Source organism: Paenibacillus sp. p3-SID1389, from assembly GCF_025151705.1.
GTDB lineage: Bacteria > Bacillota > Bacilli > Paenibacillales > Paenibacillaceae > Fontibacillus > Fontibacillus phoenicis.
In genome coordinates, this window is the sequence record NZ_JALXVO010000009.1 from 56,969 (window position 1) to 107,428 (window position 50,460).

At 51.7% G+C, this 50,460-nt stretch carries 51 protein-coding genes, 2 pseudogenes and 1 riboswitch (1 of these 54 running past the window's edge); of the genes and pseudogenes, 13 read left to right on the forward strand and 40 right to left on the reverse strand.

Features of this window, described 5'->3' with window-relative positions; genetic code table 11:
• A protein-coding gene (locus M3G15_RS05890) for a glycosyltransferase family 4 protein (RefSeq protein WP_260070350.1) crosses the window boundary here: on the reverse strand, positions 1-937 show its 5' portion. 242 nt of this gene lie to the left of the window's left edge; only the first 937 of its 1,179 coding nucleotides appear in the window; it begins with the start codon at positions 935-937; its stop codon lies off the left edge, out of view.
• A gap of 224 nt (positions 938-1,161) precedes the next feature.
• On the opposite strand from M3G15_RS05890, the gene M3G15_RS05895 reads away from it, so the two are divergent.
• Entirely contained in the window at positions 1,162-2,259 is a 1,098-nt protein-coding gene (locus tag M3G15_RS05895; protein ID WP_260070351.1) for a YheC/YheD family endospore coat-associated protein, read from the forward strand.
• A 97-nt stretch (positions 2,260-2,356) separates the two neighbouring features.
• Here M3G15_RS05895 and M3G15_RS05900 read toward each other — a convergent pair whose 3' ends face one another.
• The 3 genes from M3G15_RS05900 to M3G15_RS05910 are packed head-to-tail and all read right to left on the reverse strand — an operon-like array spanning position 2,357 to position 5,387.
• Positions 2,357-3,160 carry an energy-coupling factor transporter transmembrane component T family protein gene (locus M3G15_RS05900; RefSeq protein WP_009225088.1) on the reverse strand — a complete coding sequence of 268 codons (804 nt, stop codon included), beginning with the start codon at positions 3,158-3,160 and terminating at the stop codon, positions 2,357-2,359.
• Positions 3,157-4,782 carry an ABC transporter ATP-binding protein gene (locus M3G15_RS05905; RefSeq protein WP_260070352.1) on the reverse strand — a complete coding sequence of 542 codons (1,626 nt, stop codon included), beginning with the start codon at positions 4,780-4,782 and terminating at the stop codon, positions 3,157-3,159. Before M3G15_RS05905 ends, M3G15_RS05900 begins: the two co-directional genes overlap by 4 nt.
• The gene (locus tag M3G15_RS05910) at positions 4,782-5,387 is read right to left on the reverse strand and encodes an ECF transporter S component (protein ID WP_036645141.1); all 606 of its coding nucleotides are present in this window, start codon (positions 5,385-5,387) and stop codon (positions 4,782-4,784) included. The genes M3G15_RS05905 and M3G15_RS05910 overlap by 1 nt, the downstream gene beginning before the upstream one ends.
• 108 nt (positions 5,388-5,495) lie before the next feature.
• A riboswitch (TPP riboswitch) is annotated at positions 5,496-5,607 on the reverse strand.
• Positions 5,608-5,788: 181 nt separating this feature from the next.
• On the opposite strand from M3G15_RS05910, the gene asd reads away from it, so the two are divergent.
• Positions 5,789-6,586: an archaetidylserine decarboxylase gene (gene asd / locus M3G15_RS05915; protein ID WP_260070353.1), complete on the forward strand. Its 798-nt coding sequence runs from the start codon at positions 5,789-5,791 to the stop codon at positions 6,584-6,586.
• 42 nt (positions 6,587-6,628) lie between these two features.
• On the opposite strand, the gene M3G15_RS05920 is transcribed toward asd, so the two are convergent.
• Together M3G15_RS05920 and M3G15_RS05925 are read right to left on the reverse strand one after the other, a co-directional pair.
• Entirely contained in the window at positions 6,629-7,564 is a 936-nt protein-coding gene (locus tag M3G15_RS05920; protein WP_009225084.1) for a DUF4097 family beta strand repeat-containing protein, read from the reverse strand.
• A 209-nt stretch (positions 7,565-7,773) separates the two neighbouring features.
• Positions 7,774-8,559 (reverse strand): helix-turn-helix domain-containing protein, encoded by a 786-nt coding sequence (locus M3G15_RS05925; RefSeq protein ID WP_009225083.1) that lies wholly within the window; start codon positions 8,557-8,559, stop codon positions 7,774-7,776.
• A gap of 243 nt (positions 8,560-8,802) precedes the next feature.
• On the opposite strand from M3G15_RS05925, the pseudogene M3G15_RS05930 reads away from it, so the two are divergent.
• The 3 genes and pseudogenes from M3G15_RS05930 to M3G15_RS05940 form a co-directional block, all read left to right on the forward strand.
• Positions 8,803-9,081, forward strand: a pseudogene (locus M3G15_RS05930) (pyridoxamine 5'-phosphate oxidase family protein); the annotation flags it as partial.
• Between the two features lie 128 nt (positions 9,082-9,209).
• A complete protein-coding gene (locus M3G15_RS05935; RefSeq protein ID WP_260070354.1) occupies positions 9,210-10,508 on the forward strand; it encodes an aminotransferase class I/II-fold pyridoxal phosphate-dependent enzyme in 1,299 nt (432 codons plus the stop codon).
• 108 nt (positions 10,509-10,616) lie between these two features.
• Complete coding sequence (locus M3G15_RS05940; RefSeq protein WP_260070355.1) at positions 10,617-10,742, forward strand: YjcZ family sporulation protein; 126 nt, start codon at positions 10,617-10,619, stop codon at positions 10,740-10,742.
• Between the two features lie 65 nt (positions 10,743-10,807).
• Here M3G15_RS05940 and M3G15_RS05945 read toward each other — a convergent pair whose 3' ends face one another.
• The 5 genes from M3G15_RS05945 to M3G15_RS05965 form a co-directional block, all read right to left on the reverse strand.
• Complete coding sequence (locus M3G15_RS05945) at positions 10,808-12,034, reverse strand: ABC transporter permease (protein WP_260070356.1); 1,227 nt, start codon at positions 12,032-12,034, stop codon at positions 10,808-10,810.
• Between the two features lie 2 nt (positions 12,035-12,036).
• Entirely contained in the window at positions 12,037-12,789 is a 753-nt protein-coding gene (locus M3G15_RS05950) for an ABC transporter ATP-binding protein (RefSeq protein WP_311202259.1), read from the reverse strand.
• A 23-nt stretch (positions 12,790-12,812) separates the two neighbouring features.
• Positions 12,813-14,231, reverse strand: a complete 1,419-nt coding sequence (locus M3G15_RS05955) for a DEAD/DEAH box helicase (RefSeq protein WP_260070357.1) — start codon at positions 14,229-14,231, stop codon at positions 12,813-12,815.
• A gap of 122 nt (positions 14,232-14,353) precedes the next feature.
• Entirely contained in the window at positions 14,354-15,130 is a 777-nt protein-coding gene (locus tag M3G15_RS05960; RefSeq protein WP_260070384.1) for an SDR family NAD(P)-dependent oxidoreductase, read from the reverse strand.
• Between the two features lie 105 nt (positions 15,131-15,235).
• Positions 15,236-15,694: a chemotaxis protein CheX gene (locus M3G15_RS05965; protein WP_260070358.1), complete on the reverse strand. Its 459-nt coding sequence runs from the start codon at positions 15,692-15,694 to the stop codon at positions 15,236-15,238.
• 271 nt (positions 15,695-15,965) lie between these two features.
• Between M3G15_RS05965 and M3G15_RS05970 the strand changes: the two genes are divergently transcribed.
• Together M3G15_RS05970 and M3G15_RS05975 are read left to right on the forward strand one after the other, a co-directional pair.
• Complete coding sequence (locus M3G15_RS05970) at positions 15,966-16,868, forward strand: LysR family transcriptional regulator (protein WP_016311021.1); 903 nt, start codon at positions 15,966-15,968, stop codon at positions 16,866-16,868.
• A 62-nt stretch (positions 16,869-16,930) separates the two neighbouring features.
• Positions 16,931-17,740, forward strand: a complete 810-nt coding sequence (locus tag M3G15_RS05975) for a histidinol-phosphatase (protein WP_260070359.1) — start codon at positions 16,931-16,933, stop codon at positions 17,738-17,740.
• A 140-nt stretch (positions 17,741-17,880) separates the two neighbouring features.
• Here the strand turns inward: M3G15_RS05975 and M3G15_RS05980 are convergent, their stop codons facing one another.
• The gene (locus M3G15_RS05980; protein ID WP_260070360.1) at positions 17,881-18,444 is read right to left on the reverse strand and encodes a GNAT family N-acetyltransferase; all 564 of its coding nucleotides are present in this window, start codon (positions 18,442-18,444) and stop codon (positions 17,881-17,883) included.
• A 35-nt stretch (positions 18,445-18,479) separates the two neighbouring features.
• Positions 18,480-19,223, reverse strand: a complete 744-nt coding sequence (locus M3G15_RS05985; RefSeq protein WP_260070361.1) for a DUF1361 domain-containing protein — start codon at positions 19,221-19,223, stop codon at positions 18,480-18,482.
• 178 nt (positions 19,224-19,401) lie between these two features.
• On the opposite strand from M3G15_RS05985, the gene M3G15_RS05990 reads away from it, so the two are divergent.
• Entirely contained in the window at positions 19,402-19,737 is a 336-nt protein-coding gene (locus M3G15_RS05990; RefSeq protein ID WP_009225070.1) for an MGMT family protein, read from the forward strand.
• Here the strand turns inward: M3G15_RS05990 and nagZ are convergent.
• From nagZ to selD, 9 genes are all read right to left on the reverse strand, one after another.
• A complete protein-coding gene (nagZ, locus tag M3G15_RS05995) occupies positions 19,725-21,047 on the reverse strand; it encodes a beta-N-acetylhexosaminidase (RefSeq protein ID WP_260070362.1) in 1,323 nt (440 codons plus the stop codon). The two genes, M3G15_RS05990 and nagZ, sit on opposite strands and share 13 nt — an antisense overlap.
• A gap of 36 nt (positions 21,048-21,083) precedes the next feature.
• Positions 21,084-21,668 (reverse strand): LOG family protein, encoded by a 585-nt coding sequence (locus M3G15_RS06000; protein ID WP_260070363.1) that lies wholly within the window; start codon positions 21,666-21,668, stop codon positions 21,084-21,086.
• Positions 21,669-21,705: 37 nt separating this feature from the next.
• The gene (locus M3G15_RS06005) at positions 21,706-22,248 is read right to left on the reverse strand and encodes a hypothetical protein (protein WP_260070364.1); all 543 of its coding nucleotides are present in this window, start codon (positions 22,246-22,248) and stop codon (positions 21,706-21,708) included.
• A gap of 62 nt (positions 22,249-22,310) precedes the next feature.
• Positions 22,311-22,769 carry a DinB family protein gene (locus M3G15_RS06010; protein WP_036645134.1) on the reverse strand — a complete coding sequence of 153 codons (459 nt, stop codon included), beginning with the start codon at positions 22,767-22,769 and terminating at the stop codon, positions 22,311-22,313.
• A gap of 164 nt (positions 22,770-22,933) precedes the next feature.
• Complete coding sequence (locus M3G15_RS06015) at positions 22,934-23,077, reverse strand: hypothetical protein (protein WP_009225065.1); 144 nt, start codon at positions 23,075-23,077, stop codon at positions 22,934-22,936.
• A gap of 4 nt (positions 23,078-23,081) precedes the next feature.
• On the reverse strand, positions 23,082-23,294 hold the full coding sequence (locus M3G15_RS06020; protein ID WP_009225064.1) for a TipAS antibiotic-recognition domain-containing protein: 213 nt from the start codon (positions 23,292-23,294) through the stop codon (positions 23,082-23,084).
• Between the two features lie 75 nt (positions 23,295-23,369).
• On the reverse strand, positions 23,370-25,769 hold the full coding sequence (locus M3G15_RS06025; protein WP_260070365.1) for an S-layer homology domain-containing protein: 2,400 nt from the start codon (positions 25,767-25,769) through the stop codon (positions 23,370-23,372).
• Positions 25,770-25,905: 136 nt separating this feature from the next.
• Positions 25,906-26,943, reverse strand: coding sequence for a tRNA 2-selenouridine(34) synthase MnmH (gene mnmH / locus M3G15_RS06030; protein WP_260070366.1), 1,038 nt, complete (start codon positions 26,941-26,943; stop codon positions 25,906-25,908).
• Positions 26,944-26,965: 22 nt separating this feature from the next.
• Positions 26,966-28,018, reverse strand: a complete 1,053-nt coding sequence (gene selD, locus M3G15_RS06035; protein WP_260070367.1) for a selenide, water dikinase SelD — start codon at positions 28,016-28,018, stop codon at positions 26,966-26,968.
• A gap of 204 nt (positions 28,019-28,222) precedes the next feature.
• Here selD and M3G15_RS06040 point away from each other — a divergent pair, with 204 nt between their 5' ends.
• The gene (locus M3G15_RS06040; protein ID WP_260070368.1) at positions 28,223-29,302 is read left to right on the forward strand and encodes a permease; all 1,080 of its coding nucleotides are present in this window, start codon (positions 28,223-28,225) and stop codon (positions 29,300-29,302) included.
• A gap of 41 nt (positions 29,303-29,343) precedes the next feature.
• Here M3G15_RS06040 and M3G15_RS06045 read toward each other — a convergent pair whose 3' ends face one another.
• From M3G15_RS06045 to M3G15_RS06075, 7 genes are all read right to left on the reverse strand, one after another.
• Entirely contained in the window at positions 29,344-31,956 is a 2,613-nt protein-coding gene (locus M3G15_RS06045; protein ID WP_260070369.1) for a carbohydrate-binding protein, read from the reverse strand.
• Positions 31,957-32,186: 230 nt separating this feature from the next.
• A complete protein-coding gene (locus tag M3G15_RS06050) occupies positions 32,187-32,708 on the reverse strand; it encodes a YfiT family bacillithiol transferase (RefSeq protein WP_260070370.1) in 522 nt (173 codons plus the stop codon).
• Positions 32,709-32,824: 116 nt separating this feature from the next.
• Positions 32,825-33,403 (reverse strand): DUF4269 domain-containing protein, encoded by a 579-nt coding sequence (locus tag M3G15_RS06055; protein ID WP_260070371.1) that lies wholly within the window; start codon positions 33,401-33,403, stop codon positions 32,825-32,827.
• Positions 33,404-33,507: 104 nt separating this feature from the next.
• The gene (locus M3G15_RS06060; protein WP_260070372.1) at positions 33,508-34,437 is read right to left on the reverse strand and encodes a glycoside hydrolase family 43 protein; all 930 of its coding nucleotides are present in this window, start codon (positions 34,435-34,437) and stop codon (positions 33,508-33,510) included.
• A 155-nt stretch (positions 34,438-34,592) separates the two neighbouring features.
• Positions 34,593-36,212, reverse strand: coding sequence for an extracellular solute-binding protein (locus tag M3G15_RS06065; protein ID WP_009225058.1), 1,620 nt, complete (start codon positions 36,210-36,212; stop codon positions 34,593-34,595).
• Positions 36,213-36,259: 47 nt separating this feature from the next.
• Positions 36,260-37,186: a carbohydrate ABC transporter permease gene (locus M3G15_RS06070; RefSeq protein WP_260070373.1), complete on the reverse strand. Its 927-nt coding sequence runs from the start codon at positions 37,184-37,186 to the stop codon at positions 36,260-36,262.
• 18 nt (positions 37,187-37,204) lie between these two features.
• Entirely contained in the window at positions 37,205-38,128 is a 924-nt protein-coding gene (locus M3G15_RS06075; protein WP_009225056.1) for an ABC transporter permease, read from the reverse strand.
• Between the two features lie 362 nt (positions 38,129-38,490).
• Here M3G15_RS06075 and M3G15_RS06080 point away from each other — a divergent pair, with 362 nt between their 5' ends.
• Together M3G15_RS06080 and M3G15_RS06085 are read left to right on the forward strand one after the other, a co-directional pair.
• Positions 38,491-40,236 carry a sensor histidine kinase gene (locus M3G15_RS06080; RefSeq protein ID WP_260070374.1) on the forward strand — a complete coding sequence of 582 codons (1,746 nt, stop codon included), beginning with the start codon at positions 38,491-38,493 and terminating at the stop codon, positions 40,234-40,236.
• A complete protein-coding gene (locus M3G15_RS06085; protein WP_260070375.1) occupies positions 40,233-41,861 on the forward strand; it encodes a response regulator in 1,629 nt (542 codons plus the stop codon). Before M3G15_RS06080 ends, M3G15_RS06085 begins: the two co-directional genes overlap by 4 nt.
• Positions 41,862-41,921: 60 nt before the next feature.
• Here M3G15_RS06085 and M3G15_RS06090 read toward each other — a convergent pair whose 3' ends face one another.
• Together M3G15_RS06090 and M3G15_RS06095 are read right to left on the reverse strand one after the other, a co-directional pair.
• Positions 41,922-42,347, reverse strand: a complete 426-nt coding sequence (locus tag M3G15_RS06090; RefSeq protein WP_260070376.1) for a hypothetical protein — start codon at positions 42,345-42,347, stop codon at positions 41,922-41,924.
• Between the two features lie 148 nt (positions 42,348-42,495).
• Positions 42,496-43,143, reverse strand: a pseudogene (locus tag M3G15_RS06095) (FusB/FusC family EF-G-binding protein).
• Positions 43,144-43,372: 229 nt separating this feature from the next.
• Between M3G15_RS06095 and M3G15_RS21500 the strand changes: the two are divergent.
• Positions 43,373-43,747, forward strand: coding sequence for a hypothetical protein (locus tag M3G15_RS21500; protein WP_009225051.1), 375 nt, complete (start codon positions 43,373-43,375; stop codon positions 43,745-43,747).
• A gap of 494 nt (positions 43,748-44,241) precedes the next feature.
• Here M3G15_RS21500 and M3G15_RS06105 read toward each other — a convergent pair whose 3' ends face one another.
• The 3 genes from M3G15_RS06105 to M3G15_RS06115 are packed head-to-tail and all read right to left on the reverse strand — an operon-like array spanning position 44,242 to position 45,634.
• Positions 44,242-44,631 carry a VOC family protein gene (locus M3G15_RS06105; RefSeq protein WP_009225049.1) on the reverse strand — a complete coding sequence of 130 codons (390 nt, stop codon included), beginning with the start codon at positions 44,629-44,631 and terminating at the stop codon, positions 44,242-44,244.
• Positions 44,632-44,648: 17 nt separating this feature from the next.
• On the reverse strand, positions 44,649-45,122 hold the full coding sequence (locus tag M3G15_RS06110; RefSeq protein WP_036645129.1) for a hypothetical protein: 474 nt from the start codon (positions 45,120-45,122) through the stop codon (positions 44,649-44,651).
• A gap of 50 nt (positions 45,123-45,172) precedes the next feature.
• Positions 45,173-45,634, reverse strand: coding sequence for a GNAT family N-acetyltransferase (locus M3G15_RS06115; RefSeq protein WP_009225047.1), 462 nt, complete (start codon positions 45,632-45,634; stop codon positions 45,173-45,175).
• A 267-nt stretch (positions 45,635-45,901) separates the two neighbouring features.
• Here M3G15_RS06115 and M3G15_RS21620 point away from each other — a divergent pair, with 267 nt between their 5' ends.
• On the forward strand, positions 45,902-46,096 hold the full coding sequence (locus M3G15_RS21620) for a hypothetical protein (protein WP_009225046.1): 195 nt from the start codon (positions 45,902-45,904) through the stop codon (positions 46,094-46,096).
• A gap of 114 nt (positions 46,097-46,210) precedes the next feature.
• On the opposite strand, the gene M3G15_RS06125 is transcribed toward M3G15_RS21620, so the two are convergent.
• From M3G15_RS06125 to M3G15_RS06150, 6 genes are all read right to left on the reverse strand, one after another.
• Entirely contained in the window at positions 46,211-46,498 is a 288-nt protein-coding gene (locus M3G15_RS06125) for a hypothetical protein (protein WP_260070378.1), read from the reverse strand.
• 806 nt (positions 46,499-47,304) lie between these two features.
• Entirely contained in the window at positions 47,305-47,991 is a 687-nt protein-coding gene (locus M3G15_RS06130) for a hypothetical protein (protein WP_260070379.1), read from the reverse strand.
• Between the two features lie 414 nt (positions 47,992-48,405).
• Positions 48,406-48,753 carry a HepT-like ribonuclease domain-containing protein gene (locus M3G15_RS06135; RefSeq protein ID WP_009225037.1) on the reverse strand — a complete coding sequence of 116 codons (348 nt, stop codon included), beginning with the start codon at positions 48,751-48,753 and terminating at the stop codon, positions 48,406-48,408.
• Positions 48,750-49,037, reverse strand: a complete 288-nt coding sequence (locus M3G15_RS06140; protein ID WP_036645127.1) for a nucleotidyltransferase family protein — start codon at positions 49,035-49,037, stop codon at positions 48,750-48,752. The genes M3G15_RS06135 and M3G15_RS06140 overlap by 4 nt, the downstream gene beginning before the upstream one ends.
• Before the next feature lie 276 nt (positions 49,038-49,313).
• Positions 49,314-49,766, reverse strand: a complete 453-nt coding sequence (locus M3G15_RS06145; protein ID WP_094093757.1) for an NUDIX hydrolase — start codon at positions 49,764-49,766, stop codon at positions 49,314-49,316.
• Positions 49,767-49,993: 227 nt separating this feature from the next.
• The coding region (locus M3G15_RS06150) for a class I SAM-dependent methyltransferase (protein ID WP_260070380.1) at positions 49,994-50,460 on the reverse strand (467 nt) is incomplete at its 5' end.

Sequence of the window (50,460 nt, forward strand, 5' to 3'; positions counted from 1 at the left end):
TGGCGTCCAGCATGGGCAAGCCGGCGGCCATCGCTTCGATGCGCGTTAACATCGACGCCGGCTCATCGCCCGGTAACAGCACCAGGCAATCCGCCAAGAGGTACCTGTCCGAGATGGAATAGGGCGACCCGGCCGGCAGGCAGGCAATCCGTTCCGGAGCGTAGGCGGCAAGCCCATGCTGCTTCGGTCGTTCAAGCAATTCACGGGAAGACCCGGATCCGGGGGAGTCGGCGGCAAGGAACACCAACATCGCCTCCGGTACGCGATCCAGCACTTCCGTAAGAGCCGAGACAATGTGCCCCTCATCCCTAAGCGGCGGCCAACTGCCGGCCAGCAGAACGATTTTGCGGTTCGTCCATCCCAGCTCCATCAGCCGCTGCTGACGCTGCTGTTCCCCATCTGGCGTCCAACGCAGCACCGCCTGCTCCTCTAAGCTCGCCCCCGGCAAATGCACCCATACCGGAGTGACCAAGGAGGGGAACTGCGCCAGCAACTCGGCTTTAGTCCGTTCACTGCCGACGATCAGGCCGTCCACGCTTTCCAGAATTTGCGTCGGACATGCCTTGGGATGGCAGGGAGGAGAAAAGATCCGGGCAGAGGGCAACGTCAACAGTACGCGGGAGAGTGGAAGCCGAGCTTTAAGTTGACAGGCCAGCAGCGGTCGGCCATGAACGTCCACCGTATCCGGCCGCCACTTGCGCAAGTGCCGCAGCAGTGACTCCAGGTAGAGACGTCCTCCGGGCAAGCAATAAAAAGGGACGCCCCCCATCCAGCCTTGGGACGGTAAATGCCCGTCAGCAACGCCAAAGAGGCGAATGTGCAGCTGCTCTGCCGCATGAGGGAGCATTCGTTCCAGCACCCTCTTCACTGGACGGTGTTTTCCTGATGCAGCCGCAAGGGCGTCAGGCGCGATCACCGCGACTTTTTCCCGATCCATGTGAAGTCCCCCTCCTTACCGTTTCGCTTGCATTCGATATCCTAAATATACGAAAACCTCCCGGCAATTGTGACACCTTCTTGGAAGATGAGCCTAATTTGCCAAAGGCGACGATCCATCCGCAGTTCGCCCGAAAACAGGCGGCTGTCGCAGCACAGTCGTCCACGCTAATGAACCGGGACAACATACACTGAAGGAAGACGCACGGGAAGGAGGAAACCCACTTGAGTCAGGACACTATCGGAATCCTGCTGAATTCCAGCATGTACCGAGGGATCCCCACGCGCAGAACTGGCCAAGAGTGGATCACAGGGTATGAAGAAGCGGCGCGGGAATATGGATTAACCCCCGTTTTCTTGCGTCTTGCTGGCATCGATCCGGCAGGGGCCAGATGTGTCGCGTATGTTTATAATGGCATCGAATACGTAGAGCAACAGCTGCCCTTGCCTGCGGTGATCCATAACCGAGCGTTATACCCCAGACTCGCAGCTCGAAAAAGACTCCAATCCCTGAATGCCCGGGGCATCACGATCTTTAATACGACCAACCGTTATGGAAAAGACTTCATCCACCGCTTGCTTTGGGGCGCTCCTCACTTGCGGCCGTACCTTCCGGCGGCGATGCCGTTAAACTCCGGCAACTTGCGGAAAATGATGTCCCGCCATAGTGACCTCATCCTAAAGCCGATCCGCGGCTCCGTTGGCCATGGCGTAATGCGATTGCGATATATGCCGTCGTCAGGGTGGGAACTCACTTATGCTTCGCCACTAGGCAAGCAGCAATGGAGGACGGTTCGACTGCACCGGGGACAACTGCCGCCCTGGGCCCGGCGCATGCTACGGCGTACGCCGTATCTCGTGCAAGAGCGTATTCCGCTGGCGGAATACGAGCAGCGCCCCATCGATCTGCGGATCACCGTCCAGCGGGGCGGCGGAGGCGATTGGAGCGTGACCGGGCGCTTCGCCAAAGTCGCTGCTGCAGGCAGCTTTGTGTGTAACCTCGCCAGAGGCGGCGAAGCCCTTCCCGCTGAGGAGCTGCTGGCCAAAGCGCTCCCGGAGCGGATCGTCCCGGCGGCCCTTGCTCACGTCAATGAGCTTGCCCTGACCATCTCCCGCTATCTGGGCAACCGTCTCCCGCATCTCGCCGACCTGGGGCTGGACATTGGCTTAACCGCAAGCGGGAAGCCTTACTTTATCGAATGCAATGGGCGTGACCAGCGTTACGGCTTTCGAAAAGCCGGATTGCTGGATGCTTGGAAGGATTCGTATCGTCAGCCGATGGCTTACGCCCGTTATTTGTTAGACCAATCGGACCGGGCCTAGCCAAATGACCAAAGCCCAAAAAAAAGGGCAGATTCCTCTCCACAGAGCAGGCTGCAAACCGCCTCCGGAAGGAATCATGCCCTTTCGTTTCATAGATTTAATGATAACGGACATCCGCAATGTGAAATGGCGGGTACAAGACCGCCAGCAAGTAAGCTGCAGCCGCAAACAAGGCGATGAGCAGCAATGTCAGCACATCGTACCGGGAATAGGAAGTCGGGTAATAATACGTGCGCGGCCGATTCCCGTCGAACGCTTTCGCTTCCATGGCGACAGCAACGCGATGGGCCCGCCGGATGCTCTGGGATAGCAGCGGCACAGCATACAGCTTCGCATGCGCGACAAGGCCGGGCAGTCCGCGCGGACGGCGAACGCCGCGGATCAGCAGCGCATTGCGTCGGACAAGCAGCTCCTCCCAGACCATGGGAAGTAGCCGGACCGAGGCCATAAAGCTGTAGGCGTATTTTGGCGGCAGCTTCGCCTGCTGCATCAGCGCGTAAAACAAGGCGACCGAAGGAGTCGTCAACACGAACAACAGCCCTTCGGCGGCAAAGGCCACCGCTTTAAACCCGATATGAATCCCCCGGTAAAAGCTTTCTTCGGAGATGCGGAACAATCCCCACGACCACCAAATTTCCGTCCCTTTGCCAAACAGAATCATCGTCGCCGCTGAGGAGGCAAAAATCAGCGCAAAGGGGAACAGAAGCAAGGCGACTTTCCAGGGCTCATATCCGCTGAACAGGAACAGCAGGAACGTAAACAAGATCGCCTGATAAAAAATAAAATCGAGCCGGTGCGTAAATAACGTCAGCAGAAACAGCAGGATCATCAACGCCAGCTTGGCGGCCGGATTCGCCTGGTGCAGCCAAGTCCGCCGCTTCGGGGTCAGAAAACGTCTCATCTTGATATCACCGCCTCTGGACCGGAACTCCCGTGTTGTTTGATTTTCGCGGAGGTGGTATCCGCTCCCCGTCCGGCCGATCCATTTGATCCAGGTGACTCACCGGCACCTGCCGGAGATCGATCCACCCGCCGGGTCAACCGCTGCGACGTTAGCCGTCCGTCCCGCACCTCCCAATGCTGGGTGGCCACCTGCTCCGCAATCCGCTCTTCATGGGTAACCATAAGAATCGCCGTCCCGCGCCGGCGCAACGCCTCGCATAGCTGCAGGATGGCGAACGTGTTCGCCGCATCCTGGCCGAAGGTCGGCTCATCTAGCAACAGCAGCCGTTGCTCGCGCACCGCAGCCGCAGCCACGCTAAGACGCCGCTTCTGGCCCAGCGACAACTGGTAAGGATGCCGCATCTCCAAGCCGGTTAGACCAAACTGCTCCAGATACGCCGTCACCCGACGGTTCAGCGCATCGCCGCCAAGTCCGTCCTCCCTCAGCGAGAAGGCGACTTCGTCCACCACCCGATCGGCGACAAACTGAAACTCCGGATTCTGGAACACAAATCCGATCTCACGAGCGGTCGACTCCAGCATTCGTCTGCGGGCACGGCGGCTGAGCTTCCCTGTCTCGATCCGCTTTCCCTGCAGCACGAATGCTCCCTCTGATGGCAACAAGCCGATCAGGCTGAGCAACAGCGAGCTTTTCCCAGCACCGTTAGGTCCTGTGATCGCAATCCAATCCCCGGGATACACGGCGGCTTGCCCGACTTCAATCACCGGCCGCCCTTGCCGGAACCCGCAAAAATCGGTCAGTTCCACGGCGGCAGGTCCATCCAATCGCCGTTCATCTTTCACCGGCTCTAGCAATCGACGGCCGGCTTCGGTGGCAAAATACGCCTCCCAGACGCCGGGATACCAGATCCCAAACTCAATGAGCTCGGAACGGTACGTGTCAAACGCTACGTCCGGTGCCCCCTCGCCCAGCACCTGCCCGTCCGGTCCAAACAACACGACGCGGTCAACGAGACCCAGTGCCGTCAACTCCTCGATCCGGTGCTCCACGATAATCAAGGTGCGATCCTCGGCCACCTTGGCGATCGCTTGCCAGATTTGCTCGCGGCCCTGCGGGTCCAGCAAAGCCGAAGGCTCATCCAGCAGCAGCACCTCCGGATCGCCAAGCAGCACCGATGCGAGCGCCAACCGTTGCTTCATCCCTTGGGACAGCGAATCGATCGGCACATGGATCTCAGGCAGGTCCAGGCCCACCTTGGCCAATGCGGCCTGCATCCGCGCGGGCATATCCTGCTTCGGCACGCCTAAATTTTCTAAGGCAAAAGCCAACTCCTCATCCACATAAGGCATACAAAACTGCGTATCCGGATCCTGGAACAGAAAGCGCCACGACGAGGGAAGCTGCTGCGCGGACGTGCGCATCGGAATCTCTACCAAGTCTGGAATGATGCCGCTCAGCACCTGGAGCAGCGTCGATTTGCCGCATCCGCTGGGACCCAGCAGCAGCACATGCTCCCCGCGCCGCACCGAGAAATCCAAATCCTTAAACACAAACCGGTCTTCACCCGGGAACTTGAGCCGCAGCTCCCGGACCTCAGCTGCCGTCGTTTCCTTCCGCATCAGTCATTCAACGCCGCATAGTCTTTCGGATCAACCGGTCGCAGCAGCGTCGTAACCCCTGTCGCCTCTACGGCCTTCACGACGGCATAAGCGAAGTACCCGCAGATCAGCGCCGAGCTGACGGCCCGCATCGCATATTTGGCGGTCAAGAGCCATGGCTCGTAATCCTGCACATATCCGTAGAAGAAATCCGGGATAACCGAACCCACGGCAGCTCCGATCCCGGCTAATGCAGCAACGGAGCCGGAAAATTTCCGATACCGGAACGCAGCGAACACCAGCTCCGCCCCTAAGCCTTGCAGCACGCTGTAAAGAATCAGCTGAACTCCCCATTCGCTGCCGAACAAAATTTCCACATGGGCCGCAGCGACCTCCGCGATCAACGCCACCCCCGGTTTGCGGATCAGCAAGAACACCAGCGTTGCAGCCAGGAACCACATTCCGTACACCAGTTCATCGGCCTGGAAGAACAGGGGGGAGAACAAATTGTACACCGAGCTCCAGAAGTGATACACCACGCCCAGCACCAACGAAACCAACACCGTCACCAGCACATCGCTTAGCTTGAGGCCACGCCCCGTTCTTTTTTGAACAACCTCCGACATCTTCATCTCTCCTCTTGATCATTTGGTTTAAATCCTCGCATCGTAAAAAAAACCGCCTGAATAAGCTCAGACGGCGGTCAGGTCACGGGGGCGCACGTAGGCACAAAAAGTCCCGGACGATCGATTCTCTACGCTGGCATTATCCAGATCAGATTAACGGTCCGCGGCGCAATATGCCGCTATCTCAGCCTGATTCGCTCAAGCCCCCGTATCCCTATGCGATTGATATAAACATACACCAACTCCGCCCAGGCATCAAGCCTAAATTTGTACAAATCTGTAAACTAGGAGTTACCCGTCCTGTATTGATTTCGGCCTGATTCTGTGTCAAGATAAGCGGAAGTGGCAACGAATTCATCAATACCAATGCAGCATTACTGGACAGACTAGGAGGATGCGATTTGGCCGCGACATGGATGAAATGGATGACAGAGCTCTCCTCCCGGAAATGGTTATCCCGGTTGATGGGCAAGTTCTCCCATTCGGGGGTTAGCCGAGCAATGATCCCTTTTTTCGCAAAATCGTATGGCATTCCGCTGCATGAAGCGGAGAAGGAGCTTCGGGAATATCGCACGTTAAACGAGTTCTTCACCCGCAAATTAAAGCCGGGCATGCGCCCGCTGCACGCGGAGCCGGGAGTGATGATCAGTCCAGTGGACGCGCTGATTACGTTTATGGGCGAGGTGCAATCCGGCACGATCTTGAACGTCAAAGGACAGGATTATTCCTTGGAAGCGCTGCTGGACGGCTCCCCTCGTGTAGAATTGTACAAACACGGTTACGCCTTTGTTCTTTATCTGAGTCCTACCGATTATCACCGGATTCACGCACCCGTGACGGGCAAGAAGCTGGAATGCGAGCACATCAAAGGCCGGGCCTACCCGGTGAACGATTTTGGCATGCGCCATATGAAGAAGGTGTTGTGCCGAAACGAACGCTTGATCACTTACATTTCCCACGACTATGGGGAAATCGCCCTCGTGAAGGTCGGCGCGATGAACGTGAGCAGCATCCAGTACACCGACCCTTCGGCAAAATCCTGGGAGCAAGGCGACGACCTGGCTTATTTCGAGTTTGGATCCACCGTCGTTCTGCTCACCCAGAACGGCACCTTCACCCCATTGCCTGAACTTGCGCCCGGACAGAAGGTACGGATGGGCGAAGCGCTGGGCTGGTTTAACTCCGCAAAACCAAGCTAATTCAGTGATCATCGCCCGCCGGCTTCGGCCGGCTCTTCCCCTTTATTGCACCGTAATGCTGCCGATGGAAGTCTCCAGCGCGACCAACGGCCCTCCGCCGCCCCGCTCGCTTCGTCCCTTCGCGGCTCCAATGACTTCGCCCAGTTCGCTGGACGTTTCGAGATCGCAGGCTAACGACGGATCAAGCGTTGCCGTGATGCTGCCAACATCGGTGATGGCTTGAAGCTGACCGCCCGTATCCAGCGTGAGAATATCTAGATTGATGCTGCCGGTGGCTGTACGGATCGATGAATCCCCGGACAGACGGGCATCCTCGACCCGAATCGACCCGACCTCTCCCTTCAGCCGGTAGGTTCCCGTAAGCCCGCTCGCCGCGATCTCCCCGACATGGTTCGTGACTTCAAACTCCTGAATCCCGGCAGGGACCTCAACGACATAATCGATGCGGAATTCGGTAAAATGCAGCTCCTTCTGCGCCCAATCCCATAAATTTTGGTCCGGCGCGCCTTTGGCGTGCACGCGCACCTGAGCCGTATTGCCCTGAGAGGTGACGGTCACCTCGCTCTGTTCAAACAACGTATCCAGCTTCTCCTTACGTGCCGGCAGATCCGCGGCCTGGATGGTCGCTTTCACCACGATCTGATCGGACGTGCCTTCCTTCAACTCAAGACGCCCTACGGCATTCTCCAGCTGCAGCTTGCTGGCGTTGCCGATGGCTTCGCTTGTCGAAAGGTCATGCGAGCGTCCCGTGAACGTCAAATCGTCCTTCCACTCGTCTGCGGCCAGCGCCACCGACTGCTGCACGGATGCCGCGGTCTCGCTAATCGATTGGCTTATTGAATCAACGGTATTCCCCAAGGTCTGCCCCCATTGCTGCTGCAGCGTTTCATTTTCCGCCGGACCGCAACCTGAAGCCAGGGCCAGAAGTACGGCCGATGCCGCCAGCCATGCGATTTGGGATGTACGTTTCTTTCGCATTTTCGTCCTCCTTCTATTTCCATCTATCCTGAGCTTATACCAAGGTTCCCGGGAACCACCACAGGCGCGGGACCGGTTTGCTCCCTAGACTTTGGTCAAGGAGACGGTTCGCAGGGCAAGCGGAAAAACCGCCGAGCATGAAGCCCGGCGGTCGATAAATGAAGCTTATTTAACTTTAGGGTGGGTTGGGTTAGATTAGAGTAGCCTGCTTAGCGGATTTCGGACGGGCTTTTTCCCGTATATTGTTTGAACTGGCGACTGAAGAAGAAGATATCCCGATACCCCAGCGCATCCGCAACCTCGGTCACATTCATGCCGGCATGCAGGAGCAAATGCTGCGCCCGGTCGATCCTTGACTTGATGATGTAAGACTGCACGGACATCCCGATAATTTCCTTGAATTTAATCGAGAAATAGCGCGGGGATAAGCCCGCCCGGGCAGCCAAATCCTGCACTTTGTGGGGAAGTCCGGGATGTTGCAGCACATAATTCGCCACTTCATGAATCACTTCATGCAGTTGGTTGCTGACCTTCTTCTCCACCGGCACTTGCCGCTCCTCCCGCAGCAAATGGATCAACAGCTGCTTGAGAATCAGCTGGGCCTCCTCCTCGGCGGCATAGGCTTTCATCAAGAATAAACGGACGTAACGAGACAACATATATTCGAAATCCAGCGTATCCTCCAGTACGCGGTAGGGACCCGGCACTTCCGTCACGGGCTCATGGACGTCGAAATGAATGTACGTCAGCACCAGCGGTTTCTGCGGGTTGTGCGTGGCACTGGTGTGATCCCCTTTTCGGAACAGGAAGCAGCTGCCTTTACTGACCGGAATGGGTTGGTCGTTCAGGACCACCGTACCTTCACCGCTCCACACATAGAAGAGATCATAATTCTGCAACGGCTTCTCCCGCTTGTGCCATTTCCAACCGGGTTCGCATACGATTTTGGCGAATGCCGGCTTCAATTCAAATGATGATGGTGAAACGTGAAGCATGTCCTTCCCCCCCATAAAAAAACTACAAACGCATCATTTTGCCTGATCCGTACAGTATCCTGCCCTCCTATTTTAATAACGAGGACAAGTTTATCACCTTTATTATACCTTTAAAGCGCACGGGTTTAAATATCCCCCCAGGCCGCTTTCATTCGAAATACACCCTCAAATGTAAATTGGTTCTTTTTTCTTGTCAATTTCCGGCGTAAGCTGAATGTCAAACAATCGGAGGGGGAACCATCCATGCGCAGAAAAGAATTTAGCATCACAGAAGAGGCGGAAATTCGCGAGTTTTTGCAGGAGATGAGCTTCGGTTTTCTCGGTACGGTAGGCGAGGACGGCTGGAGCCGGGTCACGCCGCTCAAATTCGTTTATGATGGCGAGCATTTCTATTTTCACGGAAGTCTGGCCGGAGAGAAAATGAAGCAGATCACTCGGGATCCGCAGGTCTGCTTCACGGTAGCCAAGGAGTATGCGATCATTCCGTCGTGTTTTACCGATCCCAAGCTGGCCTGCCCGGCCCACCAAGAAAAATAAGCCAAATCCGTTGTGATTTCACCGTGACGTGCCCGAGTCGAAATGATATAATGTTAGGCAGTTTAAGACGTTACTGTCCTAAAATATCAAACCGATTTGGAAGGATGAATGTGATGAACCCACTCGCGGAGCAGTTAAACGAGAGCGTCAAATCCGGCAACCGGCACGTGTATGACATGCTGTCCACGCTGGGCAAGGAAATTTACTTCCCGAAGGAAGGCATTTTAAGCCAATCTGCCGAAGCTTCAGCCCACGCTAAGAAATATAACGCTACGATCGGCATCGCTACCGAAAACGGCATCCCGATGCATCTGGCAGCGATTCAGGACACGTTGTCCGCCTATAAACCGCAGGATTTGTACCCTTATGCCCCGCCAGCAGGCAAACCTGAGCTGCGCAGCGTATGGCGTGACAAAATGATCCAGGAGAACCCGTCGCTCGAAGGCAAGAGCTTCGGCCAACCGATTGTTACCAACGCCCTGACCCACGGGCTCAGCATCGTCGCCGACCTGTTCGTTGATGAAGGCGATGTTGTCATTTATCCGGACAAAAACTGGGAGAACTACGAGCTTACCTTCGGCATTCGCCGTCACGCCGACATCGTGAATTTCCCGCTGTTTACCGAAGACATGACCTTCAACAGCGCCGGATTGCGTGAAGCGCTGCTAGCTCAGAAGGACAAAGGCAAAGCGATCGTTATCTTGAACTTCCCGAACAATCCAACCGGATATACGCCGGGCGCCAAGGAAGGCGGAGAGATCGTAGCTGCCATCCAGGCAGCGGCCGAAGAAGGAATTAATGTGGTCGTCGTGACCGACGACGCTTATTTTGGGTTGTTTTTCGAAGATTCCCTTCATGAATCATTGTTTGGCAAGCTGGCAGGACTGCATCCGCGCATTTTGCCGATCAAAGTGGACGGCGCAACGAAAGAAGAATACGTCTGGGGCTTCCGCGTCGGATTTATTACTTACGCCGCCGAAGACCAAGCGGTGCTGACCGCATTGGAACAGAAGACGTTGGGGATCATCCGCGCCACGATTTCGAGCGGTGCCCATCCTTCGCAGACGTTTGTGCTTCATGCCCTGAAATCTCCGGAATTTACCGCCCAGAAGGAAGAGAAATTCCGGATTATGAAAGGCCGGGCCAATAAAGTCAAAGCCTTGCTCGACAGCGGCAAGTATGGGGACGTTTGGGAATACTATCCGTTTAATTCCGGCTATTTCATGTGCCTGAAGCTCAAGACGGTTGCGGCGGAAGCGCTGCGCCAGCATCTGATCCACCAGTACGGTATCGGCACGATCGCGCTGGGCGAAACCGACCTGCGGATCGCCTTCTCCTGTATCGCGGAGGAACATCTGGAGGAACTGTTTGATCTGATCTATCAAGGAGTCCTAGACCTGCAGGGCAAATAGGCGGCGGGTCCGTCGGAGAACGGCACATTGGCCCACGCACGCCAGCCCCTCTTCTCATACAATACGGTGTACTATCACAATACACCTAAATGGGAAAGGGGAATGAAGATGAGTGGAATTGAAGAAGCAAGAGGCGGCTACGGGGGCGGCTACGGCGGCCTGTTTACGAGCACGGGTGTGATCCTGGTTCTCTTTATCCTGTTGGTTATCGTTAGCCGCTCCATCCTGTATTAATCTGCTGAATAAAAAGTTTCCAAGCAAAAACGGACCGTTCCCGGGTGGGGGACGGTCCGTTCTAGCTATTCCTCGTCTTCGTCCTCCTCGCGCCACCTGCGCTTCCAGGAAGAACGCATGCCTATCGCCAGCAGCAAGCCTGCGGCCATGGAACCAAACGTCAAAAGGGCATCACCGCCCGGTATGACGGCCATCGGCAGCCATAGCAATACCGTGATCGCGAACAGCAATCGGGAGCTTAATCGAAGCGTCGCCGTCTTCCGTGCGCCGGCAGGCAATGGATAGAAGGAGGCTGCCGGTGAGTCCCGATGGGTTTGGCGTAAGGCGGCTAGCTGTATGCCCGACAGGAACACAAACAGCAAGTGAATCGCCAGTCCGAGCCAGGATTTGTCATTCCATCCCGTCAGCACCATGCCCAGCAGTGTTAGGCGAAGCAGGATGCCCGACAGCTCGCTGCGGACAAACGTCTTGACCAGCAAATAAAGGTAGGCCTCGGCCGGCTGCCACGGAATCCGGTTGCCGATGCCGGACAACCAGCGGCGGTGGATCACCTTCTGTCCTTCCGACGGCACATCCACGAACCAACCGAGAATCATCTGCACCCGGGCAGCCGCCGTGCGTTCAGCGGTGATCAGGTTCTCCCAAGGGACCCTGTATTTCATCGGAAGCCGCAAGATCAGGCCGTAATTGAGGCTGACGAGCACCGTGAACAAGGTGCTTTTCCAGGCTGGCTGCCAGATCCAAGCCGCCGTCATCAGCAGCACAAAGCACCAGCGCAGCAAGCGGTACCCGGCTCTGGCCCGGGACGTCGTAATTCTGAGCTCCTGCCAAGCTCCATAGGCACTTAACGCCTTGAGCAACAGCAGGGCGACCAGCATCAGCCATAGGGGCTGAATAGCCCCGCCCTCTCCGCTGAGCTGATACAACGGCCAAGCCAGCAACACCACAATATAGAGTCCAACCAGCTTATAAATCAGTCCGTTCCGAAAAGCCGGGGCTAGGTAGGCCTTCATTTGAGTCTCCTGCGGCAGTAAGAAAATTACGTCAGCCGGCTGCGCATAGGTTCGAAATCCGGCATATACGGTCAGCGGACCCCATAACAGCAGCAAAATCCAGCGAATCGGCAAACCGGACGGAATGTTTTGCAGAAACGCCGTATACCAGGCCGAAAACGCAATAACGAGCAGGAGCAGCAAGAAGGCGAGGCCGCTCTGAAAGACATAGGGCAAATACGGGAGCACTTTGCCCCAGAAGGCCGCTCTCCGCTGGCTTCGCAGCGTTTGAAGCTCCATCGCTATTCGCCGTCCTTCACTAAGGCGTAGAACATTTGCTCCAGCGAAGCTCCCGAGGCTTGCGACTGCTCCCCGATGTCAGCCAGCGTCCCTTGGGCCAGCACTCTCCCCCGGTGCAGAACGATAAAGCGGTCGCAGTAATTTTCAATCGTTGATAGAATATGCGAGCTTAATAGAATCGAGGCGCCGCCTTGTTTCATTTCCAACATGAAATCAAGCAATGACCGGATGCCCAGCGGGTCCAATCCCAGAAACGGTTCATCGATAATATACAGCGGCGGCCGGGCGACGAACGCACACATGATCATCACCTTCTGCTTCATCCCTTTGGAGAGATGGGCTGACAGGCTGTCCGCCTTCTCTTCCATATGGAACAGCTTCAGCAGATGATCCGCCCGCTCCCGGTAAGCCGCCGGCTCCACGCCGTAAGCCCGGGCCGCAAACTCCAAATGCTCCTGTACCGTCAATTCCTCATAGAGCAACGGCGACTCCGGAACGAAGGCCAACTGTGATTGGTACGTTTCCGGCGCTTCGTCCCGCGTGTTGCCGGAGATGCGAATCTCTCCCCGATGCGGCGTCATCAGTCCCAGAATATGCTTCATGGTCGTGCTCTTACCGGCTCCGTTTAACCCGATCAGCCCAACCATTTCCCCCGGCTTCACCACGAAGCTAACCTCGTGAATTACAGGCCTTCCCAAGCTGTAGCCGCCGCTCAGCTCGTCTACCTGCAATACGGGCAATTCACTCTCACTCAAATCTAACGCCTCCCACGTTCCGCCTAACTGCGCGGCGGCTTATTTTTCAACCACTTCGGAGCGCCTTTATTCTTCCGATCCGAAAGACGCTCCTTCTTCCGCTCCGCGGTTGGCGATGCCTTCCGCGGTCCTCCGTGACCGGAAGCTGGCCGGTCGGAAATCTGCGCGGACGGGTGTGTTCGCCCGCTGCCGCCTTCCCCTGCTGTACGGCCTGCGGTCCCCGATGAGCCTGCGCGGCGAGGAGCCGCGTCTGCGCCGGCCTTGCCGCGAACGGAGGAACGAGTTCGCTTGCCGGAACCCGCCTCGCCGGCATCCACCAGCTTCCCGCTATATAACGCCTTGGGCTCAATCTCAATGCCCAGTTCTCGAGCGAATTTACGCATGATGAACTCTTCCTGCGGCGTAACGATCGATACGGCCAGCCCTTTCCGGCCCATACGGCCAGTTCGGCCGACCCGGTGAACGTAATGCTCGGAATCAATGGGCGGATCGAGGTTAACGACCAGGGCCAAATTCTCAATGTCCAGTCCTCGGGCAGCAACGTCGCTCGCCACCAGCACGCGGATTTTCCCCTCGCGGAATCGCTGCAGCGTCAAGCTGCGCGCCGTTTTGTCCGCATCTCCATATAAAGCTCCGGCGCTGAGACCAACATAATTCATCTTCGCCTCAACTTCGGCAATCTGATCCGTATTGTTGATAAAAACAATCGTCCGCTCCGGTTCGAAGTGGCGTACGATCCGCCGCAGCATATCGATTTTGTCCCGCGCTTCGGATACGAAGTAAAGATGCTCCACCGTTTTGGACGTCCGCTGCTCCGGTTCGATCCCGATTTCAAGCGGCTCCTTCATCTCTTTCGCCGCCAATGCCCGAATATCCGGGTTAATCGTCGCCGACAGGAACATCAGCTGGCAGTCCCGCAACGTCCCGCGCAGAATATGCTCCACGTCTGCCGTGCCGCCGAGCTGGAACATTTGATCCACCTCGTCCACAACAACGGTGAGCAGCGTATGCAGCTTTAGCTTGCGGAGCGCCAAAATTTCGCGGATGCGTCCCGGCGTGCCCACGACAAGTTGGGGATGCAGCTTCAGCTTCTCCAGCTGGCGCTTGATCGCTGCGCCGCCGATCAACGCCTGACTTCTGATCCCCAGCGGTTCTCCGTACTTCTCCGCCTCCCGCAAAATTTGCATCGCCAACTCCTGGGTTGGTGCCAAAATTAACCCCTGTAACGTCTTCTCCCCAGGGTTAATCCGTTGCAGCAATGGCAGCAGGTAAGCCAGCGTTTTCCCCGTCCCCGTCTGCGACTGCGCAAGGATATCCCTGCCTTCCAGCGCCGCAGGGATACACTCCGCTTGAACCGGTGACGGCTCCGATATTCCGTAGTCCAGCAAGGCTGCGGTCAACTGTTCACCAATTCCCAGCCCGGCAAATGTAATATTCGTCATTTCGCCATTCATCCTTTATTTTCAAAGTACTTGATGTCCTATGCCAATATTTTCATTATATGCGATAAGCCTAAGTCACAACAAATCCACACCGACGCAAATAGCCTGCCTTCACAGGCAGGCTATTTCTTATTCATCATTCGATAGCTTAACCGGTCCGCCAATCGCGGGAACATCTGGTACCACTTCGCTCCTGCGCCGGCGATCCAAGGCAGGTTGATCTCCATCGTGCCTTTCTCTGCCGCCTTTACCATCGCTTTGGCCACGCGCTCCGGCTTGAGCATCATCCAACGCACGTTCTTGACATAACCGCCGCTTGGATCCGCAATGTCAAAAAAAGGCGTATCAATCGGTCCCGGATTAATCGTCGACACCGAAATGCCGTACTCCCGGACCTCTTGGCGCAATGCGCTGCTAAAGCCAATAACCGCATGCTTCGTCGCGGTGTAGGCCGCAGACTTGGCCGTGCCGATTTTGCCGGCCATCGAAGCGACATTAACGATCCGTCCGGAACGGGCAGCCTTCATCGTGGGAAGAACCGCCTTCGTGCACCGAACCATACCTATGTAATTGACGTTCATCATCTCCGCAAATTCGGAAATCGGCATTTGGTCCAAGGATTCGAACTTGCCGTAACCTGCATTGTTTAACAGGACATCCACCTGTCCAAACTCCGTCAGGACCTGGTCGAATCCTTCCTTCACGGAAGCGTCGCTGCCAACGTCCATCTCCAGTACCCGATAAGGTCCGGCCAAACTCGCCGCAACCCGGTTCAACTTCTCCGCATTCCGGGCAGCCAGAACGACCACAGCGCCGCGCTCAGACAACCTCTGCGCCGCCAATGCGCCAATCCCGCTGGATGCGCCGGTGACGACAACGATTTTGCCCTCTAATGACATACTCACCTGTAACTTCCCTTCAAGAGATAGTTCAAAAAGTCATCTTCCGTTCACGAAGTCGCATCAAGAAAGTGATTTAACCATGACTTTCTGCTGTACCTAATCTTAAGAGATCATCACTTGAATGTCCAGTTCGCCGATGCCATCCATCAATAGCGGGATGCAAAGTGCCTTGCGTGGTCCAATCCCCGCCGCATGCTCCATCTTGAGAACCTGCGGAGGCGTGATGTCCACAACAATTCCCTGATTGGACAAAATCGTGCTGGCATTCCCGCTGATCATGTTGCCAAGCTCAGAGATCGCGCTTTGTCCCATCTCATCCATTTCCGTCAGGGCGAATCCGCCCATCATCGCCGAAACGATGCGCAGCGCCACGGCCTCTTGCAAACCGAACACCACTATGCCGCTGAAATGGCCCGTCATTCCGATTTGAATCCATATATGATCCTGCACAGGAATTACTTCTTTAACCCCCATACTCCCAGTCGAAGGCGAAACTTGAACAACCTGTTGAATAACCGAACGTGCGGATTCAAGAAAAGGATTTATGACTTCTGCTTTCAAAAGAATGCGCCCCTTTTCACTAGAAGAATAACTTTACGATACAATAGACCCAACATTTAGTTAAAACTTATTATACTTTATTCCTAGGAATAAGTCATTAAAAATCGAATCATGGAGACAAAACTGATGCTGAAGTAGGATTTTGTCGAACACAGTCGAATGTCGTGTCATTGATTTAGCCAACGAAATTCCCCTATAATGAATTAATCATGGAGGAAGGCGCCGTATCCGGCGCATTTCCCAAGGAACGGGAAAGAAAGGAGGCCTTCTGGTGAATATTAGTCAGTTGGAGACGTTGATTACGATCTCCAAAACAAAAAGCTTCCGAAAGGCTGGCGAACTGCTCAACCTGACCCAACCCGCAGTCTCGGCTCAAATCAAAAGCCTGGAGGATGAGTTTAACACCGTATTGGTTGACCGCAACCAACCGGTTACCCTGACGGACCGGGGGCAAGTATTCCTGGAGCAAGCGGAACGCATTCTGGACATCGTTGAAGAACTCAAGCAGAAGCTGTCCGATATGGAGCATACCCCGCAAGGCCATATTGTATTAGGGACTACCACATCGATCGCCATTCAAATTCTGCCGCGGATCTTATCGTACTTCCAAGACCAGTTCCCGCTGATCAAAACCACCATTCAATCCATGCCCTCCAGCCAAATTTATCAGAACGTGGAGCAGGGGCTAGTTGACATCGGGATCGGGTATTTAATCGAAAACAACCCGCAAGTGCTCTCGTCGGTGCTGTATTATGATACGTTCGAATTCGTCGTTTCTCCGCTGCACCCCTTGGCAAGCAACCCATCTCCCACGCTGGATTCACTGCGCGGCATCCCGATGATTATGCTGTCTCCCGATACGGTCGGACGGCGGTTTATCGACGAGGTCTTCCGGCAACATAACATCGAACCGCACATCGTGATGGAGTTGTCCAGCAGTGAGGAAGTCAAACGGATGGTAGAGATCAATCTCGGGGCGGCGATCATTTCACGGCAATCGATATTACGCGAGTTGAAACAAGGCACGCTAAAGGTTGTGCCGATCCCTGAGCTTGAAGTCACTCACCCGGTTGGCGTCATTTACAAATCCAGCCGATATATCAACTCGGCGATGCAGCAGTTTCTGGGCGACCTGAAGGGCATGCCGGAAACCCATTTTATCAGTTCTGAGTAAACGGAGATACTTCGTGCTCATCAGGCACAACACCTCAACGCAACAGAAAGGAGCAGTCTTCCATGAAGTTTGACCTTCACACCCATCATTTCCGCTGCGGCCATGCGGACGGGAACATCCGCGATTACATTGAAGCCGGACTGTCTGCCGGATTATCGGTCATCGGGATCAGCGATCATACGCCATACTTCGGCCATGATGAGGATCAGCCTTTTCCCCGAATCGCCATGGGCAAACAAGCTTTTGCCGGATATGTTGAGGAAGTGCTGAAGTTAAAGCAGGAGTACGCTGGCCGAATCGATGTTCTGCTGGGGATCGAATCGGATTTCTTCCCGGAACATCTGGGCGCTTACCGGAATATGCTGAACCAGTATCCTTTTGATTATATTATCGGTTCCGTTCATAGCGTTAGTGAGGTAAGCATCTTCAACAAAAATCGTTGGAAGGGCCTTAGCCAAGAGGAGAAAGTAGCCAGCAAAGAAGCCTATTACGATTTGATCCGCCAATCGGCCCGCAGCGGATTGTTTCAGATTATGGGACACATCGACGCGATGAAGGGCAACTACCCGGCATTTACGGATATTCCGGCTGCACAAGCGATTGACGATACATTAAAAACGATTGCCGAGCACGGGGTGGCCATCGAAATTAACACCTCCGGGAAAACCAAGCTGAGCGGCGGATGGTATCCTGACGATTCCATTCTCGAACGGGCTCTTCATTTCGGGGTTTCCGTCACTTTCGGCTCCGATGCCCACATCCCGTCCCGGGTTGGAGATGAATGGGAAGAAGTCGCCCAACGCTTGAAGGAAATCGGATTTCAGGAATGGGTCTATTTCAAAAATAAACAGAAAGTCACCGTTCCTCTGTAGACAAAAAAAGAGAACCCGATCACGTCCTTCGGGTTCTTAAGAGAGATATATATTCAAAAGGGGGTCATGTAATAAGTGTACCCCCTTTCTATTAGGGTTTGATCACAGCTATATTTCATTTGTGTAACAAAAACGATCACTTATGTTTCAAAGGACTTCCCTTCGATGATATATCGTTTGAGCGCCAATCTTCGGCCTCTTCGCCACGCCGGGGAGAGCCTTCCGGCTTCCCGCAGACCGCATTTCCGAAGGACGCGCTCCGATGCCGGATTGTCCGGGCTGCAGCGTGCTTCGACGCAGCCGAGCCCAAGTGTCTCAAAAGCGAAATCCAGCACACTCGCTGCCGCTTCCGTTGCATAGCCCTGGTTCCAATGCGCCGGGGAGATCAGATAGCCGAGTCGCGCAGTTTGTCCCTCAACGTCCCAATGCTGCAGCGAGCATAAACCAATCCAATCTCCTTCCGCTTTACGAATCACAGCAAAGTGAAGATCCCGCAATACACGGTAGGATTCCTCGAAATAGCGGTATAGCCGGCCGGGAAATAGCAGCTTGCCCGGATTGAGTTCGGTAAAGGCGCGCACCGCCGGATCGGACATGCAGCGAAACATCGCCTCCGCATCCTCCGGAAGCAGCCGCCGCAGCACCAGCCGCTCACTTTCCAGGACTGGAAACTCCCGCCGCAGCTGCTCTTTCATTTCCGTCATGTCCCATCCCCCCGGATCTCGCTTCTAAAATCCTGTCACACCTTATCCCCTTGCATCTGTTCCGAGGCGCGATAAATTCTTGCCACCCCGTAATGCACCACATAACAGAAGAAGGTAATCAAAAAGATCCATTTGCAAAACCCCACCATATGCGCCACGTTCGCGGCATCGGTAAAATAATCCGCCGTTTCTCGGAGCACATATCCCGGATGCCTGAGCAAGTCCCAGCTGTTCCAGCGGATAAAGCGGCCGAGATAAATGCCGAAGCTGCTAAGCAGCAGCACGAGAACAGCAAACGCCCAGCCTGCCAAGCCGCCTCCCGCTCGCCGCACCAGGTGATGCACCGATGCCAGGGATACCGTCGCCAGCGCCAATCCCAGCAACGCAGCAAACAACAACGTAAAGAGGTGATCCCAGAACGAAAGCTCTTCCCAGAACCGGATGCCCGCCGCAATCGGGTAACGGTTAAACGGGTGAAGCAAATCGGTGATGAGATACGCGGCATTTGGATAGAAAAACAGCCATAACAGCCCAACCGGAACGCTCAATGCAACCTTGGCCGTCCGCGATGGGATCAAGTGGATCATGTCGAGCAGAACCGCCAGCCCGAGCGGAATCCAAGCCAAAAACACGTTCCAGATCTGGAACAAATAAGGCGGCCGTCCGCCATCCGGCAACCGCGTGCCGATTACATATTTCATCCCGATCACCGTGAAAATGAATAAAACAACATATAAAATCCATTTCTCCGGATACCCCAGCATCCTCCAGCGTTGCAAACCCATCCCTCCCGTCTGCCTTTGACCTATATACGTTTGGAGCCGGCGGATCGTTACCGTGGCAGCGTTCCTCCTCTGCTCCGGGCTGGGGCGGATGATTTTGAGGCTGGAACTTGTTATTGCGGCGTGGTATATAACGGTATAGACAATCTTCATTTAAAAATAAGGAGTTTTCATCATGCAGCCGTTTACCGCACGAACGATTGAAATCATCTCCTCCATCCCGCCAGGCAAGGTGATGACCTACGGCCAGATCGCTGCCGCAGCAGGAAGTCCCCGCGCCGCCAGGCAGGTCGTCCGCATCCTGCATAGCATGAGCGGTAAATACGGATTGCCGTGGCACCGGGTTGTGAACGGGAAGGGGCAAATCGCATTGCAAGAAGAAGCCGCCTTCCAAGAGCAGACATGGAACCTGGAAGCGGAAGGCGTCGAAGTGCTGCCAGGCGGACGGATTGATCTGGATCGTTACCAGCACCAGTACCGCCCGGACAGTCCCAAGGATCAGAGCCCGTAAGGCTTAAGGATATCGCTGATATCCTGATTTAACTGCTTCGTATTCGGCCCTTGCGCAGGGTCGTTGGTGAGTTTATATTTCTGCTTCAGCTTCAGCACGTTATACACCCGTTCATCCAGCGTTTCCGCTGAAATGGTGCCGGAGCTGACGGCATCGCGCAGCGCCTGGATCACCTGCTTCTCCTTCTCTTCGTCATGGCCCACCAGCACGATGTTCCCGCCGGCCTGAATGAACTGCACGGCCGCGTCACGGATATCGTAATGCTCCACGATGGCGCCCATCGTCATATCATCAGAAATGATCGTCCCCTCGTATCCCAGCTCCTCCCGCAGCAAGTCATGAATGACCGCCTTAGAGAAGGAAGCCGGATGCTCGGGGTCCAGCTTCGGCATCAACAGGTGAGCGATCATGACGACGTCGGCCCCCTCTTGAATCGCCTGCTTAAAGGGCACCAGCTCCAGCTTCCGCAGCCGGTCCAAATCATGCTCCACAACCGGCAGCCCCAGATGCGAATCCACCGAAGTATCGCCATGTCCCGGAAAATGCTTAACGACCGGAATTACGCCTTGCTCCCGGATTCCCTTCATCACGGCAATGCCCATGCGGCTAACGATTTCCGGCTTCGTGCCAAATGCCCGATCCCCAATCACCGGATTATCCGGGTTGCTGTTGACGTCAAGCACCGGGGCGAAGTCCAGATTCAGTCCGAAGCCGGCCAGCTCTTGCCCGATGATTCCGCCAATTTGCCCGGCCAATTCCTCGCTGCCGGTATTGCCGATTTTGCGAGCGGCAGGCAGCTTCGTGAGTTCCCCAGGCATGCGGCTGACCCGCCCGCCTTCTTCGTCAACGCTCAGAAACAGCGGTACCGCCTTGTTCTGGTTGGCGGTCTTCAAGCCGTTAAATAAGGTAAGCGCCTGCTTGGTGTCCTGGATGTTGTCTTTATAGAAAATAAAGCCCCCAACGTGATACTCCTCGATGAGCTGGCGAGTCACGTCGTTTGGCTCAGTTCCATCCATGCCCACCAGAATAAGCTGGCCGATTTTCTCCTCGGTGCTGAGCTCATCCAGCAGTTTGGCGGCAGGATCGGCCGGTTTCTCCGAGGTTTCCGGCGCTTCGGGGGTTGAAGGGGACGTCTCTCCTTGGTTCGTTTCCGTCCCGTTGGAGGTGGAACCTCCGTTTCCTTCTCCAACAGAAGACGAAGGATTGCGTGCTGCCCCCGAACATCCCCCGACTACGAGGATCACGAGCAGCAGCAAGCAAGTGATCATCCAGAGGCTTCTGCTCCGATGCGATGTGTTGATTCTGTCCATTCTATCGCCTCCGTCTCTTTTTTGAATGCCTATATTTCACAGGGTTCGCCCCTGCTTCCATTTCTTCTCCGCAATAACCGGTACAAAGTTCTCCATCCGCGACAGCAGCTCGCCCGGTTCCTCGGCTAGATTGATCAAGGCTTCATGCCCAGGATGGACAAAGCCGGCCCGGATGCAGGAATTCACCAATTCCATCAGCGGCTCGAAATAGCCCTGCACATTAAGAACGCCAACCGGCTTCTGGTGGATGCCGATTTGCAGCCAGCATAACACCTCAAACAGCTCCTCCAACGTGCCAAATCCACCGGGAAGAGCGATGAACCCGTCTGCCAGCTCGCTCATCTTTGCTTTCCGGGCATGCATACCCTCGACTTCGATAAACTGCGTCAACCCCGGATGCGCCATTTCTCCGTGAATCAAACCGGAAGGCATGATGCCAATCGCTTCGCCGCCGGCCTCCAATATCGCATTCGCTACGGCGCCCATCAGCCCGTGCCTAGAGCCTCCATAAATTAAGCGGTATCCCCGCTGTGCCATGACTTTTCCCAGCTGTTCCGCCTTGACGCGGTATTGCTCGTCTTCACCAAATCGCGAGCCGGCAAATACGCAAATCGATTTCATCCTCTTCCCTCCTGCAAAATAAATAGACAACACGTGTTCAAGCGAAATCTAACCGTGCGCCGGCCAGATCCCAACGATGGCTGAACTTCTCCAGCCGCGGATGCAGATGGCTCGGCTCGGCCGCAAGCAGAAGCCGGATCTTGACGATCCACTCCTCAAAGGAGGAGAAGGAAGCAAATTGGTTTGCCAGCTCCGGTGTCAGATACAGGAAGTGGGGGGCCGGATAAGCCTCCGTTAGATGACGAAGGGCTGTGTCGATGGGCGTATACTTTTTCCGCTTGCCTTCCCAGCCTTCCACAAGGAGCGCCAGCCCTGCTCCCTTCTGCTCCCGTCTCCACGCATGCAACCGGTCCTCCCTTCGATAGAAAGGACTCACCGGTTCTTTCGACATCCGTCTCATCGTTTCTTCATGGAGCGGATAAAGGACCAGCTTCGCAAACTTGCGGGTCTCCGCCTCTTCCGCGGCCCGCAGCAGCTCTTCGTCCGAAATCAACTCAAAGGAATCGTAGAAGATTAACGTCCCTTTCCGGCTCGGGGCCGGAGGCTCATAACCAAAGGGCACCTGAATATTCTGTCTCAAGACGTTTCCTCCTCGGTCGTAATTTGGGAGATATGGATAGGTTACCCTTTTTTTATCAAAAGCTAACGAAGTCCCCGGTCAATAAAATTTGGTGACACCGGCACCCGCCCCAACTCCCGTGACCACACTGACAGCTGACCGATATGATGAATCTCGTGGGCAATCACATGACGGAGGATTTCGCCTTGCGTAAACTCTCTTCCCCATGAATCGGTCACAAGTATTCCGTCCATCTCGGGGGTCCAAGTCTGAAGAAACGCCTCGACTTCCGTATGAAAGGAATCCGACAGCTTCTTCACCAATTCTAAAGACATAAACGATTTGAAGTCCTCCTGAAAATCCGGTTTCCCTTCGATGGTGCGGATCCAGCTCCATTCAACATCAACGATATGAAATAAGGTCTGTAAAATACTCCCCACACCGCCGACCCGCTTGCGCAGCAGCTCTTCTTCAGGGACATTCTCACACCAGTGAAACCATTCGTCCCGGACTTGCCAATTATATTGAAACCACTTTAACATCAACCTAACTCCTTTCCCTGGTAAAGGTACCTTAGACGTAACTCCACTCTTCTCAGCAGTAACCTGATTTTACCATAAGTATCTGGCTCAATTCAGCACGCGGAATGTAAAAGGCCCCCGGACCTCATGTCGCGGGAGCCTTTGGGGTATTGGGCTCTTGAGTATTACTGGTCACTGTCGTTAGCATCCGGCGCGGTAGCCGCATAAGCTTCAGCCGCCGCCAGCAAGTAATACGCCAGCCCGGTTTGTTGTCCTTCCAGCATGGTGCGATGGAACTCAACGCTGAGGAAAAAACGGGCCTGCGCCACAAAATCATCCGGAGAAGCAGGGTGACTGTGTTTTTTCCATAAAATTCAGATGTCTTTCGATCAGCTGCCGGACCTCTTCGTCACCGTGGGAAATTCCGGAGCGTAATGCCTCGGCCAGCTTCCCCGTAAACTCCATCGATTCCCGGGCTTGCTCGTTCATTTCCGAGACGTTGATCGGCTCGGCTCCGGGAACTTCCACTCCATAGGTGTGGCGCAAATGCTCCTCCTGCTTCTTGAGCGCTTCACGCCACTCGGCCTCATCGGCAAACCCAACAAATAGCTCCTTCCCGGCTTACTCCGATCCAATCGGCTGATCAGTTCGGCCTTGGAGCTTCACCAATCTCATCAGGATGGAAGCCGCTTCGGCTTTGGTGACTTGGCGCTGCGGGTTGAATTTGCCGTTCTGGCCTTGCAGCAATCCGAGTCGAACCGCTATGGTGACCTCGCCGGGGCGAGTGATTTGCTTGGCATCGCTGAACTGGTTGATGAATGCGTCTTTGCCGAAGAAATTCGCCGCCAAGCGATCGTATTTGACCATCGAGGTAAGCAAGATGGCCAGCTGCTCTCGGGTCAGCTTCTGATCCAGTTGTAACGGCTCGGCCGGATCGATCCACCCCAAATCGGCAGCGTACTTCACCGCCTGGGAATACTTGTCGTCCATCGAGACCTCTGCGGACGCGGCAGACGGGGATGCCAGCACGTAGCTTGTATAATAAGGATTCGCCGCCTTCACGGCATAGGTCAGCCAGTCCCCCACCGTGATCGTCTCATTGGGATTCAGGTTCCCTTGCTCATCCGTTTCTAGAATGCGGTATTGAACCAGGGTCTTCAAATCTGCCTCTGCCCAGTGGCCCTTCACATCTTTGGGCTCGATGTCACCCCGCGTTGGTTCCATGCGGATGCCCTCATACGTCGTCACCCACTTGCCCGTCACGGCATTCAGCACTTGAAAAGACGTTCCTGGATCCTTGAATTGCGGTGAGTAAACGAGGTATACCTTTGGATCCACGTAGGTATTATCAATCATATACCCGCCGATCTGGTTATACTGCAATTCTAATTTAAAGTTGTCCAGGTACGATTGGAGTGCTTGCTCCGCTGTTACGGTTGCTGTTTGGCTGTCCGGCAGATCCTCCGGAATTTGCTCGTGGTTCACAGAATAGAAGAACAACCGACCATACGCATCGACCGTAATAAAAACCCCTCCACCGAGCACCGGAAGGTCATTAACGTAACGGGTCAATTCGAAGCGGAATTGCTCTCCATTCGAGAGGCGACTCCAAGATTCCCCGCGTTCAATCAGTTTTAGGTTCCGGCTCGCTTGCGGATATAACTGGTTCACCCATTCCAAGGCGCGCTGCTTCGCTTGCTCATAATTCAGTTTCGCTGCTCCAGGCGGAGGCGCCAACGGTTCACGCGGCTCGCCATAATTAAACGCTTCAATCTGGAACCCGAGAATTTGTCCGCTCAAGGCATCGACCGTGGCGTACGTCTGGGCCGGGAAATACATCGGTCCCGTCAGGTTCTGGCGCTCCTCTTCCCATCTTAAGCTCCATGTCTTCCTCTCCGGATTCCTGTAATCGCTGCTCATACTCGGATATATAAGCTTCCGGCCTTCTGGAATAAAAACCGTTTGTTCCACCAACTTCGCGGCTTCATCAGATGTTAATTCCACTTTAGAAGTGCGCGGCTCAAATATCTTGGTCCCGGCTGGAACATCGCTAATTGTAACCGTGGTGGAGGTCAGCTCTGTACCTTCACTGTTAATCTTGCGTCCCGTCTGGGCGTTAATGGCCAGGGAAGCATCCGAAACCGGCTGCCAAGCCAGGATCCAATCGGAAATGGCACCGTTCTTCCGTACCGGGACATACCCCAGTTCAACCTGGAACTCGTCTCGGAACTTCTTCTCCGCTTCCGCTTTAGAAACCGTCGGAACGGAGGACGGATATTCCAACCTCTCCTCAGAACGGCTAAAAAAGACGACTTCTCCATCGCCGGTTACCGTGATATGAATGGATTCAAAACCGGAGGGCAGCCCATTCTTCAGAACATCGAAAGAAAAATCATACTGTACCGGACCAAATAAAGCCTGCGAATCCAAGTAAAAAAGAGAATCACTTTCTTTCACCTCATCGGCTGATAACGATGGAGCAGCTTTGGCGAGAAAGGCCTTCGCTTGTTCCGAAGCCTGCTCTCTCGTTAATTTCGGAGGATAATAGACCTTATTGCCTTGTCGCGGAAAGGTAATATAGGTGCTCATCAAATCCCCGGTGATGGCATCCACCCTGCTTGAAAAGCTGTGACTCCCATTGCCAACTTCAACTTGCCAATGAATGGTCCAGACATCCTGATAGCTTGGTGCAGGGTACACATTAATAATCCCGTATTCGACCTGGTTCACTGTCGCCTCTTTCAAAATCGGAAACAATTCCCGAACCTTAGCGATAGCCTGCTCCTTCGTAATTTTGGCACGAGACGAATCGGCAACTGCCTCCCCTTGCTTGGACGGATCGGCTCCCAAGTTCCCGGTGTTTACGATCGTCGTCGTTGTTGACGTAGAGGCTGTGGCCTCCTCTGCCAGCGCCGCCCCCTGCGGCATGACTACTGAAAGCGCCACCAAACCTAGGAATGCCAATTTGACGGTCGGCTTTCTGCGTGCTGCTTTGCCGAATTGATTCAATTGTTGCTTCAACCGTTTCACCTTCCCACTTTTCCCCATATTTTCTTTTCCATTGTAAATGCAATTGGCTGAATTTACCATCCCTAAAACGGTTTAGCAAAATAACAGCCCGCAGAACCTCTGCGAGCTGTTAAGAAGTCAATCGGAGTTAAACCAACTTCGGTAAGAGTCGTTGAACTTCCATGACGGCTTCGTCAACCGTGTTGGCCCGAATCACCGTAAATTCCGCTCCCTCGTATTGCCCTTCTGTATGGGCATACCGAGGATCATAGTAGTAAGTTAGAAGAAGCTCAACCGCGCGGTCATAGCGGCCTGCAAGCAGGCTTTGTTCGATTTCCGCAGCGATGGGCGTATGGATTCTGGATTTGATTTTTCGGAACGCTAGCAGACAGCCCTCCGGATTGTTCCAAGGCTCGTAATCCTCCAAAATGATCTGCACCCGTACGTCCGTTGGCAGATCGATCCGGATATGCCGCCCCTGCTCTTTCTTCTCCATGAGGAATTCAGGGACAACCACCTTGCCGATTCGTTTGCTTTCCGCCTCCATCAACACGTAAGGCGCTTCCCGATAACGCAGGAGATCATCCAACAGCAGCGAGTCGAACATCTTCTGGTTATGCGCCTGCAGCCCAATTTGCCCAAACACCGAGCCCCGATGACCCGCCATCTTCTCCAGATCGATAACGGGATACCCTTGTTCCTGAAGCTTGCGAAGCAGCAAGGTTTTGCCGCTTCCCGTATTCCCGTGGATCACGGTGAGTTCAGGAGCAAACTCCATCTGCTCGAGCGTGCTGACAACCCATTGGCGATAAGCGCGATATCCGCCGGCCAGCCGGTACGTATGGATATCCATCAGACTGAGCAGCGTCGCCGTCGTTCGGCTTCGCATCCCACCACGCCAGCAGAACACCGCTTTACGCCCCGGGATTTCCGCAAACTTCCGGACAAAGTCGGGCAGCTTGGCTGAAACGATCTCAAGCCCGCGTTGTTTGGCGGCGTCTACGCTCACCTGCTTATATAAAGTTCCAATTTCCGCCCGCTCCTGATCATCAAACAGCGGGATATTCAAACTGCCTGGAATCGTGGACTCGGCGAACTCGGAGGGCGATCTAACGTCAATCATGGTGATCGCTTTGCCGCTTTCTCGCTGCTCCGCCCATTCCTGCAAGCCTATATCCTGAAACATATCCAATGCTGCAAACCCCTTCCTAGGCTTCGACCACAATATGGCCCGCGTTCTCTGCGGTGACCTCACCGATCAGGCTCGCTTCAACGCCGGCTTTCTGCAGTTCATCCAACAGCTGCTCGCTTTGATCCGGATTCACAGAAATCAGCAAGCCTCCCGATGTCACCGCATCGCACAGGATGTATCGGCCGATCTGATCCAGCGAGTCCGGGAACGTAATGTTCGCTTCCACATGCGCGAAATTGTTCTTCGTTCCGCCAGGGACAAATCCTTGCTCCGCTAATTCCCGCACGCGTGGAAGCACCGGCACGCGGCTCTGGAAGATGGTGATGCCGGTTCCGCTGCCCTTGGCCATCTCCAGGGTATGTCCCATCAATCCAAAGCCGGTCACGTCCGTGCATGCGTGTACATCATACGGCTCCATGACTTCAGCGGCCGTTTTGTTTAAGGTCGACATGACTTCGGTGACCCGCTTCGTCTCTTCTGCGCTGAGCTGATCCTTCTTGATCGAGGTGGTCATGATGCCAACGCCGATCGGCTTCGTTAAGATCAGCTTGTCCCCCGGCTTGGCGCCAGCATTGGTTCTGACCTTATCCGGGTGAACCAACCCGGTCACAGCCAAGCCAAATTTCGGCTCTTTGTCGTCGATGGAGTGGCCGCCCACCAGCGTCGCTCCAGCTTCTTGCACCTTGTCTCCTGCGCCGCGCAGGATGTCGGCCAGAATGCTTTTATCCAAAGTGGAAATCGGAAAAGCTACAATGTTCAGCACGGTGAGCGGCTTGCCGCCCATCGCGTAAATATCGCTGAGCGCATTTGCGGCGGCGATTTGGCCAAACGCGTACGGATCGTCAACGATTGGTGTAAAGAAATCGACCGTTTGCACCAGCGCGAGGTCATCGCTTAACCGATATACCCCGGCATCATCACTTGTATCAAGCCCCACCAGCAGATCTGGATTCGGCACCGTTGGCGGGAGGCTTCGAATCACTTGCATGAGGTCTGCCGGGCCGATTTTGCAGCCGCAGCCTCCTTTGCTGGACAAGGATGTTAATTTTATAGGTTCAACAGTAGACATGACGGATCACAATCCTTCCCTACGTATCGATATAGGATTTTCTAGCTTATGCTTATTTAAGCGTACTCCGTTGAATTACAAATGGCAACCGTCCCGCTTCTCGCTTACCAGCAGATTCAATGTAGTTCACTTGCCATCGTATGGTATACTATATTTCGTGTCTTAGTTCAAATTTTGAATCATATGTGAAGGGAAATGAAGTCTATGGTTTCATCATCAAGCGGCAACTATCCGCAACAGCAACCACGCGGTTTGGATAAACGCAAAACGGCGATATTTGTCGTTCTGTTTCTCATCATAGCCATCGCTGGCCTAAGTTATGTCAAGTGGTGGCCTTATTATGGAAAAGCGTTCAAAGCCGCCACCGAGCATTCGATTGGCTCTTCGATCCTTGGATCAGATGCTTCCGGACCCATTTCATGGAGTGCCGCGCTCGATTATGCAGCCGCCTATTTCAAATCGGTCTGGAAGGCCGCCGTCCTCGGGATTTTACTAGGATCGCTTGTCCAGGTGCTCCTGCCGGCTCAATGGTTATATAAAGTGCTTGGCAGCAGCCGGTTTAAGAGCACGTTTCTGGGCGGTATCGTCTCCTTGCCGGGGATGATGTGCACCTGCTGTGCCGCCCCTATCGCCGCCGGCCTGCGGAAACGTAATGTATCCGTCGGCGCCAGCCTGGCCTTCTGGCTGGGTAATCCGGTACTGAATCCGGCGACATTGATCTTCATGACCTTTGTCTTGTCCTGGAAATTTACTTTGCTCCGCCTCGTGTTTGGCATCGTGCTGACGTTTGGGGTAAGTTACCTCGCCAACCGTCTGGCGAAAGGCCAGCAGGTTCCCGCGCCAGCGGAGCTGGAAAAGGCGGAAGCGGCAGCCGAACAGAAGAACGAGGGACCGTTCGCTCTTCGCTGGCTGAAGAGCCTCGGGATGATGATCCTGAACGTTGTACCGGCGTATCTGTTGTCCGTCTTGCTGCTGGGAGCCTTCCAAGGCGTCTTGTTCCCCGTTGAGTTGGGCAGCGGCATTCTAGCCATCCTGTTGTTTGCCCTCGTCGGCACGTTGTTCGTCATTCCGACGGCTGCGGAAATTCCGATTATTCAATCGTTCACCGCGCTTGGGCTTGGCGCAGGCCCAGCTGCAGCCCTGCTCATCACGCTGCCGGCTGTCAGCCTGCCGTCTCTGCTGATGGTGTCGCGTTCGTTCCCGCGCAAGGTGTTGGGATTCTTGTTCGCCTCAGTGGTCATCCTTGGCATCGTTGCCGGGATTGTGGGCGCTTGGGTGCTGTAACAAATTAAAAAGGAGCCGAGATTCACGGCTCCTTTTTTTGTTTATTTTTTTCCGCCCCCCGCAACAGGAACAAGCTGAAGCAATTTCGACTCGGCCCCTTGCAGTGTGACGTGCAGCTCCGTTTTCTCACGCCATTCTTCACCAGTCCACAGATCCGTCACGCGGAAGCCGGACTTCCCTTTGTTGTCCATGGCAGCCCGCTCGAAGGAGATCGTCCGTTCCACCGGCTCGTTCGTGAAATTGAAGATCGCGAGATAATATCCCCCGCCGTCTTTTAAGATGTAAGCGTCCGCCGCTGCCGTTCCGGTGTTGCCCTCCATCGGCCGGAATGCTAGCCCTTTCTTCGCCACCGCATTCACCGCCGGGTTCACCAGCAGCTGCTCCATATACTCCCGGGCCGTCTGATTCGCCACATCATCCGAGTTTAGGAACACAGTACCGGAAATCGCCGCCGCGTTCACTCGGGTTTGCGCTCCAAGCAGTGAGCCGCCCTTCTCCAACGTCATATAGTCCGGATCCGTGTAGCGGTAGATGGTTCCGTTTTGCCACCAGCCGTAGGTCAGGTTGTTTAACTGGTATTCCGTACTGCCCAGCGAACCGTCAACATCGCAGGAGATCCGCCGGCTGTGCGCGTATTGGCTGGGGAACAGCGGCGCGATCGACGCGCTGATGAACATCGAGCCGTCCAGCGCATCCACGATGTAAGCCATTCCTTCGTTATAAGCCTGAATGCCGGTAAAAACTTGCAGGTTAAAGTGTTGGCCTTCCAATGCGCCATGGCTCAGAAAATCCAGCTTAATATACTCGAAGCCATGCTCCTTAAAGCGATTCATATAATAGTCGATACGCTGCTTCGTCCCCGGATGGGTCGGATCGACGGCATAGGCGCCGTCTATCTTCGGCAGCGGATTCCCTTGCGCATCGCGAAGGACGATATCGCCATAGGTATATTTTCCGTCCGTGCCTTCCACAGTCTGGTTCAAATTATCGCCCCAGTAGACGAACGGGCCGTAATAGATGCCTGCTTTTTGATCGTTCGCCTTAATATAATCCACCAGCTGCCCCAGCTGCTCATCGTTCATATTATCCCAGTACGAGTCGAGGTTAATATACAGCTGACCTTCGTTATTAAACGACTCTCCTTGCAGCTTCTCCTTAAAGTAATTGGAGGTTTCGATCACTTGATCGTAGCTTAATTTGCTGCCGACAGCTCCCCAGCTGTTCCAGCCCACCGGGACCCCTTGCGGAACACCGGGACCAAAAGCCAGCGGCGGGGCTTCCACTGCATTTGCCTGACCATAGGTTTCCAAACCGTCCCGATAGTCGGTAAAAAATCCAACAAACACCTTCGGAGAAGCAATCGTCGTCCCGCTGACCTTGGCATGCGGCAGCGAATCGTGCGTGGAAGCAAGAGAAGTGAAGCCGCCATATACGTTCAGCTTGTTCAGACGGTCATTGGATCCGCTCCAATAAATGCCGGTTTTCCACGTATCATGGCTAACCGAACCCACCACAAAGCCGCGACGGCTGTCGTTATCGAAAATGGCCGTCAGTTCCGAGCTTTCATAATTTTGATTGTTGAGATCCGTGTTGATCGTCTTGGACAAATACCGCGACCATGCATCGTTATCAAAGGGAGCTACCAGCACCCGGTTGTCGCCATATTGGCCGATATCCACTCCGCCGCGGTGATCTACAATCAGCGGGACAATATAGTTCGTTGCGAGCGGCGTATCTTGCTCGGCAATAACTTGAGTGAGCAAATAATCCTTCTGCTCATAGATATAGTAGATTTGCTTCAGGGTCGGCAGACCTTCCTGCCTGTTGTTCACCGTGACCTTGATCCCTTTGCCTCCCCGGTCGTGGAACCGCTCCACCTCTTCCAGCTTGAACTCATGCTTGGCGTAATCCTTGCTGGTTAAGTACTGGTCCAACTGTATGGAGCTGTACGCCCCTTGGATCTTGGCCTCTTCACCGCGATTTTTCCAGCTGTACGCCGAGAGCCCATTTTCCGTATTATAGAGCAGCTTCAGACTGCCGCTGGTTACGCTCATCCCTTTCGCGTGCCGGGTTACGGCAATCGGCCCGTATTTCACCGTGCTGAGCGGCGCACCAAGCTCCAGATCTTCACCGTTCCCCGGATCGGTTCCCGGCTCCGAGGACGTGACGAAGGTCAAGCTGATTTTGTCCAAATCCGGAGCATATCCGCCGTCATCGTCAAAAGACAACGTATTATTGCCCGCCTGTAAACGGACCTCGAAGTCGAATACGCCCACCGTATTCCAATCCTTCGTCGCCGGCGGCGAGAAACGCTCCCGCTCTCCGCCATTTACGCTGACCATAAACGAACGGGGATCCCCGGAAATATAGGACAAGCTTAGCTTATAAACGCCTGCCTCCGTTACATTCACCCCGTTAAACTGCATCGCCGAGCCTTGGTAAAGGTTGCCTACTTTTGCTCCGCCGGAGCAGGTGTCGCAAGGAACCGGACCGGCTTTGCCGGAGTAGGTATTTGCCGCCGCCTCCGCCTCAAACGTATAAACTGCCTCCGTTGCTTGCGTGCTTCCTCCTTCAGCGGCCGCCTGTTTTGGGGCGATCTGCGCGCCACCTGTCAACGAACAAGCCAATATCGCAATCAGTACATATCGGAGCATCGCACTCCACCTCGACCTCTTCCCCGTACCCGCCTTCACGAATCATCCATCCTTTCATCGATAAGTTCGATTACGAACCCCATGTTAAAATAGACAGCGCTTTCTTTCTATAACTCAAAATGCCGATTTATAGCGGAAATTAAAGTTCTTTTCCAATTTCGATGCAAACAAAAAACAGCCTGCCGTCCTTATTAGGACTTTCAGGCTGTCTTCAAAAGAGAAGAATGGAACTATAGATCCAACCGCGTTCTTAACGCCGTAATATGAGCAAGATGATGATTCCCGTGCCAAGCGTAGTTTCCGAGGTTGTAGGCCAAGCTCGTCGTTTTCCCCGATTCGGGATGGTGGAACGAACGCTCAAAATCTTCCTCGCTCAGCGATCTCAACAGGTGGGTCCAGCGACGATGCAGCGCTTCCAACAGAAGCAGTGAAGCTTCGATGTCTCCCTCGTAGTCGGACAGCTTCGCCCAACGGTCTTCGTGATAAGGCCGAATCGTTGGGGTCTCTTCAGTCAGCGCCAGTTTAAACCGGGTGTAGGCATGGATATGGCTGTCAGCCAGATGGTGCACAACCTGCCGCAGCGTCCAGCCGCCCTCGCGGTAGGGAAGGTTCAGCTGATCTTCACTTAATCCGGCCACCGCCTGCCTTAATCGCGCCGGCAGCGTCTCGATTTCACGTATCCATTGCTCCCGCTGCGCCGCCGTAATCTCGCCTGTGAAGGCATACTCGCCTATCGGATATCTAGGGTCCATGTCTGGTTCGCCTCCTGATCAGGAATTAAACTGCCACTTTCACTTTCTTATTGATTCTTTTATACCTGATCAAGCTGGCGTTGTCGATATCCTATTCCATACCATCCTGCTTAGGATCATTTCGTTTCGATCCTTTCTTCGATAAAATGGAGCAGCCGTGCATGCTCCCACTCATACATGGCCAGCAGCGTTTCATAAGGGTCCCCTTCCAGCCGAAAAAACTTGCCAAACGCCGGCTCCGTCTTCAAGCCCTCTGCCTTCAGCTTCCGGATCGCCTCCCGGGCCGATGCCCCTCCCATCTCCAGCATCCGGTGCTCAATCACCATATGCCGGTAAGCGTTCTGCTCCGTCACCGGCTTGGGCTGACCAAATACCTCGAACGCCAAGCCGTGATGGGTAAAGTTCGCGACCGTACGCAGGAGTCCGCCGACAATTTTGCTGGAGCAGGTGTACGCCTTGCATGCCCCAAAATAACGCTCCAGCTCTTGCTCAAACCGCTTGGCGTCATACACCTCGCAGATGATGTCCAAGTCGCTGTCGGGCATATCAATATCGAGCGGAATCGTTCCAGCCAAGACCGGATGATAGGAAGCCAGCCTGTCTATCATCTGCAGCTCCTCCATCGCCATGTAAGCCTGACGCTGACGCTCATTGCCTTTTTGCAAATAAGCGAGGTCGAGGAAGTTGTTTGTCATGATCATGCCCCCTCCGATGCCCTTCCAAGCTTCTTCCCATCCTACTTCGCGATGGTTTCGGCCTATCTCTGCCAAGCAACCAAAGAATCTTCCCGTTTAGCTGACTAACGCACCAGCGGTCTGGCTGCGACGCCTTCATGGGTCATTTGCACTGGCTGGATTCGCCCGTCCTCTTCAAATAACATGCGATCGATGCAAACCACGCGATGATTCGCATCGGTTTCACTGAGCGGCCGGCGGTGGTAAACGATGTACCACTCGTCGCTGCCCGGAATTTGCAGAAATCCGTGATGACCGGCGCCGGTGGCGATTTCCGGATCCTGCTGCAGAATCTTGCCTACGCGCTTGAACGGTCCAACCGGCGAATCGGACATGGCGTAGGCTACGGAATAATCCGGTCCGGTCCAGCCCCCCTCGGCCCACATGAAATAGTAAATGCCGTTCCGTTTGAACATGCAAGGCCCCTCAACATAATGATCCGGGGTGATCTCCTTGAACGTGGTTCCATCCTCGAACGTGTCCAGATGAATCATGTCCTCGGTCAGCTTCGCCACATTGCAATGTCCCCACCCCCCATAGTACAGGTAAGCGCTTCCGTCATCATCGAGAAAAACATGGGGGTCAATCGGCTGCGCGCCAAAATGAAACCGATCAATCAACGGCTTGCCCAGCGCATCCCGGTACGGACCCTCCGGCCGATCGGCAACCGCCACGCCGATTCCGCCCAGCTCCTCGTCACTTTGAATGTCGTTCGCAGCAAAATAATAATAGAACTTTCCGTTTCGTTCGATCGGCGACGGAGCCCATAGCGCCCGTCGCGCCCAAGCGATATCTTCCATCGTCAGGATGCGCTCAACCTTCGTCCACTCCGTCAAATCCGTGGAATAGAAAGCATCAAAAAACGTCTGTTCATCGTAAGGGGCCGAGTACGTCGGGTAAATCCAATACCGATCCTGAAAAATCCTCGCTTCCGGGTCCGCATACCAGCCTGTAAATAAGGGATTGCCGGATCTCTTGAGCTGCTCTTCGTTCATGGGGCTCCTCCTTTTCCTTAATGCATCAACGGATATATAACGCTATATTCTCCGCCGCGGGTATCCATACCTGCATGGGATCATCCCGTCATCCCTAAAGAATACAAAACCGCCCTGCAATCCATGTACAGGACGGTTCCTTGGCGATTAAGATGTTATTTCACGCTCATGTAACGGTCGTAGGCGTCGGTGCGGATTTTCATCAGCTTCTCCAGGCCCATGTCGTTCAGCTTCTTCACGTAAGCGTCCCAGCCTTCGTCGATGCCCCCTTTCGTTACCCACTGGGCGCGCATCGTCGAAACATAAGTGTCGATGTCCGTGGTCAGGGTCGGGAGCTCCTGGAACTCCTCGGCCGTATACATGACATTCGGGAATGGCGTAGTCACGTATTCGCTGCCCATTTTGTCAATCTCCAGCTTCAGGCCGTCGCCAGCTTTCGGGTTAAGCACGATGTTCTTCTCGAAGGAAGGGCTGACGTATTTCGGTCCGAAATCCCGCAGCGATTGCTCCCAGTACCATGCGTCCGCGCTGGTGCCGGCCGGCGGATCCATCAAGGTGTAGGTGCCATCGTCATTCTTCTGAATGACCGTGCCAATCGCGCCCCAGAAGTTCTGGATGCTCGCTTCGTTGGTATAGAACTGGTCGGCCCAGCGGGCGGCCACTTCCGGATATTTGCAGGACGTCGTAATCAACAACTCGTTGCGGTTAAAACTCATACCGTTCGGATTCCCCGGATTGTAACGCTTCCCGTCGGGACCTGCGATAGGCGGAATGGCGACATACTGATCACTCCATTTGCCAAACACCGCGTCCGGCGTCCATTGGTTCGTAAATCCGACGATCGGAGCATCCGCATTCTGCTGTTTCGCCGATGTCATCGTGGCATCCTGGGTGAACAACTCTTTGTCGATCAGGCCATCCGCATACAGCTTATGGGCGAATTTCAAGCCTTCCTTGTACTCCTCGCTGGTTGGATAGAACACCGGTTTGCCATCCTTCACCAACATGTTATTGGCGTTGATGTCGGTAATGCCAAATGGATTCAGGAAATCCGGGGCCAACCCGGTTTCGGTATACGGAATTTCGTCCGCTTTCCCGTTGCCGTTCGGATCCTGCTCTTTAAACGCTTTCAACACGTTGTATAGATCATCAACCGTGTCCGGCACTTGGAGTCCCAATTTATCGAGCCAAGCCTTGTTAATGACCGGCTGGTTTTTCGTTTTCGGACGCGACGGCAGCCGGGTCGGCAAGGAATAGATTTTGCCGTCCGGGAACGTGCTGATCTTCTTCAGCTCCGGCGTCTCGGCCATCGCGGCTTTGAGGTTCGGCATGTATTGGTCAATGTACTCGTCCAGCGGACGGAAGTAACTTAAGTTATTGACGATATCAGAATCGGAAAAGGTCTGGTCGCCTAATATAATGTCCGGCAGCGTGCCGCTGGCCAGCATGATCGATTTCTGCTCGTTCCAATCGTTCGAGGACACGACCTGCCATTCAATTTTGACATTCGTACTCTTCTCCAAATCCTTCAGCCACTGATTCTGGGTAAACGTATCGCCCATGTTCCCCCAGCGCATCGTCAACACCTTTAGCGTAACGGGTTCGTTTACGATCGGCAGCCCCTCTTTATTGAAGAAGCTCGTATCGCTTGGCGCCGGACTTCCGGAATCCGCGGATTTACCGCCGCCGCACCCTGCGAGGCCAAAGGCGAGCGCTCCCGCAAGAATCAGCGCGGTCCATTTTTTTACCGTGAATCTGCCTGTTTGTTTGCTCATTGCTCGTTCCCCCATTCTTTGATTGTACCATGCCTTACGGTGTCCAATTAGCTTTTGACCGCTCCGATCATCACCCCCTGATTGAAATATTTCTGCAGGAAGGGATACACGCACATGATCGGGACGGTGGCGATAATAATGACGGAGTAGCGCATCAGATTGGCGAGCCGAAGCGCGATTTGGGCTGCTTCCCCGGTCCCCATGCCGGACTGCATCTGGTTTGTGATCAGGATGTTGCGCAGGATCAGCTGCAGGGGATGCAGGTCCGGATTTTTTAAATAAATCAAAGCATTGAAGTAAGAGTTCCAGTAACCAACCGCGATCCATAGCCCCAGCACGGCGATGATCGCCTTGGACAGCGGCAGCACGATCTGGGCGAAATAACGGAGATTGCCGCAGCCGTCAATTTGCGCCGCCTCCCACAAATCCTCGGGAATGCTCGACTGAAAGAACGTCCTTGCAACGATGATATCGTACACGATCACGGAAAACGGCAAGACCATCACCAAAAACGTATCGTACAGATGGAAATCCCGGATCGTCAGGAAGGTTGGAATGAGTCCGCCGCTGAAAAACATCGTAAAGATGAAAAACAACGAAAGGAACTTCCGTCCGACCAGATCCTTCCGCGACAACGCGTACGCCGCTGACACGTTCACGATCAGGCCAATGGCCGTGCCTACTACCGTATACAATATCGTGTTTCGATAGCCGATCCAAATATTTTCGTGCTTCAGCAGCTCCTTATAGCCATCCAGGGTAAACCCCTTGGGAACAAACCACACCTGCCCGTTCGCCACCGCTGACGGGTCGCTGAAAGAAGCGATAACGATAAAATAAAGCGGGTAAATTAACACAATCAGAAACAGCACCGCAAAGACATAAAGCAGCACTTCCATCACTTTGTCGGAGGATCGATTGTTGATCGGCTGCACGGCTGGATTAGTTGCTGAATGGGCTGTCTCCATTTTCATCTCCTTCTCCCCCCTTCCCTACCACAGGCTGTTCTCGCTGTATTTCTTGGAGATCTGGTTCACCAGAATCAGCAGCAGGAAGTTAATGACTGTGTTAAACAGGTTGACCGCCGAGGAGAAGCTGTACTGGCTGCTCAGCAGGCCGATCTTGTAGATGTACGTGGACAAGATTTCACTTGCGGTAATGTTCAGGTCGTTTTGCATTAGATAGACCTTCTCGAATCCAACGCCCAGCAGACCGCCAACCCGCAAAATGAGCAGCGTGATCGCCGTCGGCATCAGCATCGGAATATCGATGTAGCGGATTTTGTGCCAGCGGCTGGCTCCATCAACGGTAGCCGCCTCGTACAAGCTGGGATCGACTGTAGACAACGCAGCGATGTAGATGATGCTGTCCCATCCAACATGCTGCCACACGTCCGACCAGACGTAGATGCTGCTGAACCAACCGGCAGAACCGATCAAATCAGGTGCATCTCCGCCGAACAGTTTGTACAAATTGCCGACCAGTCCGGTGCTCGGAGAGAGCAGAATCAGCATCAACCCGACCATGACGACGGTAGAAATGAAATGCGGCATATACGAGACGGTTTGAAAAAAACGTCGGAACCGGTTCGGCCGCATCTGATTGACCATCAAGGCCAGCCCAATCGGAATCGGAAACGTGGCGATACTGTATAAGCTGATAATGATGGTGTTCTTAATCGTCGTCGAAAATTGATACGAATGAAAAAATTTCTCAAAATGCTTGAACCCCACCCAAGGACTACCGTCAATGCCAAGCGCCGGGCTATAATCCTTGAACGCAATGACCACGCCGTACATCGGTTTGTACGCGAATAACAGCGTCAGCACCACCGCAGGCAACAGCAGCAAGTACAGTCCCCGGTTTCTTTTGATTTGTCCAAGCGTCCGCCTTAGGCCCACTGCGCCGGATTTCATGACATCCCCTCCTTCTTGATCGTCTAAACTCCTAGTCACGCCTTTCGTATGTCCGGCGGCTTCATGTCTTCAGTATAGTGCCCAGCCTGGTGCGTTTATCGGACTCAAACTCGGCAGTAAACGGACTTTTGCTCGCCGGCTCCCATGGGCCCGAAGCCTGTCCCCTTAACCAGCGGCCGAATGGAATAACGGAATCCGGACTTGATTTGACGCTTTCCGGACTTTCCGTTGATGTGGATGGGATTCGGTCTTCTTTTTCTAAAGGAAGGATTTATAATAGGGTTAATACCTTTGACAGCGCATTCATAAAGGTGTTCCCACTGAAAAACAAGCTAGTATCGGCAGGAAGAGGCGAGGGGGCCATGGCTAACACCGCGAAAAACAAACCATATCCGATTCGTCACTACGTTAACTTCATGTTTCTGATCTCCTTCATCATCCTGATCCTGGATTTTGTCATCAGCTTATCTGCGGTATCGATCGTCAAGCAGCAATCCACGCGTTTTCTGCAGGATACCGCGGATTTATACATCAACCGGATCAACCACGATTTCGCTTATATCAACCACTATACGGGCTGGACGCTGGCGAACGATGAGAACTTGCAGGCGATGAACGATCACCCGATGAACAGCGTGGAGTTTTTTGAGGGGAATGAAAATCTGCACAAGCGCTTTAATGAGCTGCAAAAAAACTACGGCCAGGAATACAATTTCTTCGTGTATTTGAAGAAACAGGATTTTTTCCTCAACTGTGCGCCGATCAGTATTCCGTATTCAGATTACCTGGAGCTCAAGGAACAGGTCATCGCCAATGTGGAGGCGGGACGGGATGTCTACGAGAAAATTTACTCCAAGTGGACACCGGTTGAAATTAACGGCAGGCACTATATTACGAACATCGTTCCTTTTCACGATAGCTACATGATCAGCCTGGTGTCCGCGGATCAACTGATTCGTCCTTTACGGGAGCTGAATCTCGGCGAGAACGGGTTCGTCTCCCTGGTGGATAATCGCAGCCAGGTCTTAACCAGCCCGATCTCCAACAACGGTGCGCTGCTGGACGAGGATCGGCGACCCTCGTTCTTTCAGAACTTGTTTAAGGGTGGAACGACGGTTAACGGGGAGTTCACGAACGCTTCTTTTCACGTAAAGCTGGTGATCCAGTTCGGGACATTTGAGAAAATCATGATCGCCCAGCTGCTGATCCTCCTGCTCGCCGTTATGATCACCTGCAGCCTGGGGTTCATCCTGATCTACTTCCGGAACAAGGTCCTTCTTCCAATCAAGAGCTTCTCCTATAACCTGGCGTTTTGGACGGAGGAAGGGGAGCCGTTGGCGTTCGAGAGCAGTAAGATCATCGAGCTGGAAAGAGCAAATAAACAATTCATGAACCTGGTCGACCAGATCAAGAAATTTAAAATCGACTTGTACGAACGGGAACTGGAGAAGCAGCGGATCCAATTGGATTATATGAAGCTGCAGATTAATCCGCATTTTTTCCTGAATTGCCTGACGAATATCTATAGCATGGCGCAAATGCAGCTATATCAGGAAATCGAGCAGATGGCCTTATCCACCTCGCGATATTTCCGCTACATCTTCCAAAACGATGGCGATTTCGTTAAGTTGAGAGATGAGATCGAGCACGTGCGGATATATCTGGATATTCAGAAACACCGGTATCCGGACGCACTGGTTTATCGCATCGACGTAGAGGAAATGTTGGCCGCAGAGATTCAAATCCCGCCGCTCGTCTTGCAGACCTTTGTGGAAAATGCGGTGAAATATGCGGTGTCCCGTATTTCACAAGTACACATCGAATTGGCGGTGCGATTGGAGCGGGAGGATGGCGAGGAGCGCATGACGATCCGGATCACCGATACCGGACCCGGATTCCCGCCGGAGATCCTGGAGTGTCTGCAGAACGGCAGGCCTCTGGATCAATCTGCTGGAAACCATATCGGAATTATGAACACACTGCAGCGTTTGGCGTCTCTCTACAACGGGGATGCAGCCGTATCGTTCTCCAACCGGGAGGACGGCGGTGCATGCGTGATCTTATCCCTTCCGGCAGATGCCGGGACGAACAGGAGCGTGGCAGTATGAATGCATTAGTCGTGGATGACGATGTTTATGTCGTCGCTGCTTTAGAGAAGAAAATCGAGTGGAAGGCTCTGGGGATCGATAAGGTCTATACCGCAAACAACGTCGCCCAGGCTCGTGACATCCTGCAACAGCACTCGGTACAAATTCTGATCTCTGACATCGAGATGCCGCAGGGTAGCGGACTTGAGCTGCTCGCTTGGATCCGGGAAGAGAACTATGCCGTCCAGGCTATCTTCCTGACAAACTATGCGGATTTCAACTATGCGCAGAAAGCGATTGAGCTTCAGAGCTTCGAATATTTTCTTAAGCCAATCGAGTTCGATAAGCTGATGCTGATCCTTCGTAAAGCGGTCGCGCGGGCCGAGGAGCAGCATCAGCGGGAGAAGGCGATGCAAGAAGGGGTGCTATGGCAGCGAAATCAGGCCAACCTCTTGGAGTATTTCTGGCGTAAGCTGGTGAACGCGAGCGTGGCCGCACCCGTTAAGCCTGCAGCGGTGGCTCAGGCGGTGGAAGATCAGCAGCTCTCCTACCTTCCGTCCGACATCCTTCAGCCAGTGCTGATTCACGTGTTTCCATACAACGGCAGCTTAGGCCGGGAGGAGAAGGGGTTGTTCGATTTTGCCCTCGGGAATGTATTGGGCGAACTGCTCAAACATCCGCAGTTTGCCGTCGAGACGATCCTGGAGGTGAAGGAGCATCAATGGATGGCCATCCTCAAGTGGAACGCCCCGCCGGAACCCGACGTACTCGCGGAGTTATGCTCCGAAGGGATTCGCAGAGCCAACGCCTATTTGCATTGCGATGCTTGCTGCTTAGTGGGTCTCTCCGATCGGCTGGAGAGTATCGGCCACGTACTGCACCAACTGCTGGCGATGAACGAGGGTTTGACCAAAACCCGCAACCGAACCTATTGGGCAGAGCGCGATGATCTAAAAAAGCAAACGGTATATCATCCCCCGAATTTGACCCGTTTGGAGGAACTGCTTCATCAGAACGATTCGGCTTCGTTCCTCGCCGAGACGGCGCGATATCTTCGCGACTGCCTGGACCGCAAGACGCTGGACACCTCTTGCCTTGCCTTATTCCGTCTGGATATTGTGCAGCTTGTCTATGCCTTCTTGAAGTTAAAAGGCATCGAAGCGCACAAATTATATGCAGCGCGGGCCAATGAGCAGCTGTTGGCGCAGTCTCTCCATTCCATCGAGGACATGCAGGAATACGTCACTTATTTGGTGAATACGGCCATGGCCTATCGGGATTTTGCGGCGGAACCGAAATCCGTTGCCGAGGAGATCAAACAGTACATCCACGCCCATTACGGGGATGAGCTGACCCGGAACGACCTCGCGGAGGTCGTCTACCTCAACCCGGATTATCTCGCCCGCTTATTCAAGAAAGAAACGGGCATCTCGCTGGGCAGCTACGTCATCCAGGTCCGGATCTCCGTTGCCAAGCAACTGCTCGAAACAACCAAACTGTCTGTGTACGCTGTGGCAAACCAAGTCGGCTACGCCAACTACTCCTACTTCTCCAAGCTGTTCAAGCAGGAGGTGGGAGTCACGCCCAACGAGTACAAGAAGAACCCGCGCACTGCTGCACGATGGCCGGTGGCGGAGCGGGCTTGAACGCTCCCCAAGCGCATGAAGAAGGGCCTTTCCGACGATCGGAAGGCCCTTTTCCCTTGTCTATTTCGATTTTTGCACCTTAAACGTAAATTTCCATTCCGCCGTATTCCCGGAATACCAGCCTCGATTTTCGGTAACCTTTACTTTAAGTGACTTGGTAATGTCCTTGGTCACGGAGGCCCCTTTCACCGTTGCGTTAGCTGAGCCGCTCTCCGGAATTTTGTTCTGCTCTTCCGCATACGCTTTTAACTTCAGACTCTCCGATGATTTTAGCTTCAGAGTGACGGTTGAGCCTTCCTCGATTTCTTTGCCATTCACCGATGCCTTGGTATACCACTCATTGCCAACATGATTGTTCTCCACCAACTCAACACTAACGAGGGTCACCTTGAGTTTGATCGTCTTTGTTGTAGCCGCCGACACAGGCTGAACCAAGCAAACCCAAATCAAGGACAGCATCAGCATAATTTTCAGTGCTTTTTTCATTGAGAGTGCCTCCCTCAAATCATATTTCCAGCAGTGCTCCGCACGGCCTGGGTTCCGCTTCCATTTTACTCCAATCCTTTGACACCCACAATCCTATGCAAATGCAAAAGAAGACCGCCGATCAACGGCGATCTTCTTCTCTTCACATTTATTTTCCAACCGAAAGCAAGAACCGCTCCAAAGCCCCCGTATCCGTAATGCTATGGTTGCAATCCCGGTTCTCCAGGCAGACATAATTCCCGTACATGGAGAAGTTGTCCGGCGAAGCATGGGCGGACTTGGTTTTCACCGAGAAAAAGGCAAGCTCCTGATGCCGATTGCAGAACAAGCAATACCCTTTCTTATTGGTCGGCGTGATGCGGCCCTCGATGCCGATGAACCGGCCTTCGTACGGGTAGACGATGTATAGCTTGTTCGTCGCGATGTCCACCCAACTCAAGTACGTCACGTAACGAAAGTCGATGGCGGCGAGATCCGGTACTTTCAGCTTTTTATTTTTAGGGAATAGCTTCTTAATCTGCTTCACCGTAATCGGCGGAAAAGGCTCCAGATATTGTTCCAACGCGCCAAGATATCTTTGGAACTCATAAGCTGTCTCGAAGGTCGCGATTTGACCGAGCATCTACTTCTGCTCCTCCGTCAGCGTCGGAAAGGCCTCAACGATATTCGTAACGGCACTAAACCTTACGGTCTCCAGAACGCTTCGATCCGCGACGGCTCGCAGGGTTTTCTGAAGAAATTCCGCTTGTTTCTTGATCACGTTATACTGGTGGTTTCTAATAAATGGTGTACACATAGCTTTCAGCCCCTTATTTGTAATGAATCAATTCAATAAGGTGCAAAGCCTGTTATTAGAAACGATAAAATGAATTTTGGGCGATCGAATAGGAAAAAGTATATCAGCAAGTTCGGAAAGCCGCAATTCGATTCCTCTTAAAATCAAACAAGTGCCCTACTCTCTTGTCCACACCGATTCATAGAAACGGAAATATATTATATCACCCCTATGAAAAGGAGTGATAGATTTGGCAAACCGCGATGTACGTCTTGCATTATGGTCAGGTACTAATTTTACTGGCCGCCGAATTCTCTTCAGACGCGGCGGGGTCGCTGTCCGCGATCTTGGAGCGTTCAGATTCAACAATGCACTTACCAGCTTCCGTCTCAGAAATATTGTGCAAAGCTCTCGCGTTACCCTGGTGTTGTTCTCGGGAACGAACTTTCAAGGTTCCTTCCGGGTATTCCGGGGCAGTCAAAATGTGTCCAACTTGGGCAATTTCAACTTCAATAACGTGACATCTTCGCTCATTTTAGTTGGCCGTAATCTGACGAACTCGGAGATCGCTGAAATCCAACGCACCGGAAGACCACCTAGAGACATTCTTATTATTAGACAATAATTGATTACAGGCTCATCGTTGGAAGCAGATCTAAAGAAGCTAGAATTCACCGCGTTCCTCTTACCCGGATTGGTTTCCTCCTTAAATGCACGAATATAGCGAAACGCCCCGGCCTTAGATCGCTCTTTGGCTGGGGCGTTTGTTGTTTAAGCTGCTTTTTTACTTTGCACCTTTGTAAGTTAAATGGATGTGATTCAGGTCCGTGCTGCTATCAAAAATAAATTCAAGCTGGTAATCCCCACGGACGTACACTAATTTTTTCTGAGTGAGTTTACCCGTTTTAATGGTAGTAGTCGAGTTTGGCATCCCATTTCTTGATCATTTCATCACGTGGATTGCCCTCATCCGCATTCAGAATTAGGGATACATTCAACTCGCCTGAATGTTTGGGGGGTCTAAACTTGACCATTTTATTCCGTGTTTCGCCAGTTTCATATGTGCCTCTTGCACTTGCTTGCCTGAATAGCCGTGTTCATTAAATAAAAATAATCCTACTAATGCAAAGGAGCAACAATTTCTACCTTCATTCGATCAGGATCCTCAAAAAATACCGCATAATGATCCGGTCCACCTGCATAAGGATGTCTATCTTTATACAGAATAGTAACCCCACGATCTTCAAGCTGATTCGTAATCTTATTTACCTGCTCCTTGGAATTAGCTTGGAAAGCAAGATGATTTAATCCCACTCTTTTTCGGTGATAGGGAATATCTAAGTATTTTTCTCCTGTTTGTACAAAGACAATATATGTAGTTCCGCTGATCCAACTCACTCCCTGGTCCCACTCTTGATAGACCGAATATCCAAGCTCTTGAAAAATCCAATCCCAGAACGCTCTACTTGTTTGGAGGTCGGAAACATTGATTTCGACATGATGGATCATTGATAAGCTCCTTTTTATTACATTCCCTCAAGGATGTTTCTAGCAACCTGGTTTGCTTCATTTTTATTTCCCGCTGGTCCTGATACATATCCCTCAGTAAGATGATATCTCTCATTTATATCATTCAATTGTAACCATACCTTATTAAAATCAGCGGATGTCATTATGGAGCCGATTGAATTTAGTACATGAAACTCATTATTCTTTGTAAGTGTTTCAAAATATTTGTTGCCTTCTCTCTTGAGCTTGATATCATAGACCAAATCGTTATCTACAATCATTTTTCCGATGAACCTATCTTTCCCAAAAAGCACTTTATAGTGCTCGCCGATGATTGATATTTGCGTTTGCTTTTCGAACTCCGTTTCTACCGAGTAAATAGTGCTTCTCAGACTTACTTCTACATGACGGGGACGATGAAAGTCATAAGTGAGATAAAGAATTACAATAAGGAATATACAACATAATGTTATGATCACTCTCTTCTTCACTTGGTCACCTCCATAAGATGAAACCTGAAGGATGTTACGGAGTCTTCAAGTTATTCAATCAAATCAAGACTTAACCGGATCATATCCCTGCACTGAATTCCGTTCTCATAAATCTTTTCAGGATAATGTCTTATAAAAAAATCCCGATCGATTCCAGTAATTCGGAATCCACATTTTTGATAAAGGAATAGCTGACCTATGCTTGAGTTTCCTGTCCCTATTTCAATCGTTTTGACGTTTTGTTCTCTTGCTTTGTCAATTGCAAAATGGATCAGTTTCTTCCCGATTCCTCTTCCCTGAAAGTCTTCACGCACCGCGATATTAACAATCTCCAATGTTCCTGGTCGTGTTTGTAGTAATACAATGACAGCAATAACTTTATCTCTATCATGCAAACCAACATAACACTGACCTCTTTGCAAATACTCCTCGATCATCTCTTGCGATGGATCAGCTAAGAGTAATAGATCAAGGGGAATATCTTCGTGATCCTTAAGTAATCTAATCTTCACATCCATATTTATCTCCCATACATTCTGCAGTAATTGAATCTATTGTTCTTGCATGCATGAACTAATATTCTTTATTGAACCTACAAATTACGTCGATGATTTTGTGTATTGAAATCTAGAAATAGAAAGACCAATCCCACAATAATGCAGAGTGACCCAAATCAATAATTGATTCGCCTTCTTCGACCAAGGAATTCAAACTTCAAACCATAAGACTCATCCAAGAAGGGAAAACGGTGGCGCAGGTAGCCCGAGAAATGGGGCTGCATGAGTACGTTGTACCGCTGGATCGCCGAATTCAAGAGTAGCGGAGAAGCCGAATCAGGTCTGGAGGACCCCTGCACGCGTAAAATTGTCGGCTTCCATATGGACGAACGAATGACGAAGGAGCTTTGTTTGAAGGCCCTGGATCAGGCGTATCGCCTTCAGAAGCCCAAAGGGAACGTGGCTGCATCATTCTGATCGCGGCAGCCAGTACGCATCCTCAGACTATTAGCAGCGATTGAAACAATATGTCATTATAGGTAATAAATGGATTTTCAAAGCCCCATACTCCTAAAAGTATTGCTATTTCAATTAGCCAATGAAATATTTTTGGGTTTCTATTATCTTCTTCTTTTTCATTTCTGTCCTTCTAATTTTATTTTGTAAATCTATTTCCAATTGCTTCTTATATTCTTTATCAATTTGGATTCCCAGTTTTTCTAGTTCTCTTACTGCACACAATAGATCAACAGCAAAATGATTGCTATATCCTCTAACAAGATTCTTTCCATTGTACTTAACTAACCAATGCTTCGCAGCTTGTAGTCTGCCTTCTTGATTAAGTCTTTTATGTCTTGGTGTATTATTTTTCTTTTTCATTTTTCCTCTTGGCTCTTATGAATTTTGCGATTATTACAGATAACGTTCGTGTATTCACGACGTCCCACCGACTTAAGCGACCAACGGGAACGGCCGCGATGCGGTTAGTCGGTGCGGATGTGTCCGGCTGATTCTGCTTCCCAGAAGCTGCCAATTACATCCCTGAATCCACATCTTACTCCTGCCGGACCGAGGGGCGAATGCCCCGAAGCGTGAACATGGTGTTAGACGAAGTTATTGCCATCTTGATATGCCTGCATTAATGTTCTTATTACTCATTTTTCATTTCATTTCTAATTCTATTCTCAATAACAAGTAAATCTTCTCTTGCATCCTTAGCAATAATCTTCAATATAATTCCCAATAAAATAAGAAATATAGAAACTAGAAATGAAAATATTGTTATAAGTTTTCCAAGCAATTTATCTTTAATATCGTAATCTATAAGCTCATTAAAGTTGCTTGTACTAAAGAAAATAATACCTAAGAAAAAGAATACAACCCCTACTAAAATAAGCCAGATTGATGGTTTTTTGGCTCTTCAAAATACGGCATAGTAATCCTCCAATCAAATTATTATTTCGATTTAAATCAACAAATTTAAAGTCCTTTGATGTGAGGTTTTTACTGTATTGCAATAATTTCGTCTAACGTTCTTGCATTAACGACGCCCCACCACCTTAAGGCTCCAGAGGAACCGGCCGCGATGCGGTTAGGTGGTGCGGGTGTGTCGCCTGTGATAGCCTCTTCGAAATGCCTTGGGCGACCGTGGGACGACGAAGCCGACCCGATGCGTGAATGCATTGTTAGCTGATGTTGCTGCCTTCTCTTGAAATTTCCCGCGAGGTATTTCTTCTATAATTATCAAATAATTTTTTTATATCCGATTTTCTTGTTACATAGCTAGTTAATACTTGACTATTCTGAACAAAGTTACTAACTTTCTTAATATTGATGTTACAGAAGAAAAGAATCCTTAGTTTTAATTTACCTCTTAAATTATCATCTATGGTTTTCTTAAAGCTAAGTCTTATAAACAATATCTCATACGCAGCATAGAGTACAAAAAAATATATGTAGATTACAAACATCAATGAAAGGAGTAGCGGTAAAAGAAAGTCCTTAATTAATTCACTTACGTTAATTTGATCTAAGCCTAATATAATTGATCTTATTGAGTGAATTATTACAATGAACCCTATTATAAATAATATAGCGTTGAAGAAGTTCTTTATGATTGCATTTCTATTTTGGTAATCTGCCGAATGTTCTATAAATCCTACAAATATAGAAGAAACGATAATAAGAAACACAATTACAATCTCCCATATTACTCTGAAACTATAAAGGTTAGTAATGAACTCTACGATAGCGACTATTTTGACATTTTCTTTAATCATATTATAAAAGTAGCTAATATCTTTTGCCTTTCCGATTGCAGATGACGCAGAAATTACACCGGTAACGAAAAACCATACAAGTGTGTCTTTCAACTGTCTATATTCCCAGAATCCAATCTTTATTAAAATATAGATCATTAACAAGTAATAAATACACATAGTGATATACCAATATACTAACTTTCTACTAAACATAGTTTTTAGCATACCTGGGATTTGTGCTCTTACATTATGTAAAGAGAGTGCATACAAAATAAAAATCAATATCCAAAATCCAATAGCTAGTTCCCTATTGCTAAATACTTGATTTAATTGTGAGAGCCACATTTTATCATCTCGCTCTTTTGTGTTTTCGCAGCAATGTCAGCTAACGTTTTTGTATTCACGAAACGACCCAGCCTTAGATAGCTCTTATCTTAGGCTGGGTCGTTTGTTGTCTGAGCTTGCTTCTTCGGTTATTCGTCTGACAACCAAGAGACAATTAAGTCTCGCAGCGTGAATACGGTGTTAAGTGAAGTCTCCCTCTTCTTGAATTGCCCTCACGATAATGGGTTTAACTTCTTTTAGGTTTCTTGTAGCTACTTCCCAAACGATACTTTCATCAATTCCAAAATATTCGTGAATCAAGATATTCCTTAGTCCGATCATATTCTTCCAAGGGACTTCTGGATACTTCCTCTTAACTTCATCGCTAAGATTTCTAGCGGCTTCTCCGATAATTTCTAAGTTTCTTATTACTGCATCCAAAAGCATTTGATTAGCTAAAAACTCATCATATTTAACGGCACCGAGATAAGTTTCTATCCGATTAATTGACTCTAGAATGTCCATTAGTACATTAACCGATCGCTTCACTGATATTGTACCTCGCTAAGAATTTCATCTTTCATATAAGATTTAATGGCATTAGGGGTTACAAGATCGACTTCTCTGCCAAATACAGACTCTAAATAATCCTTCAAATCCAAAAATTCAAATCCTACTGGACGAGAAAATTCAACTAATAAATCGATATCACTTGTTTCCGTCTGTTCATCTCGAGCAAAAGAACCAAATAATCCTATCTTCGAAACATAAAAACGATCCATCAAAAATCTCTTTTCAATCCTTAACTTGTTTTCAATATCTTCTCGCTTCATTGAATTCCCTCCTTGTTTCAAGATTATGTTTTCATTATAACCTAATGGATATTATTTTGTTCGTATTGTCTTTAAAGGGAGATTTCACTTAACGTTCTCGTATTCACGAACCCGAGAACCTTAAGGCAGCTTTAGCTGCCGGCCGCGACGCGGTTAGGTTCGCAGGGTTGTTCGCCTGAATCCACTTCCAGCTTCATCCTCATCGGGCGAACCAAGGGCCGACTGGCCCGCAGCGTGAATATATTGTTATATGACGTCATAGACTTCTTCGATTAACTACCAATGAATGTATCCTGACTTCTTTAAGATCTTATAGGTCATTGAATTCAATTCATTTATTGGCTCTTTTAAACTAAAATACTTCAATTCAAGTCCTTCATTATCATTGATTGTTGGAATCCCAGATACCTTGTGGGCTTCGTATACTATAATTGCATTATAAACTTCATCGCCATGAGGATATTGATAGTACATATCACTTCCAGATAAGACCGTTATAAATTTCAGTTCTTCTGCATTGAGTCCAGCTTCTTCATATAATTCTCTATGTCCTGCTTCTTCAAAAGTTTCAGCTATTTCTAAGGCTCCTCCAATAACTCCCCAATCTCCTGTATCCGTTCTTCTTTGAAGCAGTATATTCTTTTCTTCGTTCAATACGATAACCGTCACACCAGTCAAAATTAAAGGTCGAGTACCGACCAATTTCCGGAGTTCTGAAATATATCCCATCTTGATTCCTCTTTCTAATATTCATTTGTCTGTGATGTCATATAACGTTCCTTGTATTCACGACGCCCCACCACCTTAAGGTCACGAAGTGACCGGCCGCGATGCGGTTAGGTGAATGGATGTGTCCCGGCAATTACTTCCCCGACTTATCTTCCGGGACCGAGGCGGCTTGTCCGCCGATGCGTGAACACATTGTTAGATGATGCTTGCAGGCCTCTTTGAATTACTTACACTATTTTCTTTGCAACATAGGTTATACAATCCGTTGTCAGTTTTACGGGTTCTCCATTTCTGTCAATCTCATATTCTAATTGTTTTACAAATCGTTTTTTGATTTCCCAACCAGAATATTGATGATCCAATAATTCCATCATTCGTTCAGTAGATATATTCACTTCAAACATTGGATCTAATTCTTGTCCATTATCAAGGTTTACTTCCTTTATGTTCGATCCAATAATTATACAGTTGGATCCATTCGTTTTGGTTCCAAGAGTCATTTCTTTAAGCTTTATTTCCAATGCCCTTTCCGAACTAACATGTTCCAAGGCAGATACAGAAATAATCATGTCATACTCGTCTTGTTCGATTCTGAACTGTTCAATATCTGATAATCTTGTAACAATATATTGTTCAACCCCAAATTTGTTACTATAGCTTTTCAATTTATCTATCGCTGATTCCAATAAATCAA

Bases quoted from the DNA above. Each gene is read 5' to 3' on its own strand.
- M3G15_RS05960 (WP_260070384.1), bottom strand. From the start codon at position 15,130: ATGTCATTAGAGGGCAAAATCGTTGTCGTCACCGGCGCATCCAGCGGG.
- M3G15_RS06080 (WP_260070374.1), top strand. From the start codon at position 38,491: ATGGCTAACACCGCGAAAAACAAACCATATCCGATTCGTCACTACGTT.
- nagZ (WP_260070362.1), bottom strand. From the start codon at position 21,047: ATGGACAGAATCAACACATCGCATCGGAGCAGAAGCCTCTGGATGATC.
- M3G15_RS06060 (WP_260070372.1), bottom strand. From the start codon at position 34,437: ATGAACGAAGAGCAGCTCAAGAGATCCGGCAATCCCTTATTTACAGGC.
- M3G15_RS05900 (WP_009225088.1), bottom strand. From the start codon at position 3,160: ATGAGACGTTTTCTGACCCCGAAGCGGCGGACTTGGCTGCACCAGGCG.
- M3G15_RS21620 (WP_009225046.1), top strand. From the start codon at position 45,902: ATGAGTACGTTGTACCGCTGGATCGCCGAATTCAAGAGTAGCGGAGAA.
- M3G15_RS05935 (WP_260070354.1), top strand. From the start codon at position 9,210: ATGAACCCACTCGCGGAGCAGTTAAACGAGAGCGTCAAATCCGGCAAC.
- M3G15_RS05955 (WP_260070357.1), bottom strand. From the start codon at position 14,231: ATGACGAATATTACATTTGCCGGGCTGGGAATTGGTGAACAGTTGACC.
- M3G15_RS05990 (WP_009225070.1), top strand. From the start codon at position 19,402: ATGCAGCCGTTTACCGCACGAACGATTGAAATCATCTCCTCCATCCCG.
- M3G15_RS05905 (WP_260070352.1), bottom strand. From the start codon at position 4,782: ATGCGGAAGGAAACGACGGCAGCTGAGGTCCGGGAGCTGCGGCTCAAG.
- M3G15_RS06090 (WP_260070376.1), bottom strand. From the start codon at position 42,347: ATGAAAAAAGCACTGAAAATTATGCTGATGCTGTCCTTGATTTGGGTT.
- M3G15_RS06040 (WP_260070368.1), top strand. From the start codon at position 28,223: ATGGTTTCATCATCAAGCGGCAACTATCCGCAACAGCAACCACGCGGT.
- M3G15_RS06070 (WP_260070373.1), bottom strand. From the start codon at position 37,186: ATGAAAATGGAGACAGCCCATTCAGCAACTAATCCAGCCGTGCAGCCG.
- M3G15_RS06075 (WP_009225056.1), bottom strand. From the start codon at position 38,128: ATGAAATCCGGCGCAGTGGGCCTAAGGCGGACGCTTGGACAAATCAAA.
- M3G15_RS05920 (WP_009225084.1), bottom strand. From the start codon at position 7,564: ATGCGAAAGAAACGTACATCCCAAATCGCATGGCTGGCGGCATCGGCC.
- M3G15_RS05980 (WP_260070360.1), bottom strand. From the start codon at position 18,444: ATGACGGAAATGAAAGAGCAGCTGCGGCGGGAGTTTCCAGTCCTGGAA.
- M3G15_RS06065 (WP_009225058.1), bottom strand. From the start codon at position 36,212: ATGAGCAAACAAACAGGCAGATTCACGGTAAAAAAATGGACCGCGCTG.
- M3G15_RS05910 (WP_036645141.1), bottom strand. From the start codon at position 5,387: ATGTCGGAGGTTGTTCAAAAAAGAACGGGGCGTGGCCTCAAGCTAAGC.
- M3G15_RS06125 (WP_260070378.1), bottom strand. From the start codon at position 46,498: ATGAAAAAGAAAAATAATACACCAAGACATAAAAGACTTAATCAAGAA.
- M3G15_RS06055 (WP_260070371.1), bottom strand. From the start codon at position 33,403: ATGACAAACAACTTCCTCGACCTCGCTTATTTGCAAAAAGGCAATGAG.
- M3G15_RS06140 (WP_036645127.1), bottom strand. From the start codon at position 49,037: ATGAAGCGAGAAGATATTGAAAACAAGTTAAGGATTGAAAAGAGATTT.
- M3G15_RS06145 (WP_094093757.1), bottom strand. From the start codon at position 49,766: ATGGGATATATTTCAGAACTCCGGAAATTGGTCGGTACTCGACCTTTA.
- M3G15_RS05940 (WP_260070355.1), top strand. From the start codon at position 10,617: ATGAGTGGAATTGAAGAAGCAAGAGGCGGCTACGGGGGCGGCTACGGC.
- M3G15_RS06045 (WP_260070369.1), bottom strand. From the start codon at position 31,956: ATGCTCCGATATGTACTGATTGCGATATTGGCTTGTTCGTTGACAGGT.
- M3G15_RS06105 (WP_009225049.1), bottom strand. From the start codon at position 44,631: ATGATCCATCATGTCGAAATCAATGTTTCCGACCTCCAAACAAGTAGA.
- M3G15_RS06085 (WP_260070375.1), top strand. From the start codon at position 40,233: ATGAATGCATTAGTCGTGGATGACGATGTTTATGTCGTCGCTGCTTTA.
- M3G15_RS06000 (WP_260070363.1), bottom strand. From the start codon at position 21,668: ATGAAATCGATTTGCGTATTTGCCGGCTCGCGATTTGGTGAAGACGAG.
- M3G15_RS05975 (WP_260070359.1), top strand. From the start codon at position 16,931: ATGAAGTTTGACCTTCACACCCATCATTTCCGCTGCGGCCATGCGGAC.
- M3G15_RS06050 (WP_260070370.1), bottom strand. From the start codon at position 32,708: ATGGACCCTAGATATCCGATAGGCGAGTATGCCTTCACAGGCGAGATT.
- M3G15_RS05925 (WP_009225083.1), bottom strand. From the start codon at position 8,559: ATGCTTCACGTTTCACCATCATCATTTGAATTGAAGCCGGCATTCGCC.
- M3G15_RS06010 (WP_036645134.1), bottom strand. From the start codon at position 22,769: ATGTTAAAGTGGTTTCAATATAATTGGCAAGTCCGGGACGAATGGTTT.
- selD (WP_260070367.1), bottom strand. From the start codon at position 28,018: ATGTCTACTGTTGAACCTATAAAATTAACATCCTTGTCCAGCAAAGGA.
- M3G15_RS05945 (WP_260070356.1), bottom strand. From the start codon at position 12,034: ATGGAGCTTCAAACGCTGCGAAGCCAGCGGAGAGCGGCCTTCTGGGGC.
- mnmH (WP_260070366.1), bottom strand. From the start codon at position 26,943: ATGTTTCAGGATATAGGCTTGCAGGAATGGGCGGAGCAGCGAGAAAGC.